The sequence below is a fragment of the Candidatus Roseilinea sp. NK_OTU-006 genome (assembly GCF_012931985.1).
In the GTDB taxonomy this organism is placed as follows: Bacteria; Chloroflexota; Anaerolineae; order J036; family Brachytrichaceae; genus JAAFGM01.
Map to the genome: position 1 here is coordinate 1 of NZ_JAAFGM010000020.1, position 57,671 is coordinate 57,671.

General features: G+C 62.8%; 47 protein-coding genes and 1 tRNA gene (1 of these 48 running past the window's edge). 31 read left to right on the top strand and 17 right to left on the bottom strand.

The features are described from left to right. Nucleotides 1-781: bifunctional hydroxymethylpyrimidine kinase/phosphomethylpyrimidine kinase (gene thiD, locus GXH28_RS10565; protein WP_169238994.1), on the bottom strand; the 781-nt coding region annotated here is incomplete at its 3' end. 8 nt (nt 782-789) lie between these two features. Next, nucleotides 790-1,440 (bottom strand): ABC transporter ATP-binding protein, encoded by a 651-nt coding sequence (locus GXH28_RS16390; protein ID WP_240550340.1) that lies wholly within the window; start codon nt 1,438-1,440, stop codon nt 790-792. On the opposite strand from GXH28_RS16390, the gene GXH28_RS16395 reads away from it, so the two are divergent. Beyond that, nucleotides 1,351-2,202, top strand: a complete 852-nt coding sequence (locus tag GXH28_RS16395) for a hypothetical protein (RefSeq protein ID WP_240550343.1) — start codon at nt 1,351-1,353, stop codon at nt 2,200-2,202. The two genes, GXH28_RS16390 and GXH28_RS16395, sit on opposite strands and share 90 nt — an antisense overlap. Before the next feature lie 64 nt (nt 2,203-2,266). On the opposite strand, the gene GXH28_RS10580 is transcribed toward GXH28_RS16395, so the two are convergent. Together GXH28_RS10580 and GXH28_RS10585 are read right to left on the bottom strand one after the other, a co-directional pair. Beyond that, on the bottom strand, nt 2,267-6,991 hold the full coding sequence (locus GXH28_RS10580; protein ID WP_169238997.1) for a glutamate synthase-related protein: 4,725 nt from the start codon (nt 6,989-6,991) through the stop codon (nt 2,267-2,269). Between the two features lie 756 nt (nt 6,992-7,747). Then, complete coding sequence (locus GXH28_RS10585) at nt 7,748-8,449, bottom strand: spheroidene monooxygenase (protein WP_240550336.1); 702 nt, start codon at nt 8,447-8,449, stop codon at nt 7,748-7,750. A 21-nt stretch (nt 8,450-8,470) separates the two neighbouring features. Here GXH28_RS10585 and GXH28_RS10590 point away from each other — a divergent pair. Further along, nucleotides 8,471-8,557, top strand: a tRNA-Ser gene (locus tag GXH28_RS10590). Between the two features lie 63 nt (nt 8,558-8,620). Here the strand turns inward: GXH28_RS10590 and groL are convergent. Further along, the gene (gene groL / locus GXH28_RS10595) at nt 8,621-10,255 is read right to left on the bottom strand and encodes a chaperonin GroEL (RefSeq protein ID WP_169238998.1); all 1,635 of its coding nucleotides are present in this window, start codon (nt 10,253-10,255) and stop codon (nt 8,621-8,623) included. 89 nt (nt 10,256-10,344) lie between these two features. Beyond that, the gene (gene groES / locus GXH28_RS10600) at nt 10,345-10,647 is read right to left on the bottom strand and encodes a co-chaperone GroES (RefSeq protein ID WP_169238999.1); all 303 of its coding nucleotides are present in this window, start codon (nt 10,645-10,647) and stop codon (nt 10,345-10,347) included. 340 nt (nt 10,648-10,987) lie between these two features. Here groES and GXH28_RS10605 point away from each other — a divergent pair, with 340 nt between their 5' ends. From GXH28_RS10605 to GXH28_RS10615, 3 genes are all read left to right on the top strand, one after another. Continuing rightward, complete coding sequence (locus GXH28_RS10605) at nt 10,988-11,695, top strand: response regulator transcription factor (RefSeq protein ID WP_169239000.1); 708 nt, start codon at nt 10,988-10,990, stop codon at nt 11,693-11,695. Nucleotides 11,696-11,813: 118 nt separating this feature from the next. Next, a complete protein-coding gene (locus GXH28_RS10610; RefSeq protein ID WP_169239001.1) occupies nt 11,814-13,073 on the top strand; it encodes a PDZ domain-containing protein in 1,260 nt (419 codons plus the stop codon). A gap of 107 nt (nt 13,074-13,180) precedes the next feature. After that, nucleotides 13,181-14,815, top strand: a complete 1,635-nt coding sequence (locus GXH28_RS10615; protein ID WP_169239002.1) for a sensor histidine kinase — start codon at nt 13,181-13,183, stop codon at nt 14,813-14,815. On the opposite strand, the gene GXH28_RS16970 is transcribed toward GXH28_RS10615, so the two are convergent. Beyond that, nucleotides 14,715-15,155, bottom strand: a complete 441-nt coding sequence (locus GXH28_RS16970; protein WP_169239003.1) for a DUF3253 domain-containing protein — start codon at nt 15,153-15,155, stop codon at nt 14,715-14,717. The two genes, GXH28_RS10615 and GXH28_RS16970, sit on opposite strands and share 101 nt — an antisense overlap. Next, nucleotides 15,148-16,200: a molybdopterin-dependent oxidoreductase gene (locus GXH28_RS16855; protein ID WP_169239004.1), complete on the bottom strand. Its 1,053-nt coding sequence runs from the start codon at nt 16,198-16,200 to the stop codon at nt 15,148-15,150. Before GXH28_RS16855 ends, GXH28_RS16970 begins: the two co-directional genes overlap by 8 nt. A gap of 86 nt (nt 16,201-16,286) precedes the next feature. Here GXH28_RS16855 and GXH28_RS10630 point away from each other — a divergent pair, with 86 nt between their 5' ends. Then, nucleotides 16,287-16,772, top strand: coding sequence for a protealysin inhibitor emfourin (locus tag GXH28_RS10630; protein WP_169239005.1), 486 nt, complete (start codon nt 16,287-16,289; stop codon nt 16,770-16,772). Between the two features lie 6 nt (nt 16,773-16,778). On the opposite strand, the gene GXH28_RS10635 is transcribed toward GXH28_RS10630, so the two are convergent. After that, nucleotides 16,779-18,425 carry an alpha/beta hydrolase family protein gene (locus tag GXH28_RS10635; RefSeq protein WP_169239006.1) on the bottom strand — a complete coding sequence of 549 codons (1,647 nt, stop codon included), beginning with the start codon at nt 18,423-18,425 and terminating at the stop codon, nt 16,779-16,781. A gap of 64 nt (nt 18,426-18,489) precedes the next feature. On the opposite strand from GXH28_RS10635, the gene GXH28_RS10640 reads away from it, so the two are divergent. After that, a complete protein-coding gene (locus GXH28_RS10640) occupies nt 18,490-19,239 on the top strand; it encodes a VC0807 family protein (RefSeq protein ID WP_169239007.1) in 750 nt (249 codons plus the stop codon). A gap of 34 nt (nt 19,240-19,273) precedes the next feature. On the opposite strand, the gene GXH28_RS10645 is transcribed toward GXH28_RS10640, so the two are convergent. Further along, complete coding sequence (locus GXH28_RS10645) at nt 19,274-21,337, bottom strand: alkaline phosphatase family protein (protein WP_169239008.1); 2,064 nt, start codon at nt 21,335-21,337, stop codon at nt 19,274-19,276. Nucleotides 21,338-21,531: 194 nt separating this feature from the next. Here GXH28_RS10645 and GXH28_RS10650 point away from each other — a divergent pair, with 194 nt between their 5' ends. The 4 genes from GXH28_RS10650 to GXH28_RS10665 all read left to right on the top strand — a co-directional run bounded on the left by GXH28_RS10650 (nt 21,532) and on the right by GXH28_RS10665 (nt 26,797). Continuing rightward, complete coding sequence (locus GXH28_RS10650) at nt 21,532-22,743, top strand: ATP-grasp domain-containing protein (protein ID WP_169239009.1); 1,212 nt, start codon at nt 21,532-21,534, stop codon at nt 22,741-22,743. Between the two features lie 117 nt (nt 22,744-22,860). Continuing rightward, complete coding sequence (locus tag GXH28_RS10655) at nt 22,861-24,168, top strand: NAD(P)/FAD-dependent oxidoreductase (RefSeq protein ID WP_169239010.1); 1,308 nt, start codon at nt 22,861-22,863, stop codon at nt 24,166-24,168. Next, on the top strand, nt 24,161-25,855 hold the full coding sequence (locus GXH28_RS10660; RefSeq protein ID WP_169239011.1) for an FHA domain-containing protein: 1,695 nt from the start codon (nt 24,161-24,163) through the stop codon (nt 25,853-25,855). The genes GXH28_RS10655 and GXH28_RS10660 overlap by 8 nt, the downstream gene beginning before the upstream one ends. A 114-nt stretch (nt 25,856-25,969) precedes the next feature. After that, on the top strand, nt 25,970-26,797 hold the full coding sequence (locus tag GXH28_RS10665) for a hypothetical protein (RefSeq protein WP_169239012.1): 828 nt from the start codon (nt 25,970-25,972) through the stop codon (nt 26,795-26,797). 117 nt (nt 26,798-26,914) lie between these two features. Here the strand turns inward: GXH28_RS10665 and pepF are convergent, their stop codons facing one another. Further along, entirely contained in the window at nt 26,915-28,717 is a 1,803-nt protein-coding gene (pepF, locus tag GXH28_RS10670; RefSeq protein ID WP_169239013.1) for an oligoendopeptidase F, read from the bottom strand. A 345-nt stretch (nt 28,718-29,062) separates the two neighbouring features. Next, complete coding sequence (locus GXH28_RS10675; RefSeq protein ID WP_169239014.1) at nt 29,063-29,863, bottom strand: TIGR00266 family protein; 801 nt, start codon at nt 29,861-29,863, stop codon at nt 29,063-29,065. A 478-nt stretch (nt 29,864-30,341) separates the two neighbouring features. On the opposite strand from GXH28_RS10675, the gene GXH28_RS10680 reads away from it, so the two are divergent. From GXH28_RS10680 to GXH28_RS10745, 14 genes are all read left to right on the top strand, one after another. Then, a complete protein-coding gene (locus tag GXH28_RS10680) occupies nt 30,342-31,115 on the top strand; it encodes a DeoR/GlpR family DNA-binding transcription regulator (RefSeq protein WP_169239015.1) in 774 nt (257 codons plus the stop codon). A gap of 36 nt (nt 31,116-31,151) precedes the next feature. Beyond that, nucleotides 31,152-32,183 (top strand): amidohydrolase family protein, encoded by a 1,032-nt coding sequence (locus tag GXH28_RS10685; RefSeq protein WP_169239016.1) that lies wholly within the window; start codon nt 31,152-31,154, stop codon nt 32,181-32,183. Between the two features lie 47 nt (nt 32,184-32,230). Continuing rightward, nucleotides 32,231-34,099, top strand: a complete 1,869-nt coding sequence (locus tag GXH28_RS10690) for an alpha-galactosidase (RefSeq protein WP_169239017.1) — start codon at nt 32,231-32,233, stop codon at nt 34,097-34,099. 14 nt (nt 34,100-34,113) lie between these two features. After that, nucleotides 34,114-35,142 carry an SIS domain-containing protein gene (locus GXH28_RS10695; protein ID WP_169239018.1) on the top strand — a complete coding sequence of 343 codons (1,029 nt, stop codon included), beginning with the start codon at nt 34,114-34,116 and terminating at the stop codon, nt 35,140-35,142. Between the two features lie 19 nt (nt 35,143-35,161). Beyond that, the gene (locus GXH28_RS10700; protein WP_169239019.1) at nt 35,162-36,517 is read left to right on the top strand and encodes an ABC transporter substrate-binding protein; all 1,356 of its coding nucleotides are present in this window, start codon (nt 35,162-35,164) and stop codon (nt 36,515-36,517) included. A 133-nt stretch (nt 36,518-36,650) separates the two neighbouring features. Then, on the top strand, nt 36,651-37,592 hold the full coding sequence (locus tag GXH28_RS10705; RefSeq protein ID WP_169239020.1) for a carbohydrate ABC transporter permease: 942 nt from the start codon (nt 36,651-36,653) through the stop codon (nt 37,590-37,592). Between the two features lie 10 nt (nt 37,593-37,602). Further along, complete coding sequence (locus tag GXH28_RS10710; protein ID WP_169239021.1) at nt 37,603-38,445, top strand: carbohydrate ABC transporter permease; 843 nt, start codon at nt 37,603-37,605, stop codon at nt 38,443-38,445. Between the two features lie 68 nt (nt 38,446-38,513). Continuing rightward, the gene (locus GXH28_RS16070; RefSeq protein WP_206156807.1) at nt 38,514-39,146 is read left to right on the top strand and encodes a hypothetical protein; all 633 of its coding nucleotides are present in this window, start codon (nt 38,514-38,516) and stop codon (nt 39,144-39,146) included. A 45-nt stretch (nt 39,147-39,191) separates the two neighbouring features. Further along, complete coding sequence (locus GXH28_RS10720) at nt 39,192-40,622, top strand: DUF4832 domain-containing protein (protein ID WP_169239022.1); 1,431 nt, start codon at nt 39,192-39,194, stop codon at nt 40,620-40,622. Nucleotides 40,623-40,726: 104 nt separating this feature from the next. After that, the gene (locus GXH28_RS10725; RefSeq protein WP_169239023.1) at nt 40,727-41,530 is read left to right on the top strand and encodes a sugar-binding protein; all 804 of its coding nucleotides are present in this window, start codon (nt 40,727-40,729) and stop codon (nt 41,528-41,530) included. Between the two features lie 34 nt (nt 41,531-41,564). After that, on the top strand, nt 41,565-41,732 hold the full coding sequence (locus tag GXH28_RS10730; RefSeq protein WP_169239024.1) for a hypothetical protein: 168 nt from the start codon (nt 41,565-41,567) through the stop codon (nt 41,730-41,732). Between the two features lie 105 nt (nt 41,733-41,837). Continuing rightward, a complete protein-coding gene (locus GXH28_RS10735; RefSeq protein ID WP_169239025.1) occupies nt 41,838-42,782 on the top strand; it encodes a tagatose 1,6-diphosphate aldolase in 945 nt (314 codons plus the stop codon). Next, the gene (locus GXH28_RS10740; protein ID WP_240550337.1) at nt 42,782-43,741 is read left to right on the top strand and encodes a carbohydrate kinase family protein; all 960 of its coding nucleotides are present in this window, start codon (nt 42,782-42,784) and stop codon (nt 43,739-43,741) included. The genes GXH28_RS10735 and GXH28_RS10740 overlap by 1 nt, the downstream gene beginning before the upstream one ends. Before the next feature lie 84 nt (nt 43,742-43,825). Then, nucleotides 43,826-45,100: a class II D-tagatose-bisphosphate aldolase, non-catalytic subunit gene (locus tag GXH28_RS10745; RefSeq protein WP_169239026.1), complete on the top strand. Its 1,275-nt coding sequence runs from the start codon at nt 43,826-43,828 to the stop codon at nt 45,098-45,100. A 138-nt stretch (nt 45,101-45,238) separates the two neighbouring features. On the opposite strand, the gene GXH28_RS10750 is transcribed toward GXH28_RS10745, so the two are convergent. The 5 genes from GXH28_RS10750 to GXH28_RS10770 form a co-directional block, all read right to left on the bottom strand. Then, on the bottom strand, nt 45,239-45,748 hold the full coding sequence (locus tag GXH28_RS10750) for a hypothetical protein (RefSeq protein ID WP_169239027.1): 510 nt from the start codon (nt 45,746-45,748) through the stop codon (nt 45,239-45,241). 92 nt (nt 45,749-45,840) lie between these two features. Then, complete coding sequence (locus GXH28_RS10755) at nt 45,841-46,599, bottom strand: hypothetical protein (protein WP_240550338.1); 759 nt, start codon at nt 46,597-46,599, stop codon at nt 45,841-45,843. Between the two features lie 28 nt (nt 46,600-46,627). Further along, entirely contained in the window at nt 46,628-47,566 is a 939-nt protein-coding gene (locus tag GXH28_RS10760; protein WP_169239029.1) for an FAD:protein FMN transferase, read from the bottom strand. Between the two features lie 4 nt (nt 47,567-47,570). Beyond that, the gene (locus GXH28_RS10765; protein ID WP_240550339.1) at nt 47,571-48,005 is read right to left on the bottom strand and encodes a hypothetical protein; all 435 of its coding nucleotides are present in this window, start codon (nt 48,003-48,005) and stop codon (nt 47,571-47,573) included. Continuing rightward, entirely contained in the window at nt 47,995-48,729 is a 735-nt protein-coding gene (locus GXH28_RS10770; protein WP_169239030.1) for a PepSY domain-containing protein, read from the bottom strand. Before GXH28_RS10770 ends, GXH28_RS10765 begins: the two co-directional genes overlap by 11 nt. A 157-nt stretch (nt 48,730-48,886) precedes the next feature. Here GXH28_RS10770 and GXH28_RS10775 point away from each other — a divergent pair, with 157 nt between their 5' ends. The 6 genes from GXH28_RS10775 to GXH28_RS10800 all read left to right on the top strand — a co-directional run. Beyond that, the gene (locus tag GXH28_RS10775) at nt 48,887-49,567 is read left to right on the top strand and encodes a response regulator transcription factor (protein ID WP_169239031.1); all 681 of its coding nucleotides are present in this window, start codon (nt 48,887-48,889) and stop codon (nt 49,565-49,567) included. Then, entirely contained in the window at nt 49,561-50,973 is a 1,413-nt protein-coding gene (locus tag GXH28_RS10780; RefSeq protein WP_169239032.1) for a sensor histidine kinase, read from the top strand. Before GXH28_RS10775 ends, GXH28_RS10780 begins: the two co-directional genes overlap by 7 nt. Before the next feature lie 709 nt (nt 50,974-51,682). Continuing rightward, nucleotides 51,683-52,837 (top strand): mandelate racemase/muconate lactonizing enzyme family protein, encoded by a 1,155-nt coding sequence (locus GXH28_RS10785; protein ID WP_169239033.1) that lies wholly within the window; start codon nt 51,683-51,685, stop codon nt 52,835-52,837. Between the two features lie 338 nt (nt 52,838-53,175). Then, the gene (locus GXH28_RS10790; protein WP_169239034.1) at nt 53,176-54,630 is read left to right on the top strand and encodes a DUF1501 domain-containing protein; all 1,455 of its coding nucleotides are present in this window, start codon (nt 53,176-53,178) and stop codon (nt 54,628-54,630) included. 31 nt (nt 54,631-54,661) lie between these two features. After that, the gene (locus tag GXH28_RS10795; RefSeq protein WP_169239035.1) at nt 54,662-57,166 is read left to right on the top strand and encodes a sialidase family protein; all 2,505 of its coding nucleotides are present in this window, start codon (nt 54,662-54,664) and stop codon (nt 57,164-57,166) included. Between the two features lie 3 nt (nt 57,167-57,169). Next, nucleotides 57,170-57,671: the beginning of a DUF1800 domain-containing protein gene (locus GXH28_RS10800; RefSeq protein ID WP_169239036.1), read on the top strand. Its footprint extends 1,046 nt past the window's final position; 502 of the gene's 1,548 nt are visible here — the first part of the coding sequence; it begins with the start codon at nt 57,170-57,172; the stop codon falls past the right edge of the window.

Sequence of the window (57,671 nt, forward strand, 5' to 3'; positions counted from 1 at the left end):
TGTGACGTAGTGGGCCGTGTCCCTTACCCAGGTCAGGAGCGTTTTCTAGCGCTTTCTGGATATATTTTTTTGCAAATAAAGTTGCTTCTGGCACGTCATATCCCATGGCAAGGAGGGCGGTAATAGCTGAAGATAATGTGCAGCCTGTTCCATGGGTATTCTTTGTGTGAATCCGTTTTTCCCTAAACTCTAGAACACTGCCATTTGATATTAATAAGTCAATAGCCTCTTCCGTTTCTGCATGTCCTCCTTTCATCAAAACCCACTTAGGACCTTTTTTCAGTATTTCTTTTCCAGCTCTAATTAAGTCATCTTTTGTATTGATCTTAATTTTGGCTATTATCTCCGCTTCGGGAATATTTGGAGTGACTACAAGAGAAATGGGCAGAAGTTTAGATATTAATGCATTTATTGCTTCATCTTGCAACAATTTGGCTCCACTTTTTGCAACCATCACTGGATCAATAACTAGATTTTTTACTTCAAATTCTTTTAGTGTTCTGGCAACGGCTTCGATTGTTCCGGTGTTAAAAAGCATTCCCGTTTTGACGGCATCAGGTACTATATCTGCGAATACGGTTCTAATCTGTAATTCTACGAACTCAGGAGTAGCTGGAAATATTCCAGTAACTTCGAAGGTGTTTTGAGCAGTTAAAGCTGTTATGACACTCATTCCGTAAACGTCAAAAGCTTCAAAAGTTTTTAGGTCAGCCTGAATGCCTGCACCTCCACTGGAATCACTACCAGCAATAGTAAGAGCAATACCCCTATAAGGTTTCATATGTCCCCCTATACAATTTCAGATTTTGCGAATTGTAACATGTATAGATGGTAGTACATTCCTTTCTTTCGGATCAGTGATTCATGGTTTCCTTCCTCAATTATCTTTCCGTCATATATAACGATGATTTTTGTGGCATCTTTAATAGTGGAAAGCCTATGGGCAATTACAATAGATGTTCTTCCTTTGAGGACTTTTTTAATCGCTTGCTGAATAAGCTTTTCTGTATAAGAATCTACATTTGCTGTGGCTTCGTCTAATATAAGTATCTTAGGATCAAAAGCCAGGGCTCTGGCGAAAGACAGAAGTTGTCTCTCGCCAACGGATAAGGATGCCCCCCGTTCACCCAATATTGTATCGTAACCTTTTTCAAGTCGGGAAATAAATGTGTCTGCATAAACATGTCTTGATGCTTCCAATATTTTTTCTTCCGTGATTTTTTCATTAAAAAGCGAAATATTCTTTTTTAACTCACCGGAAAATATAAATACATCCTGAAGCACAAGCCCCATCTGAGATCTTAGATAATCCAGGTCATGTTCTTCAATAGGTATGTCGTCGATTAAAATTTGGCCTTTCTGGTATGGATAGAAACCAAAGAGTACAACATCAACGCAGAGGTTGCCCCGCTCGCGTCGAATCCGCACACGCTGACGCATGAGATTGCTCAGCGCGGCGGACTGACGTTCTTTGCACACCCAATTGAGTATGGTAGTCCGCTGAGCGACGACTTCGCTGCCATCCCCTGGGTGGACTGGGATGTGCAAGACAACACCGGCATTGAGATCTGGAACTACATGGCCGAATTCAAGGCTCGGCTGTGGAGTTGGCCGGCTGCGTTGTTCGGTGCGTTCTTCCCTTCGCTGGTGATCCGCGGCCCGTTCAAAGCCACGCTGCGCAAGTGGGATGAGCTGCTGCGCAACGGCCGACGCGTGGTCGCCATCGGCAATGCCGACGCGCATGGCGCGCCCTTCCAGATCGGCCCTATTCGGAAGATCATCTTCCCATACGATTATTTGTTTCGTTGCATCAACACACACCTGCTCATCGAACGGCCATTGACGCAGGACGTTGCGCAAGATAAACGCATGATCTACGACGCGTTGCGAGCCGGGCGCTGCTTCGTCGCGTATGATCTGGCCGGCTGCGCCCGAGGCTTCACGTTCACGGCGCGCAGCAGCGCAGCGCAAGCGACGATGGGTGAAACGTTGCATCGGCATGGCGCGACGCGCTTTGAGGTGCGCTGCCCAGGCATCGGTTTCGTCACACTGAAACACAACGGGCGAACCGTAGCAAGGAAGCTGGGCAAGTCGCTGGAGTACACCAGCGTCGCGCCGGGCGCTTATCGCGTCGAAGTGCGGCGCTTCTTTCGCGGCTGGTGGCGCGGCTGGATTTACAGCAATCCGATCTACGTCCGCTGAACGCCGATTCAGGTAAGGCTGGGTGGGCCGAGCCAAGGCGATGCCCTGGCCTGCCCTAAGCGCATCACGTCTGTTGAAAGTCCGAGAACTCGTTGATGGCCTCAATTTCGGCAACGCGATCCTTGGGCAGCACGCGCCGGAACGACAGGGACGCCTCTTCCCAATTGGTCAGCAGTTCGCGGGCGCGCGGGCTATTGGTGAGCTCGTAGTGCCGGCGCAGCAGACTCTTCACCAGCTTCTTCATGCCGGGGTGGGTCAGACGATCCACATCCACCAGCTCGGTGTTACAACGGTTGACGAAGGTGCCGTCGGGATCGTAGACGAAGGCCATGCCGCCGGTCATGCCGGCAGCGAAGTTTCGACCGGTCGTCCCCAGCACCACGACGACCCCGGCGGTCATGTATTCGCAGGCATGCTCGCCCACGCCTTCCACGACGCCGCACGCGCCACTGTTGCGCACCGCGAAGCGCTCGCCGGCGCGTCCGGCGGCGAACAGCGCGCCGCCCGTCGCGCCATAGAGCGCCGTGTTCCCCAAGATATGGTTATCCGCCCAGACGTAGGTCACTTCGGGGAAGGGACGAATCGAGATTTCGCCGCCGCGCATGCCCTTGCCGACGTAGTCGTTGGCTGCGCCGACTAAATGCAGGCGCATGCCGTTGGTGGTGAATGCGCCGAAGCTTTGGCCGGCATAGCCTCGGAAGCTGATCTCGACGGTGCCGGGCGGCAGGCCGCCATCGTAGTACTTCTTTGTGATTTCGCCGCTCAACCGCGCGCCGATGCTGCGATCCTGATTGCGGATGGTGTAATGCAGCTTGATCGGCCACTGCTGGTCAATGGCGGTGCGCGCGTCCTGCACGATCATCTCGTTTAGCGCATTGCGCGGATATTGCGGCGCCGGCTCGCTGTGGCGCAGCGGGCGATCCCTCGGCGGCACAACGTTCAGGCTGCGCAGAGTGAGCATCTCCTCGCGGTGGCGCACCGGCAGCGCTTCGTGCGACGAGGGCGAGCGCTTAGCGATCAGGTCGGAGCGGCCGATGATCTCGTCGAGCGAGCGATAGCCCATCTGCGCCAGACGCTCGCGCACGTCCTGCGCGACATACAGCAGATACGCCATGACGTGCTCCGGCTTGCCCTCAAACTTGAGGCGCAACTCCGGCTTCTGGGTCGCCACGCCCGTCGGACAGGTATTCAGGTGACACACCCGCGCCATGATGCAGCCTTCGGCGATGAGCGCGGCGGTGCCAAACGAATACTCGTCCGCGCCCAGCAACGCCGCGATAATCACGTCGCGCCCGGTGCGCAGGCCGCCGTCGGCGCGCAGGCGCACGCGGCTGCGCAGGTTATTCTCCAGCAGCGTCTGCTGCGTCTCGGCCAAACCGATCTCCCAGGGCATCCCGGCGTTCTTGATCGAACTCAGCGGCGATGCGCCCGTGCCGCCGCTGTGGCCGCTGATCAGCACAATATCGGCCATCGCTTTGACGACGCCAGCCGCGATGGTGCCTACGCCGGCTTGGGCCACCAGCTTCACGCTCACTTTGGCGTCTGGGTTGATCTGCTTCAGATCGTAGATGAGCTGCGCCAGGTCCTCAATCGAGTAAATGTCATGGTGGGGGGGCGGCGAGATCAGCGCCACGCCGGGCACGGTGTGACGCACGCGGGCGATCAGCGCGGTCACCTTGTGGCCAGGGATCTGGCCACCCTCACCGGGCTTACTGCCTTGCGCCATTTTGATCTGCAACTCAGCAGCGCTCAGCAGATAGGCCGGCGTTACGCCAAAGCGGCCGGATGCCACCTGCTTGATGCCGCTGTTGCCCTCCTCCATGAAGCGCCGCGCTTCTTCGCCGCCCTCACCGCTGTTGCTGAGACCGCCCAGCCGCGTCATGGCAATCGCCAGCGTCTCGTGCGCCTCCGGCGAGAGCGCACCGAGGGACATCGCCGCCGTGCTGAAGCGCGCCAGGATGCTGCTGAGCGGCTCGACTTCGTCAATTGGAATCGGCGCGCGATCGGAGCGAATCGCCATCAAATCGCGCGGCTCGATCGGCTGGCCGTTCGGCTCGAACAGGTTGGCGAATTCCTTATACAGCGCATAACCCCGCTGGAAATTGCCGTTGAGCGTGAAGGTCTTGACCTTTGTGCGTGCGATGCCGGTGACCTGCTCGGTCTCGCCGGTGTAGTCGAAGATGTTGCCCAGGCGCACGGCTTTCTGAAGGGCATGCACCGCTTTCTGCGAGTACCCATGCGGCTCACCACCGGCGCGTTCCTTATAGAAGCCGGGATGATCCAGTTTCAATTGAGAATTGAGAATTGAGAACTCGGAATTAGCATTTGCAGGCGTGCTTCCATTCTCAATTCTCAATTCTTCATTCTCAATTCGCCGATAGGCGTTGGCGTGCCACTGCAGCACGACCTGCTCGATCTCGTCGAAGCCAATGCCACCGATGCGCGATGGCGTGCCGGTAAAGCATACTTCGATCAGCTCGGGTGCCAGGCCGACTGCTTCAAAGATCTGCGCGCCGGTGTAGGCATCCACGCTCGCGATGCCCATCTTGGACATGACTTTCAGGATGCCCTTTTCGACGGCCTTGATGTAGCGCCTGACTACCTCGCTTTCGCTCAACGACTTATCGCGCACCCGGCCGCGTTGCACCGCTTCGCGCGCCGTATCCAGCGCCAAGTAGGGGTTGATCGCGCTGGCGCCATAGCCGAGCAGCACAGCGAAGTGATGCACTTCGCGCGCCTCCCCACTCTCCACAACTAAGCTGGCCCGGCTGCGCAGCCCTCGGCGCATAAGGTGGTGGTGCACTGCGCCTACGGCCAACAAAGCCGGGATAACGGCGCGCTGGGGGCCGGTCTTCTTATCACTCAGGATCAGGATGCTGGCGCCAAACTGGACGGCGCGTTCGGCGTCGTCGCATAGCTTGCGCACCGCACGCTCCAGCGCACACTCCCGACTCTCCAATTCCGCGTCAAGAGCGAGAACAGGGGGGGCGAGCGTCGGCACAGGAAAGGTCGCATCCAGCACCACTGACTGGAACGCGGGGTCGTCCAGGTTCTGCAGCGCCTTAAGCTCCTCGTTGGAAAGCACCGGGCTGTTCAACCGGACGAGGTGAGCCAGCTCTTCGGTCTCGGCCAGCAGGTTGCCGCGCCGGCCCAGCAGCACGCGCAGGCTCATCACCTGGTCCTCGCGCAAGTGGTCAATCGGCGGGTTCGTCACCTCGGCAAAGCGCTGCTTGAAGTAGTTGAACAGCGGACGCGGCTTGGGTGAAAGCACCGCGTGCGGTGTGTCATCGCCCATCGAGCCAACCGGCTCAGTGCCGTCCTCGAACATGGTCTTGATCACCAACGTCAGCTCTTCGCTGGTCCAACCGAACTGCGCTTGTTTGACGAGCAGCGCGTCGGAGTTGACCACGGGCTGTTCGATCACAATCTGCGCCACTTCCTCCAGGCGCACGCGCTGGCGCGAAGCCCATTCGCGATACGGCTTTCGCGAGGCAAGCCCCTTGAGGATTTCATCGTTGGTGAACAACCGGCGCGCTTGTAAATCGGCGCAGATCATTTGGCCGGGGCCCAGTTTGCCGTTGACGAGGATGCGCTCCGGCTCCACATCCAGCGCGCCGATTTCGCTGCCAGCGTAGACCAGCCCATCCTTGGTCTGCAAGTAGCGCGCCGGGCGCAGGCCGTTGCGATCGAGCGCCAAACCAATCAGCGTCCCATCGCTAAAGACGATGGAGGCCGGGCCATCCCACGGCTCCATGAGCGCGGCATGGTAGCGGAAGAAACCTTTCACCGCCGGCGAGAGGTCGGGATCCTTCTCCCACGCTTGCGGAATGCACATCTTGACCGCATGGCGAATGTCTCGCCCGCCCAGGGTGAGCAACTCGATCACGTTATCCAGCCGGCCGGTGTCGCTGCTGGTCACGTCCACGATCGGTTTGAGGTGCTCAATCTCGCTGCCCCAGATCGGCGAGTTCAGCTCCGGCTCGCGCGCGCGCATCCAGTTCTGATTGCCTTCCACGGTGTTGATCTCGCCGTTGTGGCACAGGAAACGGAACGGCTGCGCCTTCTCCCAACTGGGAAAGGTGTTGGTCGAGTAGCGTTGGTGAAAGATCACGTGCGAGACCTTGAAGTCGGGATCGTTGAGGTCAATGTAGAAGCGGCGCAGTTGCGTGGCCGAAACGAGCGCTTTGTACACCAGCGTCCGGCACGAGAACGAACAGATGTAAAAACCCTCGATGCCGGCAGCCTGAACGGCGTTTTCGATGCGGCGCCGCACCAGGTAGAGCTGTTGATCGAACTCAAGTTCGGTGCGGAAGCCATAAGGGCGCTCAACGATGACTTGTTGGATGTCGGGCAGCATCTCCAACGCGCGCTTGCCCAGCACATTGGGTTCGTGCATCACGGTGCGCCACATCAGCACCTGAAGCTCGCGCCGCTCCAGCTCCGCCGCGATGATTTCTCTCGTGCGCGCGTTGGCGTTTGCATCGCGCGGGAGGAACATCATGCCCACGGCCACGTCGCCGGGGCGATGCGCCTGCTGACCGATGCGCTCCAGTTCGCGATTGATGAGCGTGCTGGGGAGTGAGCACAGCACACCGGCGCCGTCGCCGCTCTTGCCGTCGGCGTCCAGCGCGCCGCGATGCGCCAGGCGCTCCAGACACTTCAATCCATCATCCAGAATCTTGTGAGTCGGGCGGCCGGAGAGATCGGCCAGGAAGCCAATGCCGCACGCGTCGTGCTCGAAGCGCGCATCGTAAAGCGGCGCACATGCTCCCTGACGGTCGCCCCCCATTGCGTATGGGCGTCTACACGACGTACACTGATCACCCTGATTGTCCATCCCTGGTTCCCTCTGCGATAACAAAAAGAGCGACGTTTGCGCCGCTCCCTCGCTTGTGTCACACATAGACACGCTATGCTGAAGTCCGCAGTGCTAACAGTTCGGCCATATCCCCGCGAGCCAAACTGTGGATGACGCACGCGAGTCGCAAACATGCGAAACAGCCGTCACCCGCGTTCGATGAGCGACAGCCGGATGAACCGCTTCGTGGCGTTCATACACTAAGTGTTTTACAAAAGCATACGCGATAACCTCGCGTTGTCAAGAGACCGCGCTCGCTCGTGCGCTCAGTGGCATCCGTCACATGAGTTTTGGGCAAGTTGCTCAGGTCAGGACACGCAACAGGCCCGCGCGCTGCCTCAGCGCCGGAACGCGGGTGCGCTGCGGAAGGGGCGTTGTGGGGGCGCCCGTGAGGCGCGCGGTCAACCGCGGGCAGTTGAAGTTGCAACTGCGCGTTGAGCACGCGGTACGATCCGCTTAGGTATCCCAGCGCGTCACTTGCAAGGACGAGATTACACCCGCCGTGTGACAGTCACCGCTCTCAGGGCTCTCAGCGCCAATATCCCACACGATATCCCACACGCGATGTGGGATAACCATCTGCAACGCACTGGCGCGTCGGAGCGAAGGGCAAGCGCGTCCCCTACGCAAAATCGGCCCGGCGCCCCTGACAATCGCCGGCCGCCGAGCCGGCGCCACAACGTGCGATCATTCAGCATCACGCGCTCGCGCCAGCGGCTCATCACTGCGCCAAGTTCCCTCGGCCGAGAGCGGTTTGAAGCGCACGAAGAGGTCTTCGGCGTACCACGATTCGTTGCGCGCGCACCGGATCGCTTCGGCATGCGCTGGCTGGCGATAGGCAAACGCGCGCATGTCGGCATCCGAACGCCACAGGCTGAAGGTCGCCTGGCGCGCCACCGGCGCCTCGCCGATGCCGACGGACAACACCAGGCCAGGCACGCCGACGAGCGTTCGGTTTATATCGGGCACGTGCGACCAGAACGCGGCCAAACGGCGCCATCGGATGGTGGCGCGCGTCAGCACACAGAGCGGCCCACCATCCGGTGAGGCAACCGGCCGAAAGGGGTTGATGCCCGACCAAGCACCACGCGACTGAATCACGACCATGCGCACAGTCCACACTTCGTCGGCGTGGCGACGAAAGCGACGCATCACCGGCGCGCCGTCGAAGAATGCATCCGCGCATTCAGACGATGCCCACACCGCCAGCAAGCCATAGGCGCCGAGGTCGGGGCGCAGGCTAAAGCCATCGCCGACGCCGAGCAGCTTCCAAAAACGCAGTCCGGGGATGCGGCGCAACGCCGGACGCGCGAACGCCATTTGGGTCATCATCCAAATGCGCGCCGCGCCGGTGAACCGCATTAGGGTGAGCGATGTGAGCGAACACATCGTGTAAAATTATCCCCCCACGGAGAGGTAGCATAGCCCGGTCTAATGCGCGCGCCTGGAGAGCGCGTGGGCCGAAAGGCCTCGCAGGTTCAAATCCTGTCCTCTCCGCTGGAAAAGCGAAACCAGGCTTCTGGCGAAGCCTGGTTCTTGTTTTTAACCTGGTTCTCGCGCTTAGAAGTCGCCGCCCATCCCGCTCGAAGGTGTGGCCGGGGTCTTCTCCTTCTCCGGGATGTCCGTCACCAGCGCTTCAGTGGTCAGGATCATGCTGGCGATCGAGGCCGCATTCTGCAGCGCGCCCTTGGTCACCTTGGCCGGGTCAATGATGCCCGCCTTGAGCATATCCACATAGTCGCCGGCGATGACGTCGTAGCCGAAGAACTTCTTCTCCTTGCTCATCGCGCGCACCTGCTGCACGACGACGCTGCCATCCATGCCGGCGTTGGCCACGATGCGGCGGATCGGCTCTTCGAGCGCACGGCGCAGGATGTTCACACCGACCTGCTCATCCTCGTGCTGCATCTTGACGTTATCCAGGGCGCTCACGGCGCGCAGCAGCGCCACGCCGCCGCCGGGCACGATGCCCTCTTCAACCGCCGCGCGGGTGGCCGAGAGCGCATCCTCGACGCGATGCTTCTTCTCCTTCAGCTCGGTCTCGGTGGCCGCGCCGACGCGGATGACCGCCACGCCGCCGGCCAGCTTGGCCAGGCGCTCGTTCAGCTTCTCCTTATCGTAGTCGCTGGTGCTCTTCTCGATCTCGACGCGGATCTCCTCGATGCGGGCCTTGATGCGCTTCTCATCGCCCTTGCCGCCGATGATGGTGGTGTCGTCCTTGGTGCTCACCACGCGATCCGCACGGCCAAGGTCCTCGATCTGCACGCCTTCCAGCTTGCGGCCCATCTCCTCGGTGATGACCTGGCCGCCGGTGAGGATGGCGATGTCTTGCAGCATCGCCTTGCGGCGGTCACCGAAGCCAGGCGCCTTGACGGCCAGCACGTTCAACATGCCGCGCAGCTTGTTCAGCACCAGCGTAGCCAGCGCCTCGCCGTCCACATCCTCGGCGATGATCACCAGGTCGCGCTTGCCGCGCTGCACCAGTCGCTCCAGCAACGGGATGATGTCGGCAGCCGCGCTGATCTTCTTGTCGTGAATCAGGATGTACGGATCCTTGATCTCCGCCTCCATGCGCTCCGGGTTGGTGATGAAGTAGGGGGAGATGTAGCCACGGTCGAACTCCATGCCCTCGACGTATTCGGTCTCGAAGTTGAGCGACTTGCTCTCCTCGACCGTGATCACGCCATCCTTGCCGACCTTCTCCATCACTTCGGCGATCAGATTGCCGATCTCAGGGTCTTGCGCGCTAATGGTGGCCACCTGGGCGATCTGGTCCTTCTTGTTCACCTCGACGGCCATCTCCTTGAGGTACTCGACCACGGCCTCAACGCCTTTCTCGATGCCGTGCTTGATGAGCATCGGATTTGCGCCGGCAGCGACGTTCTTCAAGCCCTCATGCACGATGATCTGGGCGAGCACAGTCGCCGTAGTGGTGCCGTCGCCGGCGATGTCGTTGGTCTTGGTCGCTGCTTCCTTTAGGAGCTGCGCGCCCATGTTCTCATACGGGTCGGCCAGCTCAATCTCCTTAGCCACAGTCACGCCGTCGTGGGTGACGGTCGGCGCACCATACTTCTTGTCAAGCGCCACGTTGCGGCCCTTCGGGCCGAGGGTAGTAGCCACGGCTGCCGCCAGGGTGTCCACACCGCGCTTCAGGCTGCGGCGAGCTTCTTCGTTGAAAATCAGTTGCTTTGCCATCTCGATCTCTCCCTAAATCAGTTGGTGATTCAGTAATCGGTGAGGGGTAACCGGCGCATCACGGACGACCGCCGATTACAGCCTACGAATTACTCCACAACTGCGAGGATGTCGTTCTCCTTGAGAATGAGGTATTTCTTGCCTTCGATTTTGATCTCGGTGCCGGCGTATTTCGCGTAGAGCACCTGATCACCTACCTTAACGTCCATGGGGACCAGCTTGCCGTCATCGTCCTTGCGGCCAGGGCCGGCAGCCAGCACAACGCCTTTCTGGGGCTTTTCCTTGGCCGTCTCTGGCAGCACCAGCTTGCCGCCGGCAAACGTCACTTCTTCTTCCTCCATCGGCTCAACCACAACGCGGTCGGCCAAAGGGCGAATGTTGAGTTTTGTCATAACTGAGTCTTTCTTCGCCATTGCTTTCCCTCCTGGAAATTTGTTTGACTGGCGAGCAGTCTGCTACAAGAGTGTTAGATGAGTGTCAGCACTTAGCACTCAAGCCTTAGTAGTGCTAACGCCGAGGGCAATGTTAGCACACTCAGGGTGAGAGTGTCAAGCCCCCCGGACACGGCGCAATGTTACCCTAGGAGCGCCGCGCAATGCCGAAGCGGTTTGGCATCGCTCCGCGCATGAGTAGATTCAAGCCGCCCTCGCCGCGCGCAGCGCCGGACAATTGGCCGACCGGAAACGCGCGCTATTCATCCTCTTATCCTACGCTTCTATCATCTGGCTGCTCATGAACGAGATATCTCATCATATCCTCGTCGTCGAGGATGACCGCGCGATCTCGCGCGGCCTGGAATTTGCCCTGAAGCAGGAAGGTTTCGCCGTCACCGTGGTCGAGACCGGCGAGGCGGCGCTGGAAGTCGTGCGCAAGCAAATCATTCACCTGATCTTGTTGGACGCGCGGTTGCCGGGCATGAGCGGCTTCGACGTGTGTCGGCAACTGCGCGCCGAGGGCAAACGCCAACCGATCCTGATGGTCACCGCGCGCGACGAGGAAGTAGACAAGGTCCTCGGTCTGGAATTGGGCGCCGACGATTACATCGTCAAGCCGTTCAGCCTGCGAGAGCTGATCTCGCGCGTGCGCGCCGCCCTGCGCCGCACATACGGCGAGCTGGCCGTCAACGACGCGGACGCCTCGGAAATCATCTTCGGCAACATCAAAGTGGACTTGGCGCGTCTGGTCGTCGAACGAGACGACAAGACCATCCCCCTGACGCCGACCGAATTCAAGCTGCTGCGCTATCTGATTACCCACCCGCACCGGCCATTCAGCCGCAGCGCACTGATCGAAGCCGTATGGGGTTACAGCAGCGGCATTGGCGACGACCGCACCGTGGACGTGCACATCCGCCACCTGCGCGAGAAGCTCGAAGACGACCCCGCTCAACCGCGCTGGCTGGTGACGATGCGCGGCGTCGGCTACAAGTTCGAGCCGTAAATCGCCGCCGGCTATCCGGTGCGCGTTACCAAACCTTAACCGAATGCACCGACGCGCCGCAAACATTCCTCCCTAGAATCTCATCCGAAGATCAAACGCGAAACAGGAGATGAGCGATATGACGAAAAGCAAGTTGCAAGGGGTGCGCTTGATCGCTGCTCTGGTCATCGCCCTGGTGGGCGCAGCGGCGGCATCGAACATCGCCGCAGCTCAAACGCCGGCTGCGGCTGTGATGCAAGCGGAGGATGAGGAGAAAGGGGTGCTCATCGTCGCCGTGCCACGCGGCAGCCCAGCGGCGAAGGCTGGCCTGCGCCGCGGCGACATCATCCTCAAGGTCAACGACGTTGAAGTCAATGACGCGCAGGCGCTGCGCGACGCGCTGGCCGGCCACAAGCCAGGCGACACAGTGCAAATCCGCGTCGCCCGCGGCGACCGCGAGTTGACCGTTCAGGTTAAGCTGGGCGAGGCGGACGGCCGCCCCATCCTGGGCGTGACGCCTCTCCAAGATCCATCACCATGGGCCGAAGCCATGCCGGCCCCGCCCGACCAAGCGCCTAGACCGCTGCCGTTCGACCCGGAGGCGTGGCGCAAGCGCCTGGAGGAATGGCTATCACGCTTTTCATCCGAGGTGCGCGTCACCGAGGTGATCACCAACAGCCCGGCAGCCAAAGCCGGCCTGCGGCGCGGCGACATCATCATCGCGGTGAACGAGAACCGGCTGGACGCGCAGAACCCGCTGGCCGACGTAATCGCCCGTTTCAAGCCCGGCGACACCGTGACGCTCACCCTCCGACGCGACGATGCCGAAAAGACGTTGAAGGTGACGTTGGGTGAAAACCCACAGAAGAAAGGGGCGGCCTTCCTCGGCATTCGCTACGCGCCGGCCTTCGACGCCATCGGACGCTTCCCACCCGTCCTGCCGCGCGACCGCGCGCCAGCGACCGAAACTTGGGCCGCTGTGACGATCAACGAAGTCGTGGTCGGCAGCCCAGCGGACAAGGCCGGCCTGAAGCGGGGCGACCTGATTCTCGCGGCCAACGACAAGCCGATCACGTCACCGCAAGACCTGGTCGAATTGGTGCGCGCCAGCAAACCCGGCGACCGCATCACGCTGAGCGTACAGCGCCGCCAAGAAGATAAGCCGGTCGAGATCACCGTCACGCTGGGCGAGAACCCGGACAAGGCCGGTGCCGCCTACATGGGTGTGTCGCTTGGGCAATTCCTCCGCGTTGAGCGCCTGTTGCCCGACGGCGAAGAGAATAGCCCGAAAGGCTTCGAGATCATCCCCGGCTTCCGCTTGCCGTTCAACTTCGATGATCTGCCGTTGCCGCCGTTGCTGCCGCCGCAAGCCCCGGATGCGACCGGGCGCGACGCATAGCCCGGGCGCCTCCCCGCACTCGCTTATGATTTCTTCCACGGGCCGCGACGAACTACGGCGGCCCGTGGCGCCTGTGGGGATTCGCATAACAGCAGAGGAATGACCTGATGCGGGCACTTTCGATTCGTCGGCGGTTAGTGTTGAGTTATGCGCTGCTGGCCGCGCTCACGGTGAGCGTCGTAGGGGCGCTGGCGCTCGAGCTGATCCGCGGCAACCTGGCGCAGCGCGAGACCGAGCTGCTGACGATGAACGCGCAAGCCATCGCACGCCAGGCAGCGCGTTCGATTCAGCCCGTGTCCGACCTGTATCGCCTGCAACAACTGGCCGACATGGCGGCCTTCCTCGGCAATGTGCAGGTGCGCATCCTGGACGCCGACGGCAACCTGCTGGTGGATTCCGGCCCGCGCGGCGCAGCGGATCGCCTGATGTGGATTGCCCCACCCAATCGCCCCGACTTCGTTGGCGCCGACAGGCCATCGCCCTGGATCATCGCCGGGTTGTTCTCGCGGCGGATGACCTATCCCGAATTTGAAGCGCGCCTGCTCGAGGTGCTGGGCGTGAGCGAGACGTCGCCGAACGCGCAGATCATGGTCGTCGAGCGCTTACCCAGCCCCTACGGCGATCAATTCATCTTCTCCGAGCTGCGCAAGCAGGCCGAACCGCTGCCGACGCAACCGGCAGCGCCGGCGCTCGCCGAGGCGACGCGCGCACAGGTGCGTGTGCCGGTCGAGCTGGGCAACGCAATCATCGGCTATGTCGAGCTGAGCAGTGCCTCAGCGCTCAACGCGGCCACGCTGCAAACAGCGCAGCGCGCTTTCATGCTCGCCGCGTTGGGTGCGACGCTGCTGGCCGTGCTGGCTGGCCTGTGGGTCAGTCGCAGCTTGTCGGCGCCACTGCTCGACCTGACCGCGGCCGCCGCGCGCATGGCGCAAGGCGACTTCTCGGCCCGCGCGCCGCTGCGCGCCCAGGGCCGGCCGCGCGATGAGATCGAGCAACTGGCCGTCCGCTTCAACGACATGGCGGCCAAGCTGGAATCCAGCTTCCAGGCGCTCTCGGCAGAACGCGACGCCCTTCGTCGCTTCATCGCCGATGCGTCACACGAGTTGCGCACGCCGATCACCGCGCTGAAGATGGCTAACGAGCTGCTACAAGGCCCGGCTGGCGACGATCCGAACATTCGCGCAGAGTTCCTGACGCAAAACGCGACGCAGCTCACCCGACTGGAGTGGATCACGCGCAACCTGCTCGATCTATCTCGCCTGGACGCCGGCATTGCCCAACTGGAACTTGCCGAGCACGACGTTGCGGAGTTGCTCGCGTCGGCTGCTCAGCCGTTCGCGCAGGCGGCTGAACAGAAAGGGATCCGCCTGGTCGTGCATCCCACGCCCGCGCCGCTCGTCGTCCGCTGCGACCGCGCGCGCATCGAGATCGCCCTGTCGAATTTGATCGAGAACGCGCTCAAGTTCACGCCGGCCGGCGGGCGCGTGGAGGTATGCGCGGAGGTCGCGGGCGGCCACGCCCGCTTGCTGGTGCGCGACACCGGCATCGGCGTCGCGCCCGAGGACCAGCCGCATGTCTTCGAGCGCTTCTATCGAGGCAAGCATCACCATGCCGAGGGCAGCGGCCTCGGCCTGGCCATCGTCAAGAGCGTCGCCCAGGCGCACGGCGGCGCGGCGTTCGTCGAGAGCGCCCCTGGCGCGGGTAGCACATTCGGCATCGCGCTGCCGATGACTGTGGAGTAGTCTCCCACGGACACCCTGAGTCTCGCAAGGCGAGTCGAATCGGGCCTCTGGCCGAACGGCCATCCACTTCCCTGCCGCGCTGTAGGACGACGATCTGACCGGCGTCGGCCAGATCGAGCGCGGCCTGGCGCACCGCCGGCATCTGCCTGCGCCAATCATCCGGCGCATAGGCGCGCGCCGCCTCGGAAGGGCAGATCGTCTTACCTGGCCCGCGCGCCCGAAGCAATCGCAGGATGATGGCGGTTAGCTCCAGGTGGGGGAAGGCCGTGTCCTCGCCCGCCTTTGCGGGCCTCTGCTCAATAGGGGGATCTTTTGCCCGCGTCCGGGCCGGCTTAGCCATCACTGAACCCACTGGTGAAAATGGCGATCCACCGGCCGAGATCCGGCTCGGTCAATGCGACGACCTCGCGCACCCACTTCACCCACATGAAACCGCGCCGGCCGGGCGCCACCAGCCGCAGCGGGGCGCCGTGCCAATGATCGAGCGGCGCATCTTCGTAGTGCGTGGCCAGCAGCGCCTCGCGCGCTTCGGCCAGGGGCAGACTCCAGCGATAGCCGGTGACCGACACAAAACTGACGAAGCGCGCTTCGGCGCGCGCGCCGGCGCGATCGAGCAAGTCTCCCACGCGCACGCCGCGCCAATCTTGTGTGCTGTGCCAGCCGCCGGTGCAGTCCAGCGTCGCGCGCAGGGTCGCAACCGGGTAATCCTGGCGCAGGTCGCTCAGCCGCAGGGCGAGTGGATGTTCCACTGCGCCGTGCACCATCAAGCGCCACATCGCTGTATCCACCGGCGTCGGACGGTCAAACATCCAATTCGTGACCGGCATGGCCGGGCCGGTGTCGTCGCCCGCGCTGCGCGAGCCGGAGAAGCGACGCTGGGCGCCGGGCAGTTCGAGCGCGTCATTGATGACGCGCTGCACCGGAAGCGCCAGCGCACCCAGGCCGAGCATGCCCAGCCAGCGCAGCGCGTCGCGTCGGTTCGGCAAGTCGCGCTGCGTCGGCCGCCGGAAGCGCAAGACGACGTGACCGCCAAGCAACACCATCAGCGCGATGCCCAGGACGATGTGCAGGTGCATGCCGTTCGGGTAGCCGACCGGCGCTTGCGCATGGGTCCAGAGGATGCCGGTGACGGCCGAGCCGACGGCAGCCATCGCGGTCAAGATGGAGAGCGGCGTCTTCCAGTCCCAGGCGCCGGCGTGTGTCACGCGCGGCCGCACGCGGCGGAACTTCCACGCCAGTGGGACGAGGATCACAAGCCCGACGGCAGCATGGACGGCGATGACCGGCGCCGCCTGCGCGTCGAGCAACACCCACGCGCCGAAACCGCTGCCGGCGGCAAACGTCGCCAGGGCGAACAAAGTCCAATCCACCAGGCGTGGGCGCACAACGCCATGCTAGCGAGCCAGGATGAGAAGGAACTGAAACAGCGGACATCGCGCGCAGCTCGGCGCTCTGTTGTAGAATCTGCGTCGTGTTCACCTGTTGGGGCCGGCGTGGGCTAGCCGTGCTCTGCCTGATTGCATGGCTTGCCGGCTGCGCAGTAGCACCGCCCCCGCGACCCGCTCGCACCCCCGCTGCACCACCGCCGGCTGCCACCCGAGCGTCTGCCGAGTCCGAAATCGAGATCGCCTTCCAGATCAGCGGCGGCATCGGCGGCATCGAACGATCGTGGGTCATCCGCGGCGACGGCAGCGTGATGGATCACAACGGCAAGACGTATGCCCTGCCGCCGGCGCAGGTGGCGCAGTTGCTGGCCGAACTCACGGCCGCCGGCTTCTTCGAGCTGGACGAAACCTACGAGGACATCGCATGCGCGGACTGCTTCGCTTATTCGATCACGGTCAACGACGGTCAACGTGCGAAGCGCGTCAGGATGCTGAACGGCGGTCAACTGCCGGAGCAGGCGCAGCGGGTCGTCGGCGCGCTCCGCGAGTTTGTCTCAGCGCTGGAACCATGAATCCGGTCAATATTGCACAACTGCAAATGTCGCTGCAATGACCCAAGCCAATACTGCCGCGTTGAGGATGGCGGCGATCCACGGCTGGCGCGCCATGCCGAACAACCAATGCGAATAGAGGCCATGCCACAGGAACAGCACGGCGATCACCGGCGCGAGCAAAAGCAAGAAGCCCGGCGCGCCGAACAAGCCGACCGAGGCGATCAGGCTGATGATGACGATCAGTTTGGTCAGCGCGTAGAGGCCGGCGCGAGCGCGGCGCGATGCACGGGCGACCATCCACTCGTCGGCCAAAAAGAAGACGAAGCAACAAGCAAATAACGCTCCCGCAATCCACGCGCGATCCCCCACCAGCGCGAAGTTGGTCCACGTGAGGTGCGCCGTGAGCCCAAACGTGACGAGCGCATAAGCCGTCAGCGCGAGGGTTGCCAGGGCAGGCTTGAGCGCGAAATCGGACGACGCAGCGTTAACGACGCCGAGCGACGCCGGCGCAGCGGGTTCCCCCTGCTCGGCTGCCGCGGGCTGAGCCGCGGGCGCCTGGCGCCGCTGCAATGCAAGATACGCGCCGCCGACGATGAGCCCGTAGATCAGGAAGTAGATGCCCACGTAGTTGCCAACCGTAAGGGGCATCCAGCGATAGAGCACGTCGCCGAATTGCAAAACAACCGGCGCGACGACCGCCGCAACCAGTGCGCTGAGGATGACAAACCGGCCGGAGGCTGCGCAGCGCGCCGTCGTTGCGTTGGCCGCGCGGTCGCGTAGCAGGAGCGCCGCGAGCGGTCGAAAACCCATGGCCGCCGCCAGATAGAGCAACAGCACCCAGCCGATGCGCGAATCGGCCTCGACCGGGCGATCCGGCGCGCCGATGGCGAACGCCTGATCGAGCCAGCGCACCACCTCACGATAGACGTCGTGGCTGAAGAGGATGCTGATATGCTCTACGCCGGGCGCATAGATCAGCCGACGCGCTGTGCCGTCGGCGAAGCTGCCGTAAGTGACGCCGGGCACGCCGTCGGGGTAGGCTGCGGTGAGGCCGGCGGTGCTGCCCTGGAGGAAACCGGCGAACTCGTTGGCGCCGACCAGGATCAGGAAGTTGCGCGGACGGCTGGGGTCGTTGGGCAATTGACGACCGAAGTTGCCCAGCGACAGCGCAATCGTGACCGGCACATCGCCGTGCGTGCTGCCGTAGCGTGAGACGGCGCTTGCGCCCATCGAGTGGCCCAGGATCGCCACGCGCTCAGGATCAACGAACGGTTGCGCGCGCAGGTGCGCCCGCGCCGTTGCGATGTTCGCGGCGAGCTTCTGATATTGCGCATCGCCGGCAGACGAATCCGGCAGGCGATCTAGGCTGGCGCCGTGACCGGCGAAGTCAATCAGCGCCGCGACGTAGTCATTCTTCGCCAACGTGTAGCCGAAACCGTACATCAACTGGCGGTTGCCGCTAAAGCCGTGCACGACCAGGACGGCGGGGCGTCTCGCGCTTTGAGGGTGCGGTGTCGAGTCGGCAGGCAGGAAGAGCGTCATCGGCACGCCGTCCACGTCGCGCGCCAGACGCGCTATGCCGCGGTCAGCCTGAGCCAGGTTGAAAATCGCAAGGGCTGCCAGCACCGCAGCAACTCCTGCCGGGATGATCAGTCGAACGACGCGAGACATGCGCGGCAGTATATGCAGGCACGTGAGCGGAGGATAAGCGGACACTCGGGGATAATCAGCGTTCATGAAAGGCTGGACGAAGCTGCTGCTCGACATCGTGATGGGGGCCATCATCCCCATTCTTATCCTGAACAACCTCACCAGGCCGCTCGGCGCGCCGGTGGCTTATGTGATCGCCGCGCTGGTGCCGGTCGCTTACGTGCTGGCCGATACGTTCCTCATCAGCCGGCGCTTCAACGCCATCGCGACCTACGTCGCGCTCACGGCGATCATGAACGGCGTGCTGGCATTTTGGTTCGTAGATGGCTGGCGCTACGCGCTGAAGGACACCGCCGGCCTAATCGGCGCCGTAGTCCTATTCTTCGGCTCGATCGCCATCGGCAAGCCGATGTTCCAATTCTTCATCGCGCAGGTCTTGCAACCCGACACGCCCAAGAAAGACAGCGCATGGCGCTCGCTGATCGCCAAACCCAAAGTGAGACGCGGCCTAGTCACCGCGACGGCGCTCGTCGGTGGGATGAACGCAGCGCTCGGCGTCGCCAACTTTCTGCTCAACGCGAACATCGTGACCGCGCCGTTCGGCACGGATACGTTCAACAGTCAGGTGGCGGGAGTGAACGCGATCACGCGCGTCGCCTTCACGCTGGCGTCGTTGGTCGTATTCGCTGCGGCGTTCTATTTGGCTTACCGCGCGCTATTTCAAGAGTTGCCCAGCGAGGAAGGCAAGAGCCAGTTCGAGAGCGAGTTTTGGGACCTGGTGCGCCTTGCCGAGCAACGCACCGATGCGCAAACGGCCGGCAAAGCGGCCGAATGAAAGGTGGTCGGCGGCCGCGTCGCAACGCGCAGCTTCAGTCGGGATGGCCCCGACGCTTCCACGCTTCCAGCAGCGCATACACGTCCGCCGAGTTGCTGATGTGATTGTCATCGCTTTGCGCGATGCCAGGGTGCAGGATAAAAGCGTGCGTCTGTTGGCCGCCCAACCCGCCATGCGAACCGATCAACTCCTCGAAGGCGGCAACGCTGCCATCGGCATAGATCGCGCTGTTCAAGATCAGGTCGCCGGAGCTTTCAAACCGGGCCAGGCGCAGCAGTTGCTCCGCGCGACAGTGCAGGTCGCCATCTGCGAAAGGCGCTAACGGATCCTCGCCGGTCACGGCGCCGATGCTGAGGTCGCGGGCGCCGCGCTTGCCCAACACTAACACGTGCCCGTCATCACTGGCTGCCACGACGAAGCCGATACCCTCGTGCTGAATCAGCGCGTCCACCAGGCCGGGATGCTCAGCCTCGATGGCTTGCAGCGAGACGCGATGCTCGCCGACCGAGTTGAAGTAGATGTGGGCAAGGTTGCCCGATGCGCAGACGATGATGTCGTCCCCGCCCTGCATGCCCGGCTGTGGGCGGCGCTTCTCCACGCCTTCGAGCGTGTGGGCCGTTGCGCGCATCACCGCCCGGCGAATGCGCCGCCCTTCCTGCGACCGGAGATGTTGGCTGGCCGCGTGCAGCTCGGCGATCAGGGCTTGCACGAAGGAGTGGCCGGCCTCGGTTGCCCGTTCTTCTCCCACATGCACATCGGTGCGCGTCAGGTCGTCAATCAAGCGGCGCAGCGTGCAGCCGTAGCGCTGCCGGAAGGTCGCGCCGGCCGATTGGCCGTGATCGGATAGGATGATCAAGTCGTAGTCAAACGGCGCGAAGTGGCGAATGGTCTGCTGAATGTGCCGGATGTGCCGATCGAACCCGCGGAGGGTGTTCATCGCGTCCGGCGAGTCGGGGCCGGCGTGATGCGCCACTTCGTCATAGCCGATGAATGACATGTAGATCACCGGCGCGCCGCGGATGATCTCGTGCATCGTCGCATAGACGGCCAGATCGCGCAGCAACACGTTAGTCACGACGCGCAGGCCGGTGTACGGGCTGGGAAAGCGGCGGTCGAGCCGCGGCCAGCCGCCGCGCATTTGCTGGCGGAGCGCCTGGTAAATCTCGATGCACACGTCCACCACACACAGGGCCAACGTACGGCCGAAGGTGTAAGGGTTGAGCCAGAATGAGGCGAGCACATCCAGCGCGCGCTCGGTCTGTAGCTGGCTGTTGCGAGGGAGGGTGCTGAGCGTGAGCAGCGAGCGCGCCGCATCGCCGTTGACCAGGTTGTTGATGGACGCGCCCCGGCGCAACAACCCGCGCCCGTTGCTGTGGCGCGCGTTGATGAAGTGGGCGTCGTCCGGGTTGTTTGAAACCCGCATCCTGCGCCGGCGCTTGTCGTACCAACGAAAGGCCGGAATGTCCTCGTTGTCGCCATACATGATGCCCACCTGCGACGATGAGGTTTGTGAGGGCAACCCGCAGTCGAAGCGCATCAAGCAGTAACCGGCCCTGAGCAAATCGCGCACGGCCGGCATCAACCCATGGGCCACCGCCGCGCGCATGCGCTCATAAGAGAGGCCGTCAATCTCCAGCAGGACCATGCCGCGATGGCCGGCGTCTTTGGGCCGGCCAAGGCGAGCGCCACTTCCGCGCACCGCGTGAATCGCAAACCGCAGATAGGTGTAGTCATCGTCCAGAGCGATCAGCCCCCCAGCAATGGCATTGGCGAGCGAAAGGAAGAGCGCGCTCGGAAAGATGCCCAGCGGCCCCGAGCCGACGCGCGCGCCGAGCAAGAGATCGGCCGTCAACACGAGCAGCAACGTGTTGACGATCAGCGTAGCAGCCCCAACGGCAAAGACGATCAATGGCGCGCGCAACCACAGCAACACCGGCAAAATGGCGAAGTTGGCCGCTGCGATGATGAAGGCCGCGCCCAAGCCGCGTGCGATCAGGCCGGGGGAAGGCGGCGCGAACGAGGCGGGCGGCACAGCCAGGACGAGCGCGACCAGGATGATGACCTCGGCAACGAAGAACCCGCCAAAGCTAATGAACAATCTTCGGAAGTCTCGAAAGAGGCTCTTGGGCACAACAGCGGTCTTGCGCATACCGACGTGGGGCGAAACGCTCGCCGCGCAGAGAGAATATCACGCCTGCAGGGCGCAACCCAGCGCCTTCGGTGGAGTTGACATTCCGGCCAACCGCGTCCACGATTCAGCGCTAGACGTCGAAACCGCATGAGGGAGGCGCCATGTCGAAACCGCTCACTGTCCTGTGCCTGAGCAGCGCCGTCAAGGGCCAGCGCCTGATCCAGGAGCTGAAGCGCCTGGGCTGCCGCGTGTTTCTATTGACCGAGGAGCGCTGGCGCGATGACGCGTGGCCCTACGAATCGCTCGAAGGCATTCATTACATGCACAGCCTGGCGAACCGCCCACATGTCCTCAACGCGGCCAGTTACATGGCGCGCGGCCTGCAATTCGATCTCATCATCCCGCTGGACGAATACGAGGTGCAGACGGCCGGCGCGTTGCGTGAGCACTTCATCATGCCCGGTATGACCGCCTCGGAAGCGCAGCCGTTCAACGACAAGCTGGCGATGCGAGCGCGGGCGCAGGCTGCCGGCATCCCGACGCCCGAGTTCACGCCGGTGTTCAACTACGACGTCCTGCGGGCATGGATGGCGCGCGTGCCGCCGCCGTGGTTGCTCAAGCCGCGCCACGAGGCCGGCGCGATGGGCATCAAGCGCTGCGAGGACGCCGAACAAGTCTGGCGCTGGCTCGATCAGCTCGGCGACGAGCAGTCCCGCCGATTGTTGGAGCAGTTCGTGCCGAGCGACGTGTTTCACGTGGACGCGCTGGTGTGGCAGGGCCAAGTCGTGTTCAGCATTGCCAGCGCCTACGACAAGCCGCCGCTCAGCGTGTCGCACGGCGGCGGCGTATTCGTCACGCGCACGCTGCCGGCGGAGAGCGACGCAGCGCAAACGCTGACGGCGCTGAACGCACGGGTAATCGGCGCGCTGGCGCCGCGAGGATTCAGCGGCGCGGTGCATGCCGAATACCTGCGTGCGCTCGAGACCGGCCAATGGCTCTTCCTGGAGGCCGGCGCGCGCGTGGGCGGCGCCAACATCGCCGACATGATCGAGTACGCGACCGGCGTCAACCTTTGGGCCGAATGGGCGCGCATAGAGGTCGCTCACTTCCTCGGCGAAGACTATGCGCCGCCTGCCACGCGCCGCGACCACGCCGGCATCCTGATTTGCCTGGCCCGCCAGGAACACCCCGACCTATCGAGCTACAACGCCCCCGAAGTGGTTTGGCGGCTGAAGAAGCGCTACCATGCGGGGTTGATCGTGGTCTCACCCGATCCCGCGCGCGTGCAATCTCTCCTCGACAGCTACAGTCGGCGCTTCGTCGAGGACTTCCTGGCCCACGCCGAACCGTGGGAGACAGGGCGGATGGTGTGAGCTGACTCGACGTCGGCGCCGAGCCGACGCGCATCAGGCGCAACTTCACATCAGCCATCCGCTCATACTCGGCGTTCGTGCCGACGCCGGGCTGGGCGAAGGTAGCATAGTGCCTATATGAATATCGCCATCATCGGCGCGGGAGCGACCGGCTTGGCCGCGGCGTACGATCTGCTGCGAGCCGGCCACCGCGTCACGCTCTTCGAGGCCGGCGACCGACCCGGCGGCCTGGCCGCCGGCTTCAAAATGCCGCGCTGGGACTGGTCGCTGGAGAAGTTCTATCACCACTGGTTCGAATCCGACCGCGATGTGCTGAAATTAGCCGATGAGATCGGCGTCCGCGATCGCGTCATCTTCAAGCGGCCAATCACGGTTTCCTACTGGAACGGCCGCTTTTATCCGCTCGACTCGCCGACGGCCGCGCTGAAGTTCCCGGGCCTGTCGTTGCCCGCCAAGATCCCCTTTGGCCTGGCCACGATCTACCTGAAATATCTCACGACGAACTGGCGCGCGTTGGAGCGCTACACTGCGCACGCATGGGCGTCGCGGTGGATGGGACGGCAGGCGTACGAGGTCATATGGCAGCCGCTGCTTGAGGGCAAGTTCGGCGACCGCTATCAACAGGTGAACATGGCGTGGCTGTGGGCACGCATCAAGGCGCGCAGCCCCCGGCTGGGCACCTTCATCGGCGGCTTCCAGGCTTTCTTCGACGCCCTCGCCGCGCGCATACAAGCCCTGGGCGGCGTCATCCACTATTCCACGCGCGTCGAAGAACTACACCTCGAGGGCGCGCCAAGTCGCCGGTGGCAAGTCCAGGCCCACGCCCAAGGCTCGACGTTTGACGTTGTGCTGAGCACAACCGCGCCGCGCGCCATGGCCAAGCTTGCGCCGCAGTTGCCGCCCGATTACCTGGGCGCGCTCAACGCGCTGCAATCGCTGGGCGCAGTGATCGTGATTTTCGCGCTCGACCGGCAACTCGCCCGCCAAGGCTACTACTGGCACAACTTGCCCAAGAGCGCCGGCTTTCCTTACCTCGCCATGTGCGAGCACACCAACTTCGTCGCAACCGAGCACTTCGGCGGGCAACACCTTATCTATTGCGGCGACTACCTCCCTCCCGCGCATCCATACTTCTCGATGACGGAAGACGAATTGCGCAGCGTCTTCCTCCCCTCGCTGGCGCGCTTCAACCCGCACTTTGACCCATCCTGGGTGCAAGACGCCTGGGTATTTCGCGAGACCTATGCGCAGCCTGTGCCGTTCATCAATCACAGCCAACACATCCCACCAGTGAAGACTCCCCTGCCCGGCTTGTTCTTCGCCAGCATGAGCCAGGTGTATCCGTGGGATCGCGGCACTAATTACGCCATCCGGCTCGGCCGCCAGACGGCGGCGGCTATACTCACATCGGCCAGCGATGGGTGAACACAACGCACGCGTGCCCCGTGTGCGCGTGCAGGACGAACTTGGCCGCGTCGTGAACGTCTTTCTGCTCTCGCCGGACGGCGAAGGGCTGACCGTAGGCCGCGCCTTGCACGCCGGCGTGTCGTTGCCGTCGAAAGACGTCTGCCCGCTCCACCTGCGCATCCGCTGGGACAGCACGTTCGGGCGCGTCATCGTCACCGACCTGGGTTCGCAGACCGGCACGTATCTGGACGGACACAGGCTGACGCCGGAGGTGCCTTATGCCTGGCACAGCGGACAGCCCCTTCGCGCCGGCCGCTACACACTCAAACTCATCATGCCCGGGTCGGCCTCCGGCGCGCCAGGCGGCTCTGCGCCATCCACCGGCGCAGTCGCTCCCCTCTCCAAGCCGGCGCCGCGCTTGCGACGGCTCGGCGTCGCTCTCTTGATCAGCACACTCGCGGCATTCGCCCTGGCGGCGCATATCGTCCTGTCGCGCGCAATCGAAATTGTCAGCTTCGCACTGATCGCTGACGGGCCAAACCCTATGGCGATCTTCCAGGTCGTCAATGCACAGCGCATCGAGCTGCGGGTGAATGGCCGACCGGCCGATCCCAATCGGTTGAGCTTCGATCCACACACCGGCACCGGCACATATCGCGTTCGGCCGGGCGAGAGGAATTTCGTGCTCATCGCCTACGACCCGCTCGGACGATCGGCGACGAGCCGGCTGATCTCCCACGCGCCCATCGAGACGCCCCGCCCGACCTTCACGCCGTCGCCTGTCGAGATCGGCCTGGCTGTGTTTGCGTTCAACGGTGCGAACAAGGTCAACGACCTGAGCGACATCATCTTGAGCAAGGGTGAATCGTTGTTGATCGAGTGGGACGTGGTCAATGCCGAGTCGGTGGAGCTGCAACCGGCCGGCACCTTTGGGCCGCAGGACGCCGTGCGCGTCGCGCCGAACGAGACCACGGTGTATACGCTCATCGCCCGCAGCCCGCTCCAAGAGGTGCGCCGCTCGGTCAAGGTTATCGTAGTGGACGCGCAGGCGACGGCCGCTGCAAACGCGACCGCTGTCGCCATCGTCCAGGCCACGCGCGACGCCGAAGCCGCTGCTCAGGCCCAAATAGCCGCCACGGCGACGGCCGCCGCGCAGTCCACCACCACTGCGATTGCCGAGGCGTTCGCCCAGGCGCAGGCCGCGGCTGCGGCCAAAGCGACACAGGACGCCCTGGCCATACTCAGCGCAACGCGCACAGCCGCCGCGCGCGAGACGGCTCAGGCACTCAGCGCTGCCCTCGCGCAGGCGACGGCGGACGCACGGCAGCTAACGGCGGCTACCTCGACGGCGATCGCACAGGCGACAGCGCAAGCGATGGCAGCGCGCTACGGCCAATACAGCGGCATCTGGACGAACGACGACCCGACCACCGATGGGGTCACCCGCCTGGTCATCAGCAACATCGGCCCCACCATCACGGTGCAGGCATTCGCCCGTTGCCAGCCGCGCGATTGTGATTGGGGCGCGCGCAGGCAGGCATTTACCGGCGAGCCATTCAGCATCGCCTTCGCTTTCGGCGACGGCGTGACGCGCCGGCTCACCTTCGCGCGCGTCGGCGACAAACTGCGCGTCACCGACGCCGATTCGCGCGGGCCGATCCGCACCTACACCTTCTCGCCGGCCAGGCCATTACCCGCACCCTAGTGTTGGCTCGGCTCGCCGAGGTCAGCGCCCCGGCGCCGTTGATGGGGATCACCTGGGCCGCCACAGCAAAAATCTTGCATCGCTGCTAGGCGAAGATGCTACACTCATCGAGCCATGTTGAAATTTCGTCCAACCGCGCTATGCGTCATGGCCGCTCTGCTCGCCTGTGCGGGGCAAGCGTCCGCGTCGTCCCTTCAGCCCAATACCAGCTATTGGCTCTTCTTGCCAGTGGTGAACAGTCTGTATTTGACCTGCCCCACCACCTCATCGCAAACCTACGATGTCATCGGCATTCAAGGGGGCTACTACAAGGGCAACGCACTGACCGACGAGAACGCCGACTTTCGCCTTTCTATTCTCGGTTACGTGCCAACGACGGCGCCAATGACGCTGGTGAACTATAGCGGGCCGGCCGACCCGCATGCGCCACAGATGGCCGGCATCTTTGAGCCAAATCGCGGCCCCAACATCACGGGCGTCTTCAAGCGCTACGACTGGAACTGGAACGAGAGCGGGCCGCCGCCCTACGGCGCGCGCGGTGGAGTCAATAACGATTGGCCGGTCTCGGTCATGAACCTGGCCGCCACACCTGGCGAGGGCATCTACATTCCGGAGCGCAATATACTCAACGCTCCGATCGGCACTGCGGCCATGGTGCTGTATGCCGATGAGGACGAGGTGACGCTGGCCTACGGCGACCGGGATAGCGTGGTCAACGGCTACGTGGTCTACTTGATGAACATTTGCACCGACCCTAATCTGGTGGCGCGTTACCGCCAGCAGCTCGATAGCAACGGACGCAGGGCGACAGGATTCCTTCCGGCCGTGCGCAACAACGAACGGATCGGCATCGCGCGCTACAACTACGTTACGGTGGCAATTCGCGATAGTGGGCCTTTCCTCGATCCTCGCTCGCGGAAGGATTGGTGGCAAGGATACTGAGCACGCGCCGGGATAGCGCAAGCAGCGCTATCGCCGACCAGCGCGTGTCATCGAGCAACTTTGGACCGCCGGTCAGGAGGGGTTCATGATGGACGCATCCGTCTGTGGGCGCGCACGCTATGCGACCAGCTTCTCCAGACGATCTACGAAACCCTCCAGGACTTTGAATGCGCAATCCATCGGTTCCGGCTGGGTCATGTCCACGCCGGCCATCTTGAGCGCGTCGAGCGGGTACATCGAGCCGCCGGCTTTCAGGAAATCGAGATAGCGATTGACTGCGCCCGGCGCCTTCTTCAGCACCTTGTCGGCCAGTGCGTTGGCCGCGCCGATGCCGGAGGCGTATTGCCACACGTAGTAATCGGCGAAGAAATGCGAGAACTGCATCCACGTCACGCCCACGCGCGGCTCATCCAGGCGCACGGCATCGCCGTAGCCATTTCGGAACAGCTCGACCAGCTTGGCGCTCATCGCGTCGGCGGTGAGCGCGCCGCCCCGCTCCACCGTGGTGTGCATCCAATGCTCGAACTGCGCGTTGATCGGCATGAGAAACAGATAACGGTGGAAGTTGTCCATGGCTTCCTGGATCACGGCGATCTCGAAGTCGCGCCCGCGGCCGAGTTCGAGCAAATGCGCCCGCACCAGCGCCTGGCTGAAGTTGGAGGCAACCTCGGCGGCGAACATGGAATACTCGGCGTAGACGAACGGCTGCGCCTGGCAGGTCAGCAGCGTGTGCATCGAGTGGCCGATCTCATGCGCCAGGGTGCTCAGGCTGCCGAGGCCTTGTTCGCTATAGCTCATGAAGATGAACGGCTTAGTGCCGTAGGTGCCGGCGGAGTAAGCGCCGTCGCGCTTGCCCTGGTTGGGGTAGATGTCCACCCAGCGGTCGGTGGTGAGGCCGCGCTTGACGGCGTTGACGTACTTCATCCCCAACGGGCGCAACCCACCGACGATCCACCGGACGGCCTGGTTGTAGGTAACGCGCGGCGGCTTCGCCAGGGGCGCGAAGATGTCGCACACTTCCATTTTGTCCAAGCCCAGCGCGCGCCGTCGAATATCCCAATAGCGATGCCAGATGCCGATGTGGCGGTTGCACGCATCAATCACATTGTGATAAACCTCGGTAGGGATATTGCTCGGCGCGAGCGCCGCTGTGAGGGCATCGGGGTAGCGGTGCACCCGCGCTCGCAGCACCGTCGCCTTCACTTTGCCGGCCATCACTTCGGCGAAGGTGTGCTTCATACCCAAGAAGCCATCGGCATAGCTTTCCCACGCGCTCTTGCGCAGCGTCCGATCCGGGCTGCTGAGCAACTCGTCAATGTTGCCCTGGGCCACCTGCACGCGCTTCTTCTTAGCAGTGCGTGCGTCGGCGAACTTCAGATCGGCGTTGGCCAGCACGGTGTACACGTTGGCCGGCGTTGCTAGCGCTTCGCCGGCTTGCGCCATCACCTCTTCCACCTCCGCCGAGCGCACATGCGGCTTCATGCGCATCAGGTTATCGAAGAAGTGTTCATAGAGCCTGAGCTTTGGCTCAGCAGCCATGAAGCGCCTGATCGTCTCGGGTTCGAGGGTGAGGATCTCCGGCTGGGCGAATGCGGTCGCCGCGCTGAAACGCGCGGCCAGGTTCTGCGCTCGGCTCACGCGGGCCGCATTCGTCTGGTTGGTGGTATCTACGTCGAATCGGCGGTCAGCATAGTTGTAGATTTTGTGCATCTCCGGCGCCAGGCGGTCTATCAGGCTGAGATACGCATGCAGCGTGTGTGCCGACTCGGTCAGCCGGCCTCGAAAGGACGCCAAGCTCGGCAACTCCGACTCTAACTGCCGATAGGCTTCTTCCCAAGCTTCCGGCGTGGGATACATGCTCTCCAGGTCCCATGTGTGTTCCACCGGCACTTCTTCGCGGCGAGGCAGAACTTTGGTCATGCGCTTTCACCTCTTTACTTACAAGACAGAGAGCTGCAAATGATACCGTCCTGGCGCAGGTGCGCTAGAGCAGCGCACAGGCACGGGCAGAGGCGGTACCGGTTCAACCTGGACTGCTTTGGGATGATCGCCGGTGCCTGCGCACCTTGCCGGCGTTGTGGTGTCCCGCAGCCGGCGCCGCCAGTGGTCGTCGAGAGCAGGCGGCGCAGTTTTCAGCAGGAACAATCGCCGGCGGCGCGAGGGCGTAGGGAGCAAGCAATTTACCGGTGCGGTCAGATTGGCTCCGCCGCCGGCCTGAGCGGTAATGCGGGGGCAACGCACTTGGCGCTGCTCACGCTCGTCCGCTCAGCCGCCTAGGTTAATGCTTAACCCTTGCTTGCTGCCCTCGGCGCGCGGCAAATACTGCGCAATGGCACCCGCCAGTTTAGACATGGGCATGGTCTGCAACCACACGCGGCCCGGCCCGGTTAGGGTCGCAAAGAGCAGGCCCTCACCCCCGAACAGGATATTCTTGAACCCTTTCACCATCTCGACATCGAAGGCTACGCTCGGCTCAAACATCGCCACATGACCGGTATCCACCTTGAGCCGCTCACCCTGGCCGAGGGTGTATTCCACCACCTCACCGTCCAGCGCGACGAACACCGTGCCGGGACCATCGAAGCGCTGCATCAACACGCCCTCGCCCCCGAAGAAAGCGCCGAAGCGCTTCTGGAACTGTACCGCCATGTTGACGCTCTTTTCAGCGACCAATAGTGCGTCTCGCTGTGTCACGATGGACTGGCCCTGCGCTAGATTGATTGGGATGATCTTGCCGGGGAACTCGCTGCTGAAGGCGATCAGCGCATTGTCGCGCTCCGCCGTGAAATGGGCTACGAACAAAGACTCACCGGTGAACACGCGGCCAAGAATGCCGCCCAGCCCGCCGCGCATGTTGGTGTCCATGCGGATGCCATCTTGCATCCACGAGAGCGCACCCGTCTCTGTGTACACAGTCTGGCCGGTGCGGAGTTGCATCACGACTATTTGCATCACCGTGCCCAGTACTTGGTAGGGCGCACCGCCTACAGTTTGGCCGCTTAGGGCCACAGTTGGGTTAGGAATATCCAGGCGTTGACCGGCCACATTCGTAAAGGATTCAGACATGTGGTTTCTCCTTCTGTAAATCAACCTTATCACGAATTCACGCTCTCGTGTAAAGACATTGTATTACGACTGCCAGAGCACAGGCACCGTCTCTAGGCTTGTAGGCACACAACCGCAAGACAGGTGAAGCATCAAGGGGGCGCCTTTCATACGCTGCGGTGGGTGGGGCGGGCGCCGGCAGCCCCGGAGCGCGAGCTCGACGAGTCCGGCTTGGCGCCGGCGCAGCAAGTCTGGGCGAAGGTGCAAGCGCGCCCGACGGCGACAAAGCGTTGGATGAGCGCATCGTCAGACCGTTGAGGCGTCGGCAGCACAGGGCGCTAGCGCAGATCGCGCTGCGGCAGTCGAATCCGTGGGATTTGTCAAACTTACCCATGTGAAAAGAGCGGTATTGCGGTATTGAAATTGCTTGACACCGCTCAGCCAAAGCGCTAGAATTTTATTGTTTGTGATTGATTTTGATTGACTGTGAGCGTTTTGAATGCACAGCGTCCTCTCCAGCCCCGAACGTCAGAACCAGATTCTGCAACTCCTGGCCCGCAACCAGCGCATCACCGTCGCCGAGGTTTGTGAGACCTTTGAGGTCAGCGAGGCGACTGCCCGTCGTGACCTGGAAGCGCTGGCCGAACAGGGCAAACTGCAGCGCGTCCACGGCGGGGCCATTGCCCTGCGCGAGGCGCCGCCCGAGGCTCCCATCCTGCAGCGCGAGCGCGAACAGGCCGCCGAGAAGATTCGCATTGGGTTGGCTGCCGCTGCTCTCGTCCAGGACGGCGAGACGGTCTTCCTCGGCTCCGGCAGCACCGTCCTGGAAGCTGCCCGCGCCCTGCGCACCAAAGAAAGCCTGACCGTCATCACCAACTCCCTGCCGGTCATCAATACACTGGCCGGCCTGCCAAACATCACGCTTATTTGTCTGGGCGGGCAACTACGCAAGAGCGAACTCTCCTTCATCGGTCACATCACCGAGCAGGCGCTGACCGAGGTGCGCGCCGATAAGGTCTTGCTTGGCATCCGCGCCATCAGCCTGGATCATGGCCTGACCAACGACTACCTCGCCGAAACGATGACCGACCGCGCCATTCTGCGTGTCGGTCGCGAGGTCATCTTACTCGCCGACCACACCAAACTGGGCCGCGTTGCCCCGGCCTTTGTCGCCCCCGTCGAAAGCATCCACACCCTGGTCACCAATTCCGCCGCCCCGTCCGACTTCCTCGAGGCGCTGCGCGAACGAGGAATTCGCCTCATTGTTGCTTGAATCTTCGTGCTCCTTTGTGTCCTTCGTGGTGAGAACATGCTCCTCCAAAACTTCCGCCCCCAACCCAAACTCGTCACCAAGACCACCCGGGTCGAAAAACCGCGCTTCCCAGCCATAGACGCCCACAACCACCTGGCTGAACCCTTCGGCGGCGGCTGGGACAAGAAGCCCCTTCCCGAACTGCTCGACCGCCTCGACGAAGCCGGCATCGTCCACTACGTGGACCTGGATGGCGGCTGGGGCGAGGATATTCTCTATCGCCATCTGGATTACTTCAAAGCGCGCGCCCCGCAGCGCTTCACCATCTTCGGCGGGGTGGACTGGTCGAAATGGCCCGAACTGGGCAACGCCTTCCCCGAATGGGCGGCAGGCAGGCTCAGGGTCCAGAAAGAGCGCGGCGCCGGCGGCCTGAAAATCTGGAAACCGTTTGGGTTGCACGTTCGCGATGAGAAAGGGCAACTGGTCGCTGTAGATGACCCGCGCCTGGACATCCTGTGGGAAACCGCCGGCGAACTGGGCCTGCCCGTCCTGGCGCATGTGGCCGATCCGGTCGCATTTTTCGACCCGATTGACGAGACCAACGAGCGCTGGGAGGAACTCGGTCAGCACCCCGATTGGGCTTTCACCAGCCCGCCGTTCCCTTCTTTCATGTCCATCATGGAGGCCTTCTACCGCCTGGTGAAACGCCACCCGCGCACCACCTTCATCGGCGCACATGTCGGCTGCTACGGCGAAAACCTGGGCTGGGTAGGCAAAATGCTGGACGATTGCCCGAACTATTACATAGACATTGCCGCCCGCCTGGGCGAACTGGGACGTCAGCCCTACACCGCCCGCCGCTTCTTCCTTCAATACCAGGACCGTATCCTCTTCGGCTCCGATTTTGGCCCCGACCTGGACGCCTATCGTCTTTACTACCGCTTTTTGGAAACCGACGATGAGTACTTCAACTACAACGTGAGCGAAGTGCCGCTCCAGGGGCGCTGGTATGCCTATGGCATCTTCTTGCCCGACGAGGTGCTGAAAAAGGTCTATTTCCAGAACGCGGCGCGCATCCTGAGGCTGTAGGACAGCCTTTCGAGGCTGTCTCAATGACAGGCCAGTGGAAAACAACGATGGAACTTCACCTTCACCCTCCTGCTGAAGCCCTCCTCCAAAAACAGGGCCTTACCCTGGCACACCTGCGCCTGACGGCGTGGAACGGCGAATCCGCTGAGCCGCTTTCGCTTCCGGTGCAGTGGCATCTGAGCGCGCCAGAAGCCGGCTTCTGGACGCTGCACTTCGACCTGAGCGCTCCCGACCGCGCCCTGGAAATCACCCGCCTGCGCCTGGAAGCCTTCCTGCCGCAGGCGCTCTGGGGGCAGGAAGGGACTCTCTGGAGCCTGCAGGGCGCGGCGGTTCACTGGGGACAAGATTTCGCCTTCCCGCTGGAAAAGGGCTTTGCCCGCGAAAATTACCTCGGTCACCTGCAGGATGCGGAGGGCGGCGGCGTGCCGCTGGTCTATCTCTGGAATCGGCTGCACGGCCTGGCGCTGATGCATCTGGAGACAACGCCCATCGAATGGTACCTGCCGGTGGAACGCGACGAGGAGGGCGTGCGAATGGCTTTTGAACTGCGCCGTCCCTTGCGCCTGACGCCAGGGCAGGTCTGGAGCTCGCCGCTGTTTGCCCTTTCCTGGCACGAAGGCGGCGATTTCTTCGCCCCGCTGGAGCGCTACCGCCAGCAGATGGCCGTCCGCGGCCTGACGCCGGCCCCGCCGCTCCCCGCCAGTTATGAGGCCGCCTGGTGCTCCTGGGGCTATGAGTTCGATGTCACGGCAGAAGATGTAGCCCATGTGCTGCCGGCTGCCCGCCCGATGGGTCTGCGCTGGTTCACCCTGGATGACCGCTGGTTCGATGCCTACGGCGACTGGAACCCACGCCGCGAGACCTTCCCCAACGGCGCCGAAGACCTGCGCCGCATGAATGAAGCCATCCACGCCGCCGGCGGACTCTCGCAACTCTGGTGGTATCCGCTCTGCGCCGAAGATGGGCACGGCGCCTGGGAAAGCCACACCTACGGCATCTCCCAAATCCTGCGCGAGCATCCCGATTGGGTGGTGCTGGATGAGCAGGGGCGGGTGGCGCGCAACAACCGCCACCTGGCCATGCTTTGCCCGGCCTTGCCCGAAGTGCAGGAATACACCCTGGCGCTGACACGGCGATTCATCGAGGAATGGGGTTTCGATGGCTTCAAGATGGACAACATCTACACCATGCCCGCCTGTCACAACCCGGCCCATCATCACGCCTCGCCGCAAGAATCCATCCGCGCCTTTGGCGAACTCTACCGCCGCGTCCTCGAACTGACCCGTCAACTCCGCCCGCAGGAGGGCGTGGTGCAGATCTGCCCCTGCGGCACGCCCATCACCTTCCACCTGCTCCCGGCCACCGACCAGACCGTCACCGCCGACCCGACCTCCAGCGCCCAGGTGCGGCAGCGCATCAAATTCTACAAGGCGCTCACCGGCCGGAGCGCCGCCGTTTTCGCCGACCACGTGGAACTCTCCGATGGCGGCGTGGACTTCGCTTCGGGCATCGCCACCGGCGGCGTGCCAGGGACGAAGTTCACCTGGCAGGTCCCGCCCGAACGTCAGGCGCGCCTCAAGGAAAACTGGCAACTCAGCGCCCAGAAATTTGAACTCTGGCGCTTCTGGTTTGACCTCTATCAGCGCTATCGCCTGGCTGAAGGGGAATATCTCGACCTCTACGACATGGCCTTTGACTTCCCCGAAGCCCATGTGATTCGCAAAGACGGACGGCGCTACTACGCCTTCTTTGCCGAGTCCTTTGACGCTGAGCTGCAACTGCGCGGCCTGGAAGCGCGCCGTTACCGCCTGCGCGACTACGAACACGAAACGGACCTCGGCACGGTTGAGGGTCCCAAAGCGTCCCTCCGCGTCCGCTTTACCCACCACCTCCTCCTGGAAGCCACTCCTGAATAACCGAGGTTGACCCGATGCACACCCTGGATGAAATCCTTTCCCAACCCTCCATCTGGCAAAGCGCCCTGCAAGAGGCCGAAAAGACAGCCCCGCAATGGCGTGCCGCGCTCGGCGAGGATGCCGCGCCGCTGCTATTTCTGGGCTGCGGCTCCACCTACTATCTCTCCCTGACCGCTGCCGCGCTCTTCCGCAAGTTAACCGGCCGCCTGACCTTTGCCCTGCCCGGCGGCGAGTTCCTGCTGCAGCGCGCCGATTGGCTCGGCGATTTGCCGGAGCGTTCACCCAAACCGATTCTCATCACCGTCAGCCGCTCCGGCACGACCACCGAGACGGTGCGCGCTGCCGAAGCCTACCGCGCCGCCGGCGGCCGCGTGCTGACCGCGACCAACTACCCTGAGTCCCCGCTCGCCACCCTGGCCGATGCCGCCCTGCTCCTGCCCCAGGGTCAGGAAGAAAGCGTGGCACAGACGCGCTCCTTCTCCTCCATGTTGGTCGGCTTGAACGCCCTGGCGATTCTGCTGGGCGAACAGCGCGCCCTCTGGCAAGCCATCCAGCGCCTGCCCGAAGCCGCCGCAGGCTTGATCGAGCGCTATGCCCCGCTGGCGCGTCAACTCGGCGAAGACCTGAGCCTGGAGCGCTTCTACTTTTTGGGCAGCGGCGTGCGCTACGGCCTGGCCAGCGAAGCCAGCCTGAAGATGAAAGAGATGTCCCTCAGCCATAGCGAACCCTTCCCCTTCCTGGAGTTCCGTCATGGACCGATGAGCATGGTGAATGGGCAGACGCTCCTCATTGGTCTGCTTTCGGAGCAGGCTCAAGCCCAGGAGCAAAAGGTGCTGGACGAAATGCAAGCCCTGGGGGGGCAGATTCTCTCCCTCGGCGAGCAGGGGGCGCGGGTCGAGTTTGCTTCGGGCATCCCCGAAGAGGGATGCGCTGTTCTTTATCTGCCTATCTTGCAATTGCTTGCCTGTTACCGTTCGCTTGCCAAAGGTCTCAACCCCGACCGTCCCCACAATCTGACGGCCGTGGTGCAACTCAATTTCTAAGTCTAAGGAGGAAAAGACAATGAAACGCCTATCGCTTGCCCTACTGATCGTCTTCTCGCTGGTTCTGGCAGGATGTAGCCCGAACACGACGCCCACCGAAAGCGCCGCCAAGCAGCCCGCAGCCACCGAAAGCGTGGCCTCGCCCGCGGCAACAGGCGGCGAGAAGATCGTCATCCGCGTTTGGGGACATCAAAACAACTCCTTCAACCAGGCCCACCAGGACATCATCAACAAGTTCATGGAAGAGAACCCCAACGTGGAAATCAAGTTCGAGACCTTCCCCTGGGACGTGTTCATCCAGACCATCCAGACCTCGCTGCCGGCCGGTCAGGTAGCCGACATCATCGAGATGCCCGGCGGCATGGGACTGCGCTATGCCAAAGGCGGCCAGTTGCTGGAAGTGCCGGCCGAGGTGATGACCCTTGACCGGGCGCGCGAAACCTACTTCGAGGCCCCGCTGGGCGGCTATGTGTACGACGGCAAACTGTATGGACTGCCGATTGAGTTCAATCTGGAATACGGCGGCGCCTACGTCAACGAAGAGATGTTCAAAGCCGCCGGTCTGCCCTACCCGCCGCAGTGGAAAGGCTGGGATGAGGTCATCGCCGATGCCAAAAAACTGACCAAGTTTGACTCCAGCAACGCCATGGAAGTGGCCGGGCTGCACTACACCAACAACGACCAGCTCTACACCTACTTCCTCTCCGGCATTCTGGAACAGGGCGGGCAATACTTTGCCGAAGATGGCAAGCATTTCAACTTCAACACCCCCCAAGCCCTGGCCGTCGTTCAGAAGATGGTGGACATGGCGCAGAAAGACAAAGTCGTGGACCCGGTCACCTACAACGCCGAGAGCAACTGGGTGGGCACTTCCTTCGCCCAGAAGTTGACGGCCATTGCCGTGCTGGGCTCCTGGTTCACCGGCGAAGCGCGCATCACCTACCCCGACCTGAAATTTGACTACGTCAAGCTGCCGCCTTTCATGGGCGATCAGTATAAGTTCACCTCCGTCTCCGGCTGGGGCGTCGTGGTCACCAAATACACCCAACATCCCGAAATCGCCTGGAAACTGGCCGCCGCCATGGCCGCCGACCCGGAGAACGCGCTGCACTTCAACCTGACTACCGGCACGATCCCCGCCATGAAGCAGGTCGCCAACGACTCGCGGCTCTCTGAGAAGTATCCCTTCATGAAAGACTTGGTGACCATCCTGCCCTATGGCGTCTTCCAGGGCGACATTGTGGACCCCAGCCAGTTGGAGTTTGACATCATCTACCCGAACCTCATTCAGGCCATTCAGGGCATCATCACGCCGGAGCAGGCGGTGCAGAACATTCACGAAGAAGCCAACGCGATGGTGGATAACGCCAAATAGCCCCTTGCGCTGGGGAAATCATCGGCGGGAGGTGGCTCTCAAGGCCACCTCCCGCATCAAAAGGGGTTGGCCCATGAATGCTTTGTTCACACGCGCTCTATTGGAATGGATCGGGACCCACGAGGGCGGCAGGTTGACCGCTTCCCAGCGACGCTTTGCCTTCTGGGGGCTGGTGCCGATCTTGATCTGGGTGTTCGTCTTCGTTCTTTTCCCCATCTTCTGGGTCATCTTGTTGAGCCTGTTCTCCTACACCCCCATCCGCGAGGGCGGCTGGTTCCTGGGGTTGGGCGGCAACAACCCCTTTGTTGGGCTGGGGAACTATGTTGAACTCTTCACCGGCAGCACCAAAGCGGCGCGCATCTTCCGTCAAGCAATCGGCAACACCTTCCTGTTCTCCCTGCTGGCCGTTCCGCTCTCGGTAGGCACCGCGTTGCCTGTGGCGATCGCCTTGGAGAGCGTCCATGAACGAGTGAAATCTTCCTTTCGGCTCATCTATTTTCTGCCGGTGATTACGGGCAGCGTGGCCGTGACCATTATCTGGCAATACGTCTATGCCCCCAACTGGGGACTGCTCAGCCAACTGATGAAGACGATCGGCCTCACCCCGCCGCGTTCCTGGCTTTCGGATCCTACCCAGGTCTATTTCGGCATTCCGCTGGCGATGCTCGCGGTGACCATCGTCTATGTCTGGGTGACTTTTGGCTACAACACCCTGCTCTTTATCGCCGCCTTACAGGGCGTTCCCGCGGTCTTTCGTGAGGCGGCGCGCATTGACGGCGCCAACTCCTGGCAGGAATTCTGGCATATCGTTATCCCCTTGCTCCGCCGCACCATCCTGCTCGCCTCCGTGCTGACCGTGATTTCTACCTTGCAGCAGTTCGTCCTCTTCCAGTTGCTCACCCGCGGCGGCCCGGCCTATCAGACCCAGACCATCCTGCTCAGCGTCTATCAAAACGCCTTCGTCTATTCCGAAAACATGGGCATGGCCGCGGCGATGTCCATCTTCCTGTTCATCATTCTCTTCGTCCTCACCATCATCCAGTTCCGCCTGCTGCGCACCGAGTGGGAATATTGAGGAGGCCGCCATGCTCAAAAAATTTCATCCGTTCTACCTGCTCTCGCGCAGCGCAATCTATATCATCCTGACTGCCGGGCTGGTGTTCACCCTCCTGCCGTTTGTCTATGTCTTCCTGGCCTCCTTCAAGACCAACGCCGAACTGTTGCGCGTCCCGCCGACCTTTATCCCCGAAAAGCCCATCATCGAAAATTACACCACCGTCCTCTCCGACTCTCAAATTTCGCTGACGCGCATTTTCTACAACAGCGGCATGGTTGCCATTGTCCGCACGCTGCTTACCCTGCTCATCAGTTCCTTCGCCGGCTACATCTTCGCCCGCTACCGCTTCACCGGCAAAAACCTGTTTTTCGGCATGATTCTGGCGCAATTGATGATTCCGTTCCAGGTGGTCATGATTCCCATCTACCTGCTGACCGTCAAAATGGGCTTGATTGACACGCTCTGGGCGCTGATTATCCCCATGCTGATTGACGCCTACGGCATCTTCGTCGCCAAGCAATTCGTGGAGGGATTGCCCGGCGAAGTGATGGAGGCTGCCCGCATAGACGGCGCCTCGGAGTTCGGCATTTACTGGCGCATCGTCCTGCCGCAACTGGGACCGGCGCTGGCCTCGCTGGGCATCTTCACCTTCATGGCCTCCTGGAACGATTATCTCTGGCCGCTCATCATCATCACCTCGCCCGAAAAGCGCACCATCCCGCTGCTGCTGGTCTGGTATTCCACCCAGCACGGCGCCAATCAGGGATTGGTGCTGGCCGCCTCCATCCTGACGCTCATCCCGATCTTCGTTGTTTACTTCCTCGCCCAACGCTGGATTGTGGAGCAGTCCACCCAGAGCGCATTCAAATGAGGGTTGCGAACCGGCTGGTTCGTTTTCTAAATCGCTACCACTCACTTTCCCGAATTTAAGGAGGAACGATGAAAGTCTATAGACTGTTGCCCACCCTGTTCATTCTGGCCTCGGCCCTGAGCGCTTGCAGCGGCGAAGCTTACCCTGCTCCCACTGCCACGCTCGCGCCGCCTACAGCAACGCCCATGCCACCGACCGCCACGCCCGTACCGCCAAGCGCTACGCCCGTGCCGCCAACCGCTACGCCCATCCCCCCCACCGCAACGGCTGTGCCCGAACCCACCCAGCCGAGCCTGGGCGTCGGCGAAATTGCCGATTTCAAGGTGACCCAGGATGGCGATTTCCTGGTCATCGCCTTTACCTTCGGCGGCACACCCGGTGACTACAACGCCAATCACATCCTCATTGACGCCGACCAATCGGCCAAAACCGGTTTCCAGGTCGGCGAGATCGGCGCCGAGTTCCTCTTCGAGAACGCCGGCATCTTCTCCTACAACGGCGATGGCAAGTCCTGGAGCTGGAACGAAGTCCAGGCGCCCGAACTGGAGTTTGAGCCGGGCAGCAACAGCGTCTCCTGGAAGATACTCCGCGCCACGCTCGGACTGGATAAAGTCCAGGCCGCCGATTTCATCGCCCAACTGGTGAACAAAAACTGGGATGCCGTTGGCACTACTCCCAAGCTTACAGTGGAGTTCAAGTAACCCTGAACCTGCCGGTTCGCGCCCACCTCTCACAGGAGTCCCATCATGAGAAACGTCCCCTGGCTGCTTCTGCTGACCACCCTGCTGCTCCTGGCAGCCTGTCAGCCCGCCGCGCCGACCCCGACGGAGTCCGCGCCCCCCGCCGATGTCCCGGTCGCGACCGCCGGCGCGACCGTTGAGGGGGCCGCCGCGCCCACCTACAGCGCGCCGCTCCAGACCCGCACCTATCAGCCCCTTGCCGGTGACGTGGTCAACCCCGAACGCGGCTTCCGCTACTCCTTCGACACCTTCACCCCCGCCCAGGAAAACTACAGCACCTACCGCCTGCTGGGCACTTCGCTGGTTTACGTCGGCGTGCGGTTGGATAACTACCGCGAGCAAGACCTGCCGCAAGCGCTGCTGGATAGCCTCGACCAGGCCTTTGCCGCGGTGCGCCAAGGCGGCATCAAGGTCGTGCTGCGCTTCCAATACAACGAGGGCCCCTGGCCAAACTCGGAGCCGGATGCCTCGCTGGAGCAGGTGCTGCGTCACATCGCCCAACTGAAGCCCGTCCTGCAGAAGAACGCCGATGTCATCGCCTGGATGCACGCCGGCTTCATCGGCGCTTGGGGCGAATGGCACAGTTCCACTCACGGCCTGGATCGGGATCCCGCCGCCAAGCGCGCCATCCTGGAGGCCCTGGCCGATGCCCTGCCGCAGCGCCCCATCCTGCTGCGCTACCCGCCTGACCTGATGACGCTCTTCCCCGAACCGCTCACCGCCGAGCAAGCCTTCAGCGATACGTTTCAGGCGCGGCTGAGCTTTCATAACGACTGTTTCCTCTCTTCCGATACCGACGTCGGCACGTATAGCGGCGGCAGCAATAGCCGTGAAAATGCCACCCGCTACCTCTCTCAAATCACCCAGTTCGTCCCGGCCAGCGGCGAGACCTGCGCCGTGTACCCGCCCCTGCAGGCTTGCGAGGCTGCCATCCAGGAGATGGAAAAACTCCACTGGACCGACCTGAACATCAGTTACCACCAGCAGGTCATCAAGAACTGGAAGAAGGCCGGCTGTTTTGAGGAGATTCAGCAGCGGCTGGGCTACCGCCTGGTATTGCAGGAAGCAACTTTCCCGTCCGCGGCGCGCCCCGGCGAAGCCCTGCTGCTGAGCTGGAAACTGGTCAACGAAGGTTTTGCCTCCCCGCTCAACCCGCGGCTGCTCTTTGTTGTTGTAGATGGCCCGACTACCGCCTCTCTGCCCGTCAGCGAGGTGGACCCGCGCACTTGGCTGCCTGGCGAACATTCAGTCAACGTTCAAGTCACTCTGCCGGCCGACCTGCCGGCCGGTGAATACCGCCTGGCGCTCTGGCTGCCCGACCCCGCCGAAAGCCTGCGCAACGACCCGCGTTACAGCATCCGCTTTGCCAACGCTGAGATTTGGGACGAAGCCAAAGGGCTGAACATCCTTGGCACACTGCAAATCAACTTGCAATAAGGAGGTTTCCGATGTCTCACAAGATTTCCCACTGGATTTTGCTTCCGCTGACTCTGATTTTGAGTGCCTGCGGGCCACAGCAGGCGGCTTCACCCATTGCTACGATGACGCCCTTGCCGCCCACTGCGCCGCCCACTGCCACGCCGGCCCCTACCGAAACACCCATGCCGGCCCCCACCGAAACACCCACGCCGGCCCCAACGGCCACCTTCACGCCCATGCCGCCCGCCGAAGCCCGCCGCCCGGCGGAAAACGGCTTGGATATGACGGCCCAACGCCTGTCCCAACCGCCCACCCTGGACGGCGACCTGAACGACTGGCCGGATTTCCCCTGCCGCAGCATTGATCAGGACAAACAAATCGGCTACGGCGACCTCAGCGCCTGGGGCGGGCCGAGCGACCTGAGTGGTTCCTTCTGCTGGGGCTGGGATGACGAAGCCCTCTATCTGGCGGTGGATGTCAAAGATGAGCGCGTCCAGGCGCACGCCAAGGGCAACTTCTGGGAAAACGACTACGTGGAACTCTGGCTGGATACCAACCTGGCCAAAGATTTCTACGAAGCCCAGAACAACGGCGATGACTTCCAGTTTGGCTTCATGCCCGGCAACTTCAGCGACGTGCCTGCCCGCGCCACGGTCTTCGTGCCAGGGGTCTCCACCAGCAAAATGCGCCAGTTGCTGGTGCAGTTCCAGCGCACGGCGGAGGGCTATCGCGGCGAGATCAAAATCCCCTGGGCCACCTTTGGCGACAATCTCGACCGCAGCGGCAATCGCCTGGGCGCCTCGCTCTGCTTCTCGGATAACGACGCCGACCAGCCCGCCCAGGAGATGATGATCTGCACCGCCCCGGCGGCCATCTCCCAATGGGGCAACCCGACGTTGTGGAATAACCTGGAACTGGGCAAATAGCTCATATTGCACAACGTGTAATAGGGAGAAAGCCGTGAAACGCGTTCTATGGCTGGTCCTGTTGCCGCAGGCCATCGCCTGGTCCAAACAACGCCACGCCGGCTGGGTCTATGTGACCGGCGATGCTCTCCGCACCCCTTGGGATACCCTGCCCGCCGACCCGTATTGGAGCGGTGAGCTGTATCTGGTAAATCAGCCGTAGTGATCCTTTCTCTCGGCGCTGGCGGGGGATTGGATCCTCCGCCGGCGCCGGCAACTCTGCCTGCCCTGCCGGTATCTCAACAACGCTCCGCTGGAGCAAACCAGAATGCGCGCGCTCTCCCTCGCCAAATACCGCTCTTTCCAACAATGCGCCTCGCCGCGCGGCGCATTCACCTTTCTCGCCCTCGACCATCGCCAGAACCTGCGCAAGGCCAACCCGCGCTTTCAGGAGGACGCCGAACTCAGCCGCTTCAAACTGGACGTGACCCGCGAACTGGCTGCCCACGCCACCGCCGTCCTGCTCGACCCGGAAGTCTCCGCGGCGCAGGCGGTCGCCAGCGGCGCCCTGCCCGGTGACCGAGGGCTGGTCGTCGCCCTCGAAGCCACCGGTTACAGCGGCGAGCCGACCGCCCGCAAAGCGCAACTCATCCCCGGCTGGAGCGTGGAAAAAGCCAAACGCATGGGCGCGCAGATGGCGAAACTGCTCGTCTACTACCACCCCGATTCGCCCGCCGCCGCCGAAATCGAGGAATTCACCGCCCAAATCGCCGCCCAGTGCCAGCAACACGACCTGGCCCTGATGCTCGAACCGCTCTCCTACCCGCTCGTCGGCGAGAAACTCTCCGCCGAAGAGAAGCGCCGCGTGGTGGTCGAAACCGCCCGCCGCCTGACCGCCCTCCCCGGCGTGGACCTGCTCAAAGCCGAGTTCCCCCTCCCCGCCGATGCGCCCGAAGCCGAGTGGACCCTCGCCTGCGCCGACCTCAACGCCGCCAGCCGCGTCCCGTGGATCGTCCTCTCCGCCGCCGTCTCGTTTGACCTGTACCTGAAGCAGGTCATTGCCGCCTGTCAGGCCGGGGCGAGCGGCGTCGCCGTCGGACGCGCCGTCTGGCAGGAAGCGGTCAGCCTCGATGGCGCTTCGCGCCTCGACTTTTTGCGCACCACCGCCCGCGAGCGCCTCCTCCGCCTGACCGCACTCACCCAAGCCCTCGCCCGCCCCTGGACGGAGTCCTACACCACCGAAGCGCCGTTTGACTGGTACAAAGAATACTAATGAGTAGGACAAGTCCTACCGACCACCCGACTATGAGACCCTTCGACCTCCTCCTCCCCGGCGAAATCAACCCCGACCTCATCCTCTCCGGCGATGTCGAACCGCAATTCGGCCAAGCCGAGAAACGGGTGGATTCGGCCCACCTGACCGTCGGCTCGTCCTCGGTCATCACCGCCTGCGGCGCAGCGCGGCTCGGCCTCAAGGTGGCCTTCATCGGCATCTGCGGCGCGGACCTCTTTGGCCGTTTCATGCTCGAAGAAATGCAACTGCGCGGCGTGGACACCTCCGCCGTCCTGGTGGACCCGCTCCAGGCCACCGGCCTGACCGTCATCCTGAACAAAGGTCACGACCGCGCCATGCTCACCTTCCCCGGCGCCATCGCTGCCCTGCGCGCCGACCAGGTGAGCGATGACCTGCTGCGCCGCGCCCGTCACTTGCACGTGGCCTCCTACTTCCTGCAAGATGCCCTGCGCCCCGGCCTGCCGGACCTCTTCCACCGCGCCCGCGCCCTCGGCCTGACCACCTCCCTCGACACCAACTGGGATCCGGCCGGGCGCTGGGAGGGCGTCCTCGACCTGTTGCCGCTCGTGGACGTTTTCCTGCCCAACGCCGCCGAAGCCTGCGCCCTGAGCGGCGAAACCGATGTGACCCGCGCCGCCCGCCGCCTGGCTGACCTGGCCCGAACAGTGGCCGTCAAACTTGGCGCCGAGGGCGCCCTCAGCGTGCACGCCGCGCAGACCATTCACGTCCCATCTATTCCGGTTGACGTGGTGGATACCGTCGGCGCCGGCGACACCTTCGACGCCGGTTTCCTCTACGGCTACCTCCACGGCTGGACGCTGGAGAAATCCCTGCGCCTGGCAGCCATCTGCGGGGCGCTCTCCACCCGCGCGGCCGGCGGTGTGGCCGCCCAACCCACTCTCGACGAGGTCATCACGGTGATGGACGGTGGACGGTAGATGTTGGACAGCGGACAGCAGACAGCCGACTCTGATGAGCAAGAAACAACTATCCAACTACCTGACTAACAAACTACCATGACTATGACTTACCTCGACTACCTCACGGCATCCCACCACTCCGGCAAGCCGATTGGCCTGTCCTCCATCTGCTCCGCCCATCCCTGGGTGCTGCGCACCGCCCTGCAAGGCGAGAGGCCGGTACTCATCGAATCCACCTGCAACCAGGTCAACCAGTTCGGCGGCTACAGCGGCATGAAACCCGCCGACTTTGTCCGTTTCGTTCACAGCCTCGCTGCTGAAAACGGATTCCCCACTGAAAAGATCCTGCTCGGCGGCGACCATCTCGGCCCTTCCCCCTGGCAAAACGAACCCGCCGAACAGGCCATGGCCAAAGCCATCGAAATGGTGCGCGCCTATGTCCAGGCCGGTTACACCAAGATTCACCTGGATTGCTCCATGCCGCTTGGCGGCGAGCGCCAACTGCCTGTGGAAGTCATCGCCCAGCGCACGGTGCAGCTGGCAGAAGCAGCCGAACAAGCCGCTCATGAATCACGACTTACGAGTCACACATTACGCTACGTCATCGGCAGCGAGGTCCCGCCGCCGGGAGGGGCAATCGGCCCGCACGAGGGCCTGCGCGTGACGCCGGTCGAGGAGGCGCGGCAAACGCTCGAGGTCATGCAAGCCGCGTTCCACCAGGCAGGGCTGGAAGCGGCCTGGGAACGCGTCCGCGCCCTGGTCGTCCAGCCAGGGGTCGAGTTCGGCGACGATTTCGTCCACGATTACGACCCGGCTGCGGCTGCCGGCCTGGCCCGTTTCATCGAGACCGTCCCCAACCTGGTCTATGAAGCCCATTCCACCGATTACCAGACTCCAGAAAGCCTGGCGGCGCTGGTGCGCGATCACTTTGCCATCCTGAAGGTGGGTCCGGCGCTGACCTTTGCCTTGCGCGAGGCCGTCTTTGCCCTGGCAATGATTGAAAACGAACTGTTCCCGGCGGAGGAGCGCTCGCACCTGGTCGAACGGCTGGAGGCGGCCATGCTTCGCCAGCCCGGCCACTGGCAGCGCCATTACCACGGTGAGGAACGCCAACAGGCCCTGGCGCGCAAATACAGTTTCAGCGACCGCATCCGCTACTACTGGGGCGATCCGGATGTGCAGGCGGCTTTTCGACAACTGCTCGCCAACCTTGAACGGGTCGCTCCCCTGCCGCTGACCTTGCTCAGCCAGTACCTGCCGGAGATGTTTGGTGAAATCCGCCGCGGTCTGCTGCTCAACCATCCCGCGGCGTTCCTTGAGCGAAAAATTCAGGCGGTGTTGGATACCTACCGCGCTGCCTGTGGAGAAGAAGACTGAAAATGGCTTTGGTGCATAAATCAGTTTTGTAAAGATACTATCACAAATTTTGGTTCATTTTTGACGATACCAGCTCTTCTTATAGGAGAAATCGGTCAAAATTTTGTGTAAATCAGCCCTGAGTGGGAAGAAAAGTATTCATGTACTAACGCCCTCGGTGCCCATAAAACGCCTGATCGTATCGGGTTCGAGGGCGAGGATCTCCGGCTGGGCGAATGCCGTCGCCGCGCTGAAACGCGCGGCCAGGTGCTGCGCTCGGCTCACGCGGGCCGCATTCGTCTGGTTGGTGGTATCTACGCCGAATCGGCGGTCAGCATAGTTGTAGATTTTGTGCATCTCCGGCGCCAGGCGTTCTATCAGGCTGAGATATGCATGTAGCGTGTGTGCCGACTCGGTCAGCCGGCCCCGAAAGGACGCCAAGCTCGGCAACTGCTGGGAGCAGCGCGCAGGCACAGACAATATCGGTTCAGCCTGGACTGCTTTGGGATGATCGCCAGTGCGTGCGCACCTTGCCGGCGTTGTGGTGTTGTGGTCGTCGAGAGCAGGCGGCGCAGTTTTCAGCAGGAACAATCGCCGGCGTATGGTCGGGCAATATGGGCCGGCTTCATCAACGGCGCTCTGTTGCGCCTCGTCGAGACGGATCTGCATCGCGGCAAGCCACAAGCCATGTTCCAGGAGGATCGCTCAACATTGCCCGGCGCGCCGGCGCGCTTCCGTTGGCAGAGCGGGGCCGGCCTGCCCTAAGCGCCCGACTTTGCGGCCGGCTCGATCTTCACCCACGCACTGAGTATGCGATAGAGCGTGAGGAACAGCACGCTGCCCCCTGCGCCCCAGTACAGCGCCTGCGCCCAACGCTCGCCGCTGTCCGTCCCGCTGCTCAGACCGTGCCACAACGTCATCAGGAACACGGCAAAGCTGAGGTAGTGAATCAGGCGCCACGCGCGTTGCGAGATCAGCCGGCGCACGTAAAAGGTGAACGTCACCAGCCCAGCCAGATAAAACCCGATCTGGCCCAGTCCGACCTCCAGTGGCCGATAGCTCCGGCTGCCAAACGGCGTCAACACTTGTTCCAGCGTGTAGCCGATGTAGCGGTCGCCCAACAAAATCAGCGCGTGAAACAACGCAAAGGCCAGCGCCAGCAGGCTGCTGAATTGATGCACCTCAAAGGCCACCAGGTGGCCCGGCCAGTCGCGCGCCAGCTTGCCCGTCATCAGCAGCCCCAAGGCCGTGGAAAGCCAGAGCAGGCCAAACGCCACAAAACCGCTGGCGCGCGACAGAAACCAATACGCTTTAGGCGATTCGCCGGCGGCCGACTGCGCCAACGCCGGCAGATACTGCGGCAACAGCACAACGGCCAGCGCCGCCCCGACAGCCGCTGCGATCAACAGCGTCAGCAGGACAACTGGCGTATCCGAGCGCGCGTCCAGATCGATTTCTGACGCGAGCGCCGGCGATGAACCCCGCGCCGGCGCAGGGCGTGGTGGAACAGATTGTGTCATGGCTTGTGTGTGAACGGGGATGTGTCTCTCAAACAGATCGCAACAACGGAAAGTTTGGCGTGTGCACGATGCGGCCATCTTCGCAGACCAGCAGCGTTGCCGTGTCATCCTGAGATTCGGCCCAGGCCAGTCCCTCCTCGCTTCCCAGCAACAAGGCGGCTTTGGCGACGGCCTCGGCTTGCACGGCCGTGGGGGCGATGGCGGTGGCGGTCAGCGCGTCGGTCTGCGCCGGCTCGCCTGTGCGTGGGTCAATCAAATGGTGAACCTCGCGCGCGCCGGTTTGCCAGCGCCGATAATCTCGTCCGGATGTGGCTACTCCGCCGGCGCGCAAGGTGATCGTGCCCAACAGCGCGTCGGGGGTTGGCGAATGCCCGGCCGGCGCAGCAATCCCGATCGGGAACTCGGTGGCGCGGTCGGCTGCCGGCGCGATGGCAATATCACCACCGGCATCCACCAAAGCCGGCCCGTATGTGGCCAGCCGGCGCGCAGCCTGATCGGCGCACCAGCCTTTGGCCACGCCGCCCAGGTCAAGCAGCGCTCCCGGCGGCACCCACACCGCGCGATTGGCCGCGTCCATCTGAATGTTCTCCCAGTCTCCCAGGTGGGCCGGCGGCGTCACCGTCAACGTGACCTCGACCCGTTCGCTCGACATCTCTTCAAACGTGCGCGTGTAGCCGATGGCCTGCATGGCGCTGAGCGCGGTGGGGATCACTAGGCCGTGGGTGTGGCGCGCCGCGCGCAGCGCCGCGTGCAGCACATCCCACAGCGTCTGGCTGACCGCGACCCATTGCCCTGTGCGCGCATTCAGCCGACTCAGCTCACTGCCGGGCCGGAAGCGGCTGAGCGTGCGTTCCCAGATCTCAAACCACACCGGCACATTGCGCAGCGCCTCGCCCGCCTCGGCTGTGTCGGCATCCAGCGCGGCCAGCATCTGGCAGCCCATCGCGCGAAAGGTGATCTCTTGCATGGCCTCAGCGAGATGAGCGGGTGACGGCGACCGGTCGGGGTGGGGCAGTCACCATGCGCAGTTGGGGCTGTGGCTGTGGCTGAGGTGCTGCTGCAACCTGCGGCCTCGTCACCTGCGCGGCGCGCGCGGTTCGTGCCGGCCGCGCCGCTTCCACCCGGCCGGGGGTGTAGAGCGGCGCAAGCGTGGGCAGCGGAGCGACACGGGCCGGCGCAGCAGGCTCGACGATGACGATTTGCTGCGGCGCTGCGCCGGCTTGTTCTGCTGCTGTCGGCTCTGGCGGGGCCGAGGCGGTCTGCGCAACCTGTTGGTAGCTGAGCCAGCCCCAGCCGGCCAGCGTCAGCGCCAGCGATGCCGAGCCGATCAATGCTTTCAGGGCAGTGGCCTGTTCAAGTTGCGCATGGCGATTCGCGCCGGCAGGACGCATGGCGTTAGTCGTCATGGTCTTTCTCCTTCTTCTCTTTCTTCTCCTTCTTTTCGTGCTCGTCTTCCCGCTTTTCCTTGTATTCGCGTTCTTCGCGCTCGTGCTCGTCGTCATCGTCGTAGTATGCCGGGCCGGCCACCGGTTGAGTGAGCGCGCCGTTATAGAGCACGGCGCCGCTGTTGGCGTCCACGTACACCATGCCGGTGTTGAACGCCACTTCGTAGGCGATCGTGCCCTGAAAGTTCACCAGCTCTGGCAGGCGCTGCGCGACTGCGCCGAGGGCGCTTGCCTGTGCGATTTCCAGCGCGCGCTGCGCGGAGATGGCTACACCGGGCGCTGCGCTTTGTGAAGGCGCAGCCGGCGCTGCCTGAGGTTGTGTCTCTGCCATGATGTTCACCGCTGCGGGGGGCGCGGCCTGCGCCTCGGCCAGTTGCTGTTCCATCTGAGCCAGCCGGCGGTTGGCTTCCTCGATGCGCCGGTTGGCTTCCTCGATCAGCGCCTGATACTGCGCCTCGCGCGCGCTGAGGGCGCTGTCGGCCCCTGTTTGGACCGATTGCTCTGCCGGCGCATTGACGACCGGCGCGACTGTTGGCGGGGGGGTTGCGACAGCCGGCGTGGGTGTGGCCTGGCTTGTGGCGTTGCTGAATTGCCCAGCCAGCGCGCCCAGCCCGACCAACGTAAATGCTGTAATGCCGCCGGCAATGACCAGCGCTGTGCGCTGATTGATCGGTTTTGTGTTCATCGGTTTGGTCTCCTTTCTCGAATAAGTTGAACAGGAATGTTGCGCCCACTGTACGCAGCCGAGGTAGGAATTGGGTAGACTTGACCTGAGAAGATGCTCATCGGCTTTCTACCCATTTCCAACCTTTGTCCGGCCACAATGCCGGGGACAAATTCACATGCGCGTGCTCATCGTCGAAGACGATCAACAACTCGCAACATTGATTGCTCGCGCGCTGAAACGCGAGGGCATCACGGCTGATCTGGCGCACGATGGGCAGACCGGCCTGGAGATGGCGCTGGGCGGCGCGTACGATGTGGCCGTGGTGGATTGGATGTTGCCCGGACGCGATGGGCCGGCGATTTGTCTGGCGGTGCGTCGCGCCCGCCGGCCGCTGCCCATTCTCATGCTCACCGCGCGCGGGCAGATCGAAGACCGTGTGCAGGGATTGGACAGCGGCGCCGATGACTACCTGGTCAAGCCGTTTGCCATCGAAGAGCTGCTGGCGCGTCTGCGCGCGCTCAGCCGGCGCTATGACATCGCCAGCCCCGATGGGGCCGAGCTGCGCTGCGGCGATCTGCGCATGAACCTGATCGAGCGACGAGTGTATCGCGGCGACGTGCCAATTGACCTGACACTCACCGAGTGGGAGCTGCTGGAGTATCTGATGCGCAATTGTGACCGCCCACTCAGCCGCGAGCAAATCTTCAATCGCGTGTGGGCGATGGACAGCGACGCGCAACTGAAGATGGTGGACATTTACATTTCGTATCTGCGCCGCAAGTTAAAGACAGCCGCCGGCCTGCCCGACCCGATTGAAACGGTGCGCGGCGTGGGGTACCGTCTGATCTCATGCTGAACGAGAAGCAACTGCTCAACCGGCTGCGCCTGCGGCTGACCGGCGTTTATCTGGCTACTGCGCTGGGTTTGATCATCCTGCTGGCCGGGCTGAGCATTGTGTTGTTGCGCTTCTACTTTCAAAGCGCCATTGATGATGCGCTGCGCAACCGGCTGGCGCTGGAATATCTGCAATTGGGCGCGCCGTTGCCCGCTGAACTGGAGCGCTCTTATCTGGAGTGGGCGCGTTTGCGCCTTCCTGCGCCGGCGTCTTCTGATGACAAGAAACGCGAACCTGAAGAAGAAGACGAAGACGAAGCCAAACATGGTGAGGAAGACGCTCACGAGCGCGCATCCAACAGCGTATCTGCCCTGCCGTCCGGCGCGCCGATCGAAGATCTGGTCAGCGTGTTTGTGCTGCGGCTGGATGGCGCGGGGCGCGTGCTTGTGCCTTCGGCCATGCTGCCGCCCGGCTTCGCGCCCAATCTGGAAGCGATTGCTGCGGCCGGCCGATCTGGCGCGGATTGGCGCACGGTGCAGACGCCAGCCGGCGAACCGGTGCGCCTGCTCACCTATGCCTTGCGTCAGGAGGATCAAACGATTTACCTTCAGGCCGGCCGTTCGCTAATCGGACAAGATAGGGTGATGCGCCAGTTCCTGATTGGGTTGCTGGCAGGCGGCGGAGCGCTGGCCGGCCTGGCTGCGCTGGTGAGCTGGATCACAGCCGGCCGCGCGATCCAGCCGATTCAGGCGGCCTGGGCGCGCCAGCGGGAGTTTGTGGCCAACGCCAGCCACGAGTTGCGCGCGCCGCTCTCGCTGATTCAACTCAGCGCCGAGCTGGCGACCCGGCCCGACACCCCGCCCGATGAGCGACAGGAACTGGCCGGCGATGTGTTGCGCGAATCGCGCCACATGGCCCGGCTGGTGAGCGATCTGTTGCTGCTCTCACGGGCCGATGCCGGCCACTTGCCCGTTCGCATCGAGGCGGTGCCTGTGCAGCAGGTGCTAGACAGTCTGGCCGGCGAGTGGCGACGCGCCTGCGCCGCGCGCGGCGTCACGTTCGAAGCGCCTCCCACTACGGCGGTGGCGCAGGCAGATGAGGGATATCTGCGTCAGGTGTTGTTGGCCGTGCTGGACAATGCCTTGCGTTACACGCCGGCCGGCGGGCGCATTGCTGTGCTGGTTGCATCGCGCGAGCGTTGGGTGGACATTGCTGTCAGCGATAGCGGGCCGGGCATTGCGCCGGAGCATCTGCCGCGCGTGTTCGAGCGGTTTTATCAGGCCGATGCGGCGCGGAGTGACAAGGAGCACGCCGGCCTGGGGTTATCCATCGTGCGCACGCTGGTCGAGGCCATGGGCGGCCATGTGCGGCTGGATAGCCCGGCCGGCGGCGGCCTCACTGTGACCATCTCGCTGCCCAAAGCATAGATGCCGGCGCTGCAGTCATCCCTGGCGGGTGTTGCGAAACACATCGGCAATTTCGCGCAACACGCGCTCGCGCTCGGCTGAGTCGTCGCCGCGCACGGCTGAGGTCACGCAGGTTTGGCACTCAACATCTCACATCCTCCACTGACAAAACCGGCAAGGCTGGGCCAGAAGGCAAACCGCCTGGCAATGGGCCACCCGTCCTGCGCACCTGACACATTCGTTGTTGAGTGATTGCGACAGAGCTGGCAACATACTCACTGCGAGACCGACCAACGCCACTCTTAATCCATGAACATTGGCCAATCAGCATACGCGCGCGCAGATGCAAATCGCCGCCGGCAAACGCCAGCGTAGCCATCTGGTTCGTCAACATTGCCCGGCGCACTTCCATGGGGGCACCATCCGCGCTGGTGAAAGGAATCGGCCAAGGCAAAGCGATCGGCATGGCACAGGCGCAGATGGCTGTCAAAACGGTCCGCGTTTTGTGTTTGCGGGCGCGCACCAGCAAGGTGCCGACCCCTCTCAGCGCATGGCGCTGCGGGGGTTCGCTCAGGCAAACAAGCAGCAAGCGGGATCAAGAATGTGCAAGCGGCTCGAAGTGTTGAATAATCGGGCTGGGTATGGCTCGCGCTCCGACTTCGTTTTGCTGAATCAAGTCTACGCGCAGCCCTGCTTTTTTACCAACGTCCAGTCAGGAAGGAGGACGACAATGAAGATCACACAAGTTCAGACTTACATCGTCGGCAACCCGTGGAAGAACTGGGTGTTTGCGCGGGTGGACACCGACGCAGGCGTGCACGGCATCGGCGAGGGCACCTTGAACGGCTTTGCCCGCACAGTCGAGGCGGCCATTCACGAGCTGAAGCGCTTTGTCATCGGCCAGGATCCGTTCGACGTGGAAGCGCATTCTTTGCGCCTGTTCCGCGATGTTTATTCAGACGGCGGCCAGATTCAGGGCGCAGCCCTGGCAGCGATTGAGTTTGCCTGCTGGGACATCATGGGCAAAGTCACAGGGCAGCCGGTGTACAGGCTGCTGGGCGGGCGTTGTCACAATCAGTTGCGCGCCTATGCCAATGGCTGGTATCGCGGCCCGCGCACGCCGGAGAGCTTTCACGAGAAAGCCAAAGATGTGGTGGCGCGCGGTTACACCGCGCTGAAGTTCGACCCGTTTGGGCCGGCCTGGCGCGCCGTCGATCGCCCCGACTTTGGGCTGGCGATCGACATCATTGCGGCGGTGCGTGATGCCGTTGGGCCAAACGTGGATGTGCTGATCGAGGGCCACAATCGGTTTAGTGTGCACACGGCCTTGCAGTTCGCCGACGCCATGGCGAAATACACGCCGACCTGGTTCGAGGCCCCGGTGCCTCCGCAACTGGTTTCGGCCATGGTTGAGGTGGCGCGTCATAGCCCGGTGCCGATTGCCTGCGGCGAGGACTACTACTGCCGTGAACAGTTTGCCGAACTGCTGGCGCACAAGGCGGTGCATATCATTCAGCTCGAACCGCAGTTTCTGGGCATGACGGCGTCCAAACAGGTGTGCGGCATGGTGCTGGCCGCCGGCGCTGTCACCGCGCCGCACAGCGCGCAAGGCCCGCTCTGCACCATTGCTTGCGCGCACCTCAACACGGCTACGCCCAATTTCTTCATCCACGAGGTGTTCGACGATTTCAACGAGGCATGGAGCGAGCGCATTTTGACCAGGCCGCTGAAGGTGGTGAACGGCTATCTCAGCGTGCCGGATGACGCGCCGGGCTGGGGCACTGACCTGAACTACGAGGAAATCGCGCTGCACCCCTACAACCCGGACAACTTTTTGCCCTTGTTCCGGCAGGGTTGGGAGCGCCGGGAGCCGGTGAGGGATTGACAGACAAAAAAGTCCTCGAAGGTGATGGCGTTTTGCGCGTCAGGTCGGAATGAGTTTCTGGATGGTGGTGAAGCCGAGGGCGATGTCGTCGGGGTTGACAGCCTCGAAGTTTTCGATCGGCGTGATGCGCACGCGCCACCCGCCGGTGGCTTCCAGAGGTTTGTTTTGTATGCGGCAAGTCTCCGTATAGAATATGCGTCGCTTGGATGCGCGCCCGCATTCGGCGGAAGCGACTGCAACAGCAGAAGATGATGCCGGCCGCGGCGCTTGGCCTGTAGCATAAAGGGGTTCATGCTTATAGCTAGAGGGTTGACTAACGTTGTCGTGAGGGAGAGCTTGTGGATCGTCGAGAATTCCTAAAGGGATGCGCCAGCTTCGCGGCGCTGGCCGCTGTTCGCGGCTTCGGCATCACCAACCTGCTGTTCGATCATCAACTGCCCAAGGCACACGCCGCCCATCCATCATCGCCCCAGCAACCACCACCGAACAATCGCGACTTGCTGGTGCTGGTCTTCGTGCGCGGCGGCCTAGACGGGCTAAACGTGGTAGTGCCGTTCAACACCAGCGAGCGCGACCGCCATCGTTACTACACCGTTCTACGGCCCACGCTTAACGTGCCGCCGCCCAACTCCAGCGAGCCACGGCGAGCCGTTGATCTGAACGGACAGTTCGGCCTCCATCCCGACGCTGCGCGTGGGGCCAACGGCGTCTATGTGCCCAACCCCCATATCAGCGACAGCGGCGGACTGTATGCCCTCTTCCAGCGCGGCGACTTGGCCATCGTGCACGCTGCCGGCTCGCCCGACGTCACCGGTTCACACTTTGACTCCGAGCTATACATGGACTTCGGCGGCAAGAGCAACACCAGCGGCTGGGTGGCGCGTTATTTGGACGCCGTCAGCGAGCCGATAGATGCCCTGGCCGTCGCCCCACAATGGGGCGTGCCGCCTTCCTTGCTCACCACCAGCGGGCGCAGCGCCCTCGCCATCCCCAGCGCCAACGAGTTCGGACCGCAATGGCGCACCAACAACTGGACGAACAACACGAACCGCCAAACCATCCTTAACGGTCAGCGCAGCCTGCTGGAGACCATGTATCAGCGCGGCAACGCCTTCGTCGAGCGCCTCGGGCAGGTCGGGCTCGCCACTTACGACGCGCTGGCCAACGTATTACACAGCGCCTACACCCCCGCCGCGCCCTACCTCACCGACAACAGCTTGGTGGCCGACGGCGGCGTGTTTGGCCGCTCGCTGGAGATCATTGCTCGCATCGCTAAGGCAAACCTGGCTAACCCACTACGCGTAGCCACCATTGACGTGGGCGGCGGTTACGACACCCACGACAACCAAGGCACGGTGGAATGGTCAGGCAACGATCGCTTTCCGCGCCTGGTCACCAACCTATCCAACAACCTCAAGGCATTTTGCGACGACATGAACGCCGATCCTCAATGGCGCGGGCGATATGTGATCGTGGTGATCAGCGAATTCGGTCGCGTGCTCTATCAGAACAACAGCAGCGGCACCGATCATGGCGCAGGCAACATCATGCTGGTGATCGGCAGCGGCGGCCAACATGGCACGCCCAACATCAACGCCGGCCTCTACGCCGACTGGCCGGGGCTAGCTCACTTCGGCTTTAACGACGGCTTGAAGATCACCACCGACTACCGCCGCGTCATCGCCGATGTGCTCACGGCGCGCATGAACGTGAGCCTAAGCCTCATCAACACCGCCATTTTCCCCGGTCTGAACTACACCTCTGGCTTGGGGATCGGCCGTCCGCGTAGTTAAGCGATTGGGAGGGAAGAGCATGTGCCGCAGTTTGTCCCATCGCCTCATTCCCATCATCGTCATCTTCGCTGCCGGCCCGCTGTTTGGCGCGCCTACGCACGCACAAATGATGCCCCTCAGCCTATGGGACAACTTCCAACCCGCGACAGTAGACACACGCCCGGCCCTGCAAAGTGAGCCGGCGCCGGCAGCATCGTCCGGCGGCAGCGCCTTCGTAGCCTGGTTGGATACGCGCTATGCCCTGCCCGACGTGCACGGCGCCTGGATTCAAGACGCGAAGCTTCCCTCTGAGGTGCGGGTGGTTCACCTCCACCCCCGTTTCGACGCCCCCGCCCTGCGCACGCCGGCCGTGAGCATGGACGCCAACAACCGCGCCTTCGTCGCCTGGGCCGACGATCAACGCATCTACCTGGTGCGCAGCATGTCGCCATCGGCATGGACCTCGCCCACCGTAGTGGTCAGCTTCAGCAGTTGGGAACACACCGCGCTGCAGCCGGCTTTGGCCAGCGACGGGACGGGCAATCTAGTCGTAGCATGGACTGACCTCAGCCAAAACGACAATCACGTGCGCGTGGGCGACATCTACGCCCGGCGCTGCGACGGCACCACTACCCCCATTCAGTGCTACAGCAGCCCCACGCGCGTCAACGACGACAACGGAGCGCGCAATCCCCAGCGCAAGCCCGCCATCGCCCGTCAGGGCAACACCGTCGTATTGGTGTGGGAAGACGGCCGCGAACGCGGCCCCGACTTCCCCCGCATCTATGCCAGCTTTTCATACGATGGCGGCCAGAGTTGGAGCGCAAACATGCGGGTCAATCGCCAATTGGATGGCAGCGACCCCCGCCCCACCGACAGCGCCACCCACCCCGCCGTCGCCATCGCCCCCGATGGCAGCGTGTGGGTCGCCTGGGAACACCGCACCGGTTCGCCCACCGCCCAAGCCGACATTTACCTTGCGCGCTGGGATGGAAGCACCTGGAACACACCACGGCGCATAGACAACGCACCGCCACGCGTGCGCAGCCTCGCCCCGAGCCTCGTCGCAACCGACCAGGCCGTGTTCGTCGCATGGCAGGACTATCGCAACGGCCCGAATAATCCCGACATATACCTGGCCCGCCTAGATCGCGCTACAAACCAAGTGCAAGTCGCAGGGATCGCCTTGCCCAGGCCGCAACGCTCACCACGCCTCACTCGGTTGGCAAACGGACAGCTCTACCTGGTGTGGCAAAGCGACAAGATCGGCGGCGAAACGAATGTGTTCGGCATGCGCGTTGACGGGTCATCGTCGCTGACGTTCAACGACGCACCGCGTCAGCTCAACACCGACGCCCCACGCTTGCCCTACCAAATGACGCCGGCCTTGACGGTGCACCAGGGCACGCCCTACCTCATGTTTGCCGACCGGCAATACAGCTACATCGATTTCTACCTAGCTAAGCAAGTCAATGGGAGTTGGGCGACGCCCCAGCCGCTGCCAACACAGGCGCGAGAAGGGGTAGCAGTGCATCACGAGGCAGCCAACCTGATCGCCGGTCCCGATAACAAGCTGCATCTGCTGTGGTCTGATGATCACTGGACGCGCGGCCTGCGCGTGCGCTATGCTACCTTTGACCCGCAAACGCAGAGCTGGAGCGAACCGATCTTCCTCTCGCGCGTAATCTCGCGCACCGAAATGCTGCCCAGCCTGGCAATCTTCAGCAACACGTTGGCCGCCTCGTGGAGCCGCCGAGACAGCACCACCGGCCAGCTCCAACTCTTTGCAAGCTGGACAGACGCCGGCGCATGGGTAACCGAGACCGCTGTCCTCACCCAGACTTTCAGCGCATGGAACTGGCCGACCAGCGTCGCCACCGATGGCGATCACATCTATGTCGCCTGGCACCGCGAGGAACAAAGTAACGGGCGCGGGCGCATATGGCTGGCGCGCAAGCCGCTCGACCTCAGCAGCCCATGGCAATACAGCCAGCTCAACCCACCCCATAACGATGATTGGTGCTACCATCGCGAGCCACGCTTGGCAACGGACAGCGCCGGACAGCTACATGCCGCCTGGGTGGGATGCGCACGGCGCAACCCCAGCAGCTCTTGGCCGCGCGATTACTATCTCTACTACGCTCACTCGACCGACCAAGGCGCAACATGGAGCGCGCCGCTGCGGGTCGCGCTCATCTCTGCCGATCAGTATCGCACCTCCCGCCCGGCGCTCGCAGTATCACCCGCCGGCTTAGCGATGCTTCTCTACCCTTACTATGGCCAAGACAACGTATCCCACTTTGCCGCAGCCATGATCAACGCAAATACCGTGGTCTTCTCCCAAACGCTGAGCTATGGACACGGCTGGGTGCGCGCCGACACGTATGACGGCACGTACTACGGCGGCGACAGCGCCGGCAGCGTCGCATACGACCCACAATCGAACCGCTTCATCCTGGCCGTCATTGATCGCAGCAATACCGCCCCGCGCTTGTGGACGACGAACTTCTGGGTTGGCGCCACCCCGCGCGCGTTCATCCCCGTAGTAACGCGATAAGCCATGATCACGATTCAACTGTCCACCCCACCCGGCGATCCCCCTACTTTGGCGCGCTTGGCCTGGAATCGGTTGGCCTTTGGGCCGCGCCCTGAAGACCTGACCACGCTGAGCAACTTCAACCTCGCCGACTTCGTGGACGAACAGCTCAACTACGAAGACATTGACGATAGCGCCTGCGAAAACTACGTCAACGCGCTATCACGGGCTGCGCCCAACGGCAGCACCGTCCCCCCGCTCGATGCTAGCTTAGCAGAGCTGAAGGCATACGTGGAGAACAACTCCACCCGATATTTGCAGCGCCACCTGTGGACAGCTACATACGCCCGCGCCCTGCTCAGCAAGCGTCAGCTCTATGAGCTCATGGTGGACTTTTGGACCAACCATTTGCAGACCAACTTCCAGCACTACGCCAAGTACTGGGAAGATCACTACGTCATCCGCACCCACGCGCTGGGCAATTTCCGTGACCTGATCGAGGCAAGCGCCAAAAGCCCGTCCATGC

What these genes read in the sequence shown, in the direction of transcription:
- GXH28_RS16390 (WP_240550340.1), bottom strand. Translation starts at nt 1,440, where the DNA reads ATGCGTCAGCGTGTGCGGATTCGACGCGAGCGGGGCAACCTCTGCGTT.
- GXH28_RS10580 (WP_169238997.1), bottom strand. Translation starts at nt 6,991, where the DNA reads ATGGGGGGCGACCGTCAGGGAGCATGTGCGCCGCTTTACGATGCGCGC.
- GXH28_RS10585 (WP_240550336.1), bottom strand. Translation starts at nt 8,449, where the DNA reads ATGTGTTCGCTCACATCGCTCACCCTAATGCGGTTCACCGGCGCGGCG.
- groL (WP_169238998.1), bottom strand. Translation starts at nt 10,255, where the DNA reads ATGGCAAAGCAACTGATTTTCAACGAAGAAGCTCGCCGCAGCCTGAAG.
- groES (WP_169238999.1), bottom strand. Translation starts at nt 10,647, where the DNA reads ATGACAAAACTCAACATTCGCCCTTTGGCCGACCGCGTTGTGGTTGAG.
- GXH28_RS10605 (WP_169239000.1), top strand. Translation starts at nt 10,988, where the DNA reads ATGAACGAGATATCTCATCATATCCTCGTCGTCGAGGATGACCGCGCG.
- GXH28_RS10610 (WP_169239001.1), top strand. Translation starts at nt 11,814, where the DNA reads ATGACGAAAAGCAAGTTGCAAGGGGTGCGCTTGATCGCTGCTCTGGTC.
- GXH28_RS10615 (WP_169239002.1), top strand. Translation starts at nt 13,181, where the DNA reads ATGCGGGCACTTTCGATTCGTCGGCGGTTAGTGTTGAGTTATGCGCTG.
- GXH28_RS16970 (WP_169239003.1), bottom strand. Translation starts at nt 15,155, where the DNA reads ATGGCTAAGCCGGCCCGGACGCGGGCAAAAGATCCCCCTATTGAGCAG.
- GXH28_RS10635 (WP_169239006.1), bottom strand. Translation starts at nt 18,425, where the DNA reads ATGTCTCGCGTCGTTCGACTGATCATCCCGGCAGGAGTTGCTGCGGTG.
- GXH28_RS10640 (WP_169239007.1), top strand. Translation starts at nt 18,490, where the DNA reads ATGAAAGGCTGGACGAAGCTGCTGCTCGACATCGTGATGGGGGCCATC.
- GXH28_RS10650 (WP_169239009.1), top strand. Translation starts at nt 21,532, where the DNA reads ATGTCGAAACCGCTCACTGTCCTGTGCCTGAGCAGCGCCGTCAAGGGC.
- GXH28_RS10655 (WP_169239010.1), top strand. Translation starts at nt 22,861, where the DNA reads ATGAATATCGCCATCATCGGCGCGGGAGCGACCGGCTTGGCCGCGGCG.
- GXH28_RS10660 (WP_169239011.1), top strand. Translation starts at nt 24,161, where the DNA reads ATGGGTGAACACAACGCACGCGTGCCCCGTGTGCGCGTGCAGGACGAA.
- GXH28_RS10665 (WP_169239012.1), top strand. Translation starts at nt 25,970, where the DNA reads ATGTTGAAATTTCGTCCAACCGCGCTATGCGTCATGGCCGCTCTGCTC.
- pepF (WP_169239013.1), bottom strand. Translation starts at nt 28,717, where the DNA reads ATGACCAAAGTTCTGCCTCGCCGCGAAGAAGTGCCGGTGGAACACACA.
- GXH28_RS10675 (WP_169239014.1), bottom strand. Translation starts at nt 29,863, where the DNA reads ATGTCTGAATCCTTTACGAATGTGGCCGGTCAACGCCTGGATATTCCT.
- GXH28_RS10680 (WP_169239015.1), top strand. Translation starts at nt 30,342, where the DNA reads ATGCACAGCGTCCTCTCCAGCCCCGAACGTCAGAACCAGATTCTGCAA.
- GXH28_RS10685 (WP_169239016.1), top strand. Translation starts at nt 31,152, where the DNA reads ATGCTCCTCCAAAACTTCCGCCCCCAACCCAAACTCGTCACCAAGACC.
- GXH28_RS10690 (WP_169239017.1), top strand. Translation starts at nt 32,231, where the DNA reads ATGGAACTTCACCTTCACCCTCCTGCTGAAGCCCTCCTCCAAAAACAG.
- GXH28_RS10695 (WP_169239018.1), top strand. Translation starts at nt 34,114, where the DNA reads ATGCACACCCTGGATGAAATCCTTTCCCAACCCTCCATCTGGCAAAGC.
- GXH28_RS10700 (WP_169239019.1), top strand. Translation starts at nt 35,162, where the DNA reads ATGAAACGCCTATCGCTTGCCCTACTGATCGTCTTCTCGCTGGTTCTG.
- GXH28_RS10710 (WP_169239021.1), top strand. Translation starts at nt 37,603, where the DNA reads ATGCTCAAAAAATTTCATCCGTTCTACCTGCTCTCGCGCAGCGCAATC.
- GXH28_RS16070 (WP_206156807.1), top strand. Translation starts at nt 38,514, where the DNA reads ATGAAAGTCTATAGACTGTTGCCCACCCTGTTCATTCTGGCCTCGGCC.
- GXH28_RS10720 (WP_169239022.1), top strand. Translation starts at nt 39,192, where the DNA reads ATGAGAAACGTCCCCTGGCTGCTTCTGCTGACCACCCTGCTGCTCCTG.
- GXH28_RS10725 (WP_169239023.1), top strand. Translation starts at nt 40,727, where the DNA reads ATGACGCCCTTGCCGCCCACTGCGCCGCCCACTGCCACGCCGGCCCCT.
- GXH28_RS10735 (WP_169239025.1), top strand. Translation starts at nt 41,838, where the DNA reads ATGCGCGCGCTCTCCCTCGCCAAATACCGCTCTTTCCAACAATGCGCC.
- GXH28_RS10740 (WP_240550337.1), top strand. Translation starts at nt 42,782, where the DNA reads ATGAGTAGGACAAGTCCTACCGACCACCCGACTATGAGACCCTTCGAC.
- GXH28_RS10745 (WP_169239026.1), top strand. Translation starts at nt 43,826, where the DNA reads ATGACTTACCTCGACTACCTCACGGCATCCCACCACTCCGGCAAGCCG.
- GXH28_RS10750 (WP_169239027.1), bottom strand. Translation starts at nt 45,748, where the DNA reads ATGCAGATCCGTCTCGACGAGGCGCAACAGAGCGCCGTTGATGAAGCC.
- GXH28_RS10755 (WP_240550338.1), bottom strand. Translation starts at nt 46,599, where the DNA reads ATGACACAATCTGTTCCACCACGCCCTGCGCCGGCGCGGGGTTCATCG.
- GXH28_RS10760 (WP_169239029.1), bottom strand. Translation starts at nt 47,566, where the DNA reads ATGCAAGAGATCACCTTTCGCGCGATGGGCTGCCAGATGCTGGCCGCG.
- GXH28_RS10765 (WP_240550339.1), bottom strand. Translation starts at nt 48,005, where the DNA reads ATGACGACTAACGCCATGCGTCCTGCCGGCGCGAATCGCCATGCGCAA.
- GXH28_RS10770 (WP_169239030.1), bottom strand. Translation starts at nt 48,729, where the DNA reads ATGAACACAAAACCGATCAATCAGCGCACAGCGCTGGTCATTGCCGGC.
- GXH28_RS10775 (WP_169239031.1), top strand. Translation starts at nt 48,887, where the DNA reads ATGCGCGTGCTCATCGTCGAAGACGATCAACAACTCGCAACATTGATT.
- GXH28_RS10780 (WP_169239032.1), top strand. Translation starts at nt 49,561, where the DNA reads ATGCTGAACGAGAAGCAACTGCTCAACCGGCTGCGCCTGCGGCTGACC.
- GXH28_RS10785 (WP_169239033.1), top strand. Translation starts at nt 51,683, where the DNA reads ATGAAGATCACACAAGTTCAGACTTACATCGTCGGCAACCCGTGGAAG.